Source organism: Vibrio phycocola, from assembly GCF_053850235.1.
On record NZ_JBSQDJ010000001.1, the window covers coordinates 576,714 to 634,384 of the forward strand.

Sequence of the window (57,671 nt, forward strand, 5' to 3'; positions counted from 1 at the left end):
AATGCTGAATCTGGTTGGCCAATAAGATTCGTTCGTTCACTCCAAAGGCTAAACACATCAACCATCAAATAGTTAACGACCCCCGAAATTGGATCGAAAAGAAATTGCCAGCCAAAAACAACCGAAATCACTGGAGCAACATACGGTAGCATGATTGCGGCATTAACCAATCCACGTCCTGTGAATGGCTCTTTTAGCAATAATGCCATCGCCAACCCCAGCAAAGTGGTCCCCACAACAGTACCGAAGAGGTAAAGACTCGTGGTGCCGACTGCAGAATAGTAGTCAGCATTCGACAGTAATTTGTAATAGTTATCCATCCCAACGAACGTTTTATCACCATTGAGTTGAACGTCGAAAAAACTGAGATAGATGTTGTAAAGCAATGGATATAGGATAAGTAAACTAAGTACAACAATAGTCGGTGCAACCAACTTCCAACCGAATCTAGCTTCTGCTCTTTCTAAAGGAGTCATATTATTTCCTTGTGAGAAGCAGAGGTTAATCATCACACAACCTCTGCTCTCGACTTACCATGAGTTATTCAGCTATGACGAGTTTCATTTGCTCTTCAGCCCAAGATAATGCTTCCTGGGTCCCTTTATTCTCGATGGTTGTACTGTAAATCATCCGCGGAATGATTTGCTTAGCAAAAATCTCACCTGATTTAGGGAACGCCTTACCATCTACGACAGAAAAGTTCTTAATATTCTCAAATCCGGCGACAATTTCTTTAATCGATTCTTTACCATATTGAGCAAAGATACCCTTGGGATCCTCTAAGAATTCGTCAGTTTCTGCGACATCTCTAAGCATGGGTAAATGACCACCGACTGCCATATGTGAATAGGCAACCACTTGGTCTTTCTCGTTCATATACTCAACAAATGACTTTGTCGCCTCAACTTCGGCTTTATCCTCGTTTTTCATGATCGAAAACCCAACTAACGTTCCAAACGAAGATGGCGAGGTTTTTGTAATCGTTGTGGCTAAGCGAGTATTTTTAGCTAAGTCGGGATCAAAAGCAGCGCCTTTTAGATCGGCAAAATTTTCTGTTCCTAGAGAACTTGCAGCAGCTTCAGCCAAGGCGATGTCATCAAGGATATACGACGAATAAAAGAACATCGCCAATTTACCTTGAAGGTAATAGTCGCGAGCGCGCCAAGTTTGCGGCCCTGGTGGGTTGTATTGGGCTAATTTGGTATAAAAATCTAACGTTTCGGATTGCGCTTTAGAATTAAAGATTAACTCACCTTCGTTGTTAAACAGACCGGCATCATTTGAGAGCGCAAATTGGGTATAACATTGTTCTGCATAGTTATCCGCTTTTGTTCCAACAAGAATACCGTATTGATTCTCTTTAGGTTTATAAAAATGCTTTGCTGCTTTCTCTATTGCATCCCACGTTGTTGGAGGCTCAAGTCCCGCTTCTTCAAACCAATCAGCACGATACCAAATTCCCTGCACCCAGCCGCTGTATGGTACAGAGACGTATTCGTTAATTTTTGGTTCACTAACCAGAGTTAATGCGCCTTTGTAAAAACGATCCGCTCCTAATGCATTAACGACATCAGTATTAGCCTTAGTATCCACAATGCCCTCTTCGGCAAATGCCAATGATAAGTTCGAGTCAACTTCGATCAAGTTAGGTAGCGTATTGGATGCGGCCGCAGCAGCAATTTGTTTCGGCATGTCGTTTTCGTCGACACCAATGATTTTCACATCGATACCAGGATTTAACGCTTCAAATACATCGGCCATAATCTCAATGGTTTGTAACCGGTCTGATTGAGTTTGGGTCGTCCAGTATTCCACCGTTGTTGCGTTTGCTAGGCTTGGTAGCGCAAATCCTGCGGTAGCCAATCCAATAGTGAGGGATTTGAGTTTCAGTTTCATTTTTATATCCTTATTGATAGGACTGCTTATTTTGTAGGGTGGCTTAATAGAGCAAAGCCGTATGTTACGTTTTACGTTATTTATGATTTATTGACCAACCACATGACTTGGTATGGCTCTAAAGACACTTTCCTCTGTACAGACCTATTAGTAATCAGATCTTTTCGCACATCGGGTAAGGCTTCATTAGTATCGAATAATACCGACTGGTCACTAATGTTGATTGCAACTAAGATTTCTTCATTTCGTACAAAAGTTATGAGACGAGAATCAACCTTTTCTACGCGCTGAGATGCAGACGGGGAAAATGCAGGTTGACCACGTCTTAGCGTCAACAATAATTTGAAACGGCTTAACACTTGATGACGTTGGGTTGAGCTATCATCAAGTTCTGTTTGTAATGTTGAAAGGTTTAATTTTTCACGGTTAATCGCGCGGTTGTAGCCTAAAATATCGAGACCTTTCAGATCATTAGTCGAACCAAGCAAGCTATGTATATAAATACCCGGCACTCCTGCCATAGAAATTAGTAACGATTGAGCTGCGATAAAACGATCTAAATTAGTCGTTTCATCAGCGTTGTTATTCCGCATTGCATCATAGAAGTTGATGTTTAGTTCATATGGGCTTTGTGAGCCATCACCGTTATTTTTATACGAAACACGCCCACCGTTTTCTTGTACAACCTCCACTAAGTGATTAACTTCACTAGGTGCAAGTATTCCTTCGACAGGTCGAACTCCTATTCCATCATGAGACGCTAGAAAATTAAAAAAGGCAGTTTTTTCCGAGCATGGTTCTAGATTTTGCATCCAGCTTGTTATTTTGTCGCTATTACCAGTCTGAAGTGTATGCAAGGTTAATGGTGGCAATGGAAATTGATACACGAGATGCGCTTCATTTTGTCCATTGCCAAAATAACTAATGTTGTCTTTATGCGGTACGTTGGTTTCAGTAATCAATTTAACATGAGGGGCAACGGCGTCCATAATCGCTCGCATCGCTTGTACAATCGCGTGAGTCTGTGGCAGATGGATACAAGGCGTGTCGAGCTCCTTCCACATGAACCCAATAGCATCAAGACGTATATACGATGCACCCTGCTCAACATAGAAAAGAAGCAATTCAACGATTTTCTCAAACACTTTAGGACAACGATAATTTAGGTCTATCTGATCATCGCTGAATGTTGTCCAGATGTTTTTTTTGCCATGTGTGGTTTCAAATGGAGTTGAAAGCGGCAGTGCGCGTGGACGAGTAACCGAACTATAATCACGGTCCAAATTCATTTCGGTAAAGAAGTCACGGTAAGCCATGTCACCATTTAAATACCCTTGAAACCAATCGCTAGATTTCGAAATATGATTGATTACCGCGTCGAACATTAATCCATAATGATTTGAAAGTTCGGAAATATGTGACCAATCACCAAGATCAGGGTTAATTTTCCAATAGTCAACGACAGAAAAACCGTCATCAGATGTATAAGGGAAACAAGGTAAAAGGTGAACAGCCGAAATAATACCTTTCACATTGTGGTTGAGAAACGTGTTTAATGTATGCAGAGGTGGATTTCCGCTTTCATTTATCGAATCGCCATAAGTTATGAGGATTACGTCACTTTGGTCAACCCACTGCTTCGGGTCATCGATTCCATTGAACCTGCTCATTATTCCTTCTAAGCTTGGGATCAATGAGCTCAGTTGTTGGGGTGAATAAACCCCCGCTAATATTTGTTGCAGGTGCTTCGTCACTAACGATGTGTAATTTTCTTCCAATACCATAAATAAATCCGCGTAAATAATGTAACTGTCAACCAAAACCGGTTTTGACTCTATTTATAAAAAAATGAGTCACTTGAACTCACATCATTTATAATTGATTGAAATCATATTATATGGTCGATATTAAATTGTTATTGATCAAAGTCTCGTTTTCATATTAATCAAAACCGGTTTTGGTTATGTGTGATTGATATCTCATTTAACACGTTTATAGCGTCGGCTAAGAATGTAAACTTTTTAGTCCGACAAAATTATGTTCTCCAAATAAACCATTATTATGAGTCGTTATATGCATTTCGAAGTGCGGATTTCAAACACGCTAATTGGTATAGTTTCTCGACTTTGATAACGGTGAAATAAACCCCGTAATTCATACGTGATAATGCTTGTTGACGATTGAAACCTAAGGAGCATATATGGTTAAATGGCGATTATTAATAAAAGTCATTTTATCGACAATTTGTTAGTTATTTGCTCCCTAGAGATAAGCTAAAGACATGAGTTCACGGGTATGATTAGGCTACAAATAGAAGCTAAGAATTTAAAATTAGGCGAAGTTGGTTTTCGACGTTGGTTACTTGTCGGAATATTAATTCTTAGCATCTTAATCACCAGTTTTAGCTTGCAGCAGCTTCCCCCTATCGATCGCATTAAAGCATTGAACTTTAGCTTTATCTTTGAATTTATGGGATTATTTGCGCTGTTTATTATCTTCTTTACTGTTCAAGTAAGTTCTATCTTAAGTTTTCGTGGACATGCATTACTGAGTTTTGGGCTTTATCTGTGGATACTAGCGACGGTTGTGGATATCGGTGACGAATTCTACTTCCAACCCTTATCTCTCTCACTATGGGGAGAAGATGTATTACGGACAATCGGGATGCTAATCAGCACTGCTGGGATCGCGCGCGCAATTCGAACGGTTTCTATCAGTTATAACCAAGCCAAAAACTTAGCTATGTTTGATGAGTTAACACAGCTCCCAAATCGCCGCTACTTCGCTCAAGTCCTCAATAACCATGAAGCTGAAAAACTCTCCATCTTACTCGTCGATATCGATCATTTTAAATTGATAAATGATACATATGGCCATCAAGAAGGAGATAATGTTTTAAGGGCTTTCGGTCAATCCCTTGCTGAAATGATGTCTAGCAACATTATCGTGAGTCGTATTGGGGGCGAAGAGTTCGCGATTATCATTAACAATGATGACAAAAATCAAGTTATGACTCTTGCCAATGCGGTCATGGAAAACATTAAGACGCTCGATATCCAACATGGCAATGGAATTACCGTCAGTATTGGTATCGCTATTAAAAAAAGCAATGAGCCGAGCCGAGACGCGATAAAAAGAGCCGATGATGCTCTTTATCACGCGAAGCAAAATGGTAGAAACCGAGTTGAATGGATATAATTTCTTAACCAGGCTTCTTTGATCTGGATACGTCATATCTACGGTTAGAGCAAAACCAGCGCGCAGAAAACAAAAAGCCAGTTAATCTCCTGAAATTCATACGATTATAAATCTACTCCCTAAAATGCAATCAACGTAAGCTCCAATATGGGCCCAAATGCCTAGATTCAACGGGTTTTCGTGAGCTGCTCCCATGTAATAGACTATTATTTCAATGAAATTAGGTGTTTAGTTTTATTTCGACTACAGTTAACTTATGCGTCAACAACAGTATGAGATTCGAATTACTATGCAAAATCCAATAATCATTGATATAGAGGCATCCGGGTTTGGTTCAAACAGCTACCCTATAGAGATTGGACTAATTTTAGAAGACAAAACCAAGTATTGTACTTTAGTTAGACCTGAGTCGAGTTGGAACTACTGGGACGATTCTGCCGAAGATGTTCACCAATTAACTAGAAAAAAATTGTTCTCCCACGGAAGAACTCCAGCGGTTGTTGCTCAACAACTCAATACACTACTGAAAGGTAAAACTATTTACTCTGATGGGTGGGTTGTTGATCATCCATGGTTAATCAAGTTATTTGAGGTCGCCGGAATCGAAATGGAATTTAAACTGTCATCCATTGAATTGATTCTTAAAGAACAACAGGTATATCTGTGGGACGAAACTAAAGTAGAAGTTATCCAAGATTTGGATATTCGCCGCCATCGTGCTTCTAATGATGCGCACGTTGTTCAAGAAACCTTTTTAAGGACGTACGATCAAATATCTACAATGTCCGCATAAATCATTAGCCGTTATTTGGTTGTTAACGGCTATTTGTCTTGTTGTTACTATCTCACTAATTCTCAATTACTAGCAAAATGCCTAGATATAGAATGCTTCTACCGTACCTTTTAGCGTTATTAATATAGGCTGTCCACGACGATCCAACGCTTTAGGTGATGGAATCTTTACCCAACCTTCACTAATACAATATTCCTCTACGTCATTACGCTGTTTTCCATTCAAACGAATACCGATTTGGTGTTCAAAGCACTCTTCAACAAAATGTGGGCTGCGAGGGTTACCAGAAAGGTGATCGGGTAGTTCAGGTTTTGAATTTGTGTCAGTCATAGTTTTGATCTGCTTAATGTTAAAAGTGAGTCATTGTAGTCAATGTTGTAGCTTGGCTCAAGCACTCAACCCTATTTCCATTTTCTAATTTCAATCGATATTTTAATTTCTGGTTCGAAAATTGCTTATTGTATATAGAGAAAGATAAGCGGAGAGTCATTGCCGTTTATAATACTGAACTTATTGGCCTTTATTACCATACATAAGTGATTGACTAAGAGGGAGAGATCACAGCCATGCTAAATGAATTGTTGAGTTCTATGCGACATTACGCTTTAGAGCGTACTAATGATGTAAAGCGAGGAGCTTGCTCGGCCAAATTTGCAGCGTCACTGTTTCAATGCTATTCAGACAGCATGATAAATGCGCTCAGTCTAATTGGTAAAGAAACAGATATTCAAGCGATGAAAGCAGAAGCAAAAGCGTTATATAAATCCATCTACAAAGACAGCAATTTTGCATAAGTAACGGAGTAAAACAGATATCCCTTTGTTACTGATCAACTTTTAACTCCTATTTAAGTCGTGCTCTACAAGGATGTAAGCTCGCACCTTTCAAACAACTATTCGTTCAAGTATTAAAATCTTAATCAAATCGAAATCGAGTCAAAAGTTCTTGAGAGTTTCGCGCTGCCGCAACAAAGATGAGCAACAGTTTTGCCGCTAACGCAATTAAATAGCTTTGATGGAAATAAAAAAAAGGCTAACCCGAGGTTAGCCATTTGACGCTATAAATCGACGCCAATTGTTGTTGCTTACAGGAAGTGGAACGTACCATTTAACGTGAAGTTCGTCAGTTCTTCATCATCAACGATATAGGTTTGAAGGCTTGCACCAAATGAAATAGGACCTAGGAGAAAGTATTCAGCACCAACGCCATACATAATATCAATCCCTTCATCAGCTGACTCATTTGACCCTACTGTGGTTGTCTGATCCCAACGGTGTAGGCCACCTTTCGCATAAATATGCAACGGGCCAAAATCGATGCTGGGTTTTATTGCGGCATAACCTGAAGTAATTTCAGTCGTTACACCCGAAGCAGTATCCATTTCACCTGAACGAACAATACCGGCTTCAATGCCAATAAAAGGAAGAATCCCAGTACCTGCGTGTACCGTGAATGAAGTGCCGTCGCCATCACCTAAACTCGATTGACCGACAGAAGCTCCAGCATAAACTAAAGAATCTGCGTAAGAGAATGATGAAATGCTAATAAGTGCTGCTGCAATAAGTGCTTTTTTCATAATAAACCTTCTATATCTGGTTTAACTAAGGTGGCAAACTGATGCCGACCTTGTGTCAAAAAATAGTGCTTTATTCGTAATTAATTTAACTAATGCAAGTAGCATACCTAAACTTAACAATACTCGATAATTCATCTTCAATATTCTGAGATAACATTCTTGATACGTTTGTCTGATACGGGATAAGGCGTACCAAGTTGTTGAGCAAAAAAACTGACTCTCAGTTCTTCGAGCATCCAACGTATCTCCTTAACATTGTCAGGAACGGTAACAGATTTCGGGATCTTGTTGAGCAGTTGCTTGTAATCTTGTTGCACAGATTCAATTTTAAGCATATGCAGTCGATCTTTATTAGGATCAATGGGTAACTTCTCCAAACGGCGCTCTATGGCATTAAGATAACGCTGAATATCGGACAGCCTTTTGTAGCCACATTCAGTTGCAAACCCCTTAAAGATGAGCCCTTCTATTTGAGCTTTGATATCAGAAAGTGCAAAGGCCATGGTGAAGTCAACTTTGCCTTTTAACTTCTTATTAATCTGAAAAGCCGTCGTTAATATTGACTCTACTTGTTGTGCAATTTCAACAACAGTTTCGTCTAAATTCGCGCGAACGTGTTCCTTTAAACTGTCAAATTGTTGTGATTCCCAGACTAAACCGCCCTGCTGTTCAATCAGCTTGTCAATACCACACGAAATACAGTCGTCAATCAAATCCATCACTCTACCGTAGGGGTTAAAGTAGAGCCCTAATTTTGATTTATTTGGCAGATTCGAATGAAGATATTTAATTGGTGACGGAACATTGAGTAAAATCAAACGCCGTTGACCCGCTTTCATCGCTTGCTGTTGTTCGTGTTCGGTTTCAAATAAGCTAATTCCGACACTGTCTTTATCGTCTACTATCGCTGGGTACGCCTTAACTTCATAACCGCCCCGCTTCTGTTGATAAACCTGCGGCAGTTCTCCGAAACTCCAAGTGTGTAAACCTTTCTGCTCAATATCATCATCGGCAACTTGAGATAGGGTCTCTTTTACCTCGTCCTTTAAGCTCTCTTTCAGCTCGAACAGATCTTTATGCTCTTTAAGTTTACGGTTTTTATGATCGACTGAGCGGAATGTGACTTTGAGGTGATCGGGTACCTGCTCTAAGTTCCAAGCTTCTCGGGGAATTTCCACACCCGACATACGACGTAACTCTTTTTCTAAGGCATCGAGTAATGGCATTTCTAATGGTGTTACCCGAGACAAAAAGGCTTCTGCGTAATTTGGTGCTGGAACAAAATTCTTTCGCAATGTTTTTGGCAAAGACTTAATCAGAGCAATGACCAGTTCCTGGCGTAATCCTGGTATTTGCCAATCAAAACCAGCAGGCTCAACTTGATTAAGTACTGGTAATGGTAGATGCACAGTGACACCGTCACTATCTTCGCCCGGTTCAAATTGATAACTAAGCTTGAGCTTTAATTTATCCTGGTGCCAAAAGTTGGGATAATCCAAGTCGGTGACATGACTGGCATCGCCCTTAAACAGCATCTCTTTTTCGAAATTGAGTAAGTCTGGTTGGCTTTTACTGGTTTTCTTCCACCACGAATCAAAGTGACGACCTGAAACGACCTCAGTACCGACTCTCTGATCGTAGAATTGAAATAATTCTTCATCATCCACCAAAATGTCACGACGGCGCGATTTGTGTTCAAGCTCTTCTACTTCCATTAACAGACGGCGATTTTGCTTAAAGAAACTGTGTTTAGTAAACCAATCCCCTTCAACTAAAGCACTGCGAATGAAAATTTCACGACTTAACACTGGGTCAACGTTTCCATAATTAACTGAACGCTGAGCTATAATTGGAATACCGTAAAGCGTGACTTTTTCGAACCCCATAACAGCCGCACTTTTCTTCGACCAATGCGGTTCACTATAGCTACGTTTAATAAGATGTTGAGCAAGTGGTTCAACCCACTCTGGTTGAATCTTGGCTGCTATTCTCGCCCACAGTTTAGAGGTTTCGACCAACTCTGCCGCCACGACCCACTTAGGGTTCTTCTTAAACAGCGCTGATGCTGGAAACAGATTAAATCGAGCATTACGCGCGCCTTGATATTCTGGTTTCTCAGCGTCTTTTGCGCCAATGTGAGAAAGTAAACCAGTAAGAATTGACACATGAATCGCTTGATAGTTGCCCGGTTGATCATTGAGCTTGAAATCCATCTCGCGCATCGACTGATGCAGTTGAAAATAGACATCTTGCCATTCACGAATACGCAGATAATTTAGATATTCTTTTTTGCACTGACGTCGAAATTGATTACTACTCAACTCTTTTTGCTGTTCTTCGATGTGATTCCAAAGGTTTACGAGTGTGACGAAATCTGAATCCTCATCAAAAAAGCGTTTATGCTTTTCATCGGAAGCTTGCTTCTTATCTGAAGGACGCTCACGAGGATCTTGAATCGATAAGCCAGATGTAATAATCATCACTTCTTTCAAGCAGCCATTTTTTGTCGATTCCAACACCATTCGTGCTAGACGGGGATCTATCGGTAACCGTGACAACTGACGACCAATCGCGGTTAAGCGCTTTTTCTCACCAACTTTGCTCGCTCCGATGGCCCCAAGTTCTTCGAGTAAACGGACGCCGTCTTGAATATTGCGTTTATCAGGTGCTTCAACAAAGGGAAATGCCTCAATGTCGCCTAAACCCAACGCCGTCATCTGCAAGATAACCGATGCAAGGTTGGTACGCAGTATCTCTGGGTCGGTAAATTCGGGGCGGTTATCAAAATCCGATTCTGAGTAGAGACGAATGCAGATACCTGCTGCAACACGACCACAACGACCTTTACGTTGATTGGCACTCGCTTGAGAAACTGGTTCAATCGGTAAGCGCTGAACCTTAGTCCGATAACTGTAACGGCTGATTCTTGCAGTACCCGGATCGATAACATAACGAATACCCGGTACTGTTAACGATGTTTCTGCAACGTTTGTAGCAAGTACGATTCGTCTTCCAGTATGGGATTGAAAAATCTTATTTTGTTCGCCAGAGGAAAGCCTTGCATATAATGGGACAACCTCGGTATGACGCAAATTGCGTTTGTTTAATGCTTCTGCCGTATCTCTAATTTCCCGCTCGCCGTTCATAAAAATAAGAATGTCACCGTCGCTCTCATTCCCCAATTCATCGACAGCTTCGAAAATACCTTCAAGTTGATCACGGTCTGTGTCATCTTCACCACCTAACGGGCGATATCTTGTATCAACAGGATAAGTTCGTCCTGAAACCTCGATGATCGGTGCATTGTTAAAGTGTTTTGAAAAACGCTCAGGATCAATCGTTGCGGACGTGATAATGACTTTTAAATCAGGACGCTTTGGAAGTAGTTGTTTTAGATAACCGAGAATGAAATCAATATTGAGGCTGCGTTCGTGCGCTTCATCAATGATGATAGTGTCGTATTGATTTAAAAAGCGGTCATGCTGAATCTCAGCGAGCAAAATACCATCGGTCATCAATTTGATCTGGGTATCATCGGAAATTTTGTCATTAAATCGAACTTTATAGCCGGTGAAGTTACCCAGTTGAGTCTGCGTTTCCTCAGCGATCCGTGATGCTACCGAACGAGCAGCCAAGCGTCTTGGTTGAGTATGACCAATAAAGCCGAACTGCCCTCGCCCGAGCTCAACACAAATTTTGGGGATCTGCGTGGTTTTACCCGATCCAGTTTCACCGGCAATAATCACAACTTGATTTTGGCTAATTGCTTCTGCGATATCGTCTTTCTTTTGGCTAACTGGCAGAATTTCAGGATATTCAATCGTCGCACCGTGATTTGCTCTCGATTCTGCTTGAATGATCGACTTAGCAATATCAAGCGCGATTTCATCAAAAACCGCGTGTCTTGATTCCTCTTTTTTAATCCGCTGTGCACCATGAATACGTTTAGTTAAACGAAATCGGTCTCGCATCATACATTGGTTAACGGTGCCAAAAAGCGTCTTAGCATCGTTAGTGTTAGCTTGATTTGAATTTTTATTTGGAGATTGTGAGGCGGTCAAAACGAATCCTACGGTTTCAATGTTATCGATTTTGGCAGGATTGTATCATAATCATGTAACAAGACATCAAAGCAAACTCGTTATCTCTTTCTCGTCCAATTCGAGAATTTTTGCTACATTGAACCTAATGAGTTGATATTATTTCACATTCATTCACGATCACCATTACAATGATAATGTTTCCCCTACAGAGAACAAAAATTGAAAGCGTCTAAACTACTAGAAATATTGTCTGACTTACCTGAAGGAAGTGACCCTGACGTTGTCACTGGAGACGAGTGGTTGCCAGAACGTTTAATCAATGTCACGTCACAAGATGATTTCGTTTTTTGTGAATTCGACAATGCTCCGGAAGATGGTCAAGGTGATGATGAAGGTCGAGGCTTTGTCGATCACGAAATCGAACTGATCAAAAGCCACATTATGGCCGTTTTCTTAGAAAAAGCGCCTCTGGAACAAAAACAAAAAGCGATATTAAATTTAGTTTTATACGTTCATGAACACTTTCCTTCTGACGTTGTCGAAATGCTTGAGACACTTGAGCAATCTGTTGATGAGGAATGAACCGTCTCGTTATTCTAAATTTATTTGTTATTGATACTGGAAAAAGAAAAGGCAGGACTTATCATGTTTAGCGCAATCACTTCACTATTTAAAGAACTGTTAGACGGTAACGACTTATCGCGTTCAAACACTGATAACCCGAATTTGGCCATTGCCTGTATGTTAACGGAAGTCTCTGGCGCAGATTATGAAGTTGATGCGGCGGAAACTAACGCAAAGAGACATTTACTCGTAACTCTGACTCAGTTACCCGAGCAAGAATGTGATGAACTATTACGAGTGGCACAAGACAAAACCAAAAATTCGGTCTCTCTGTACGACTTTACCTCTCAGTTACGTGAACTCACTCAAGAACAACGTTATTCGCTAATCAAAGCAATGTGGGATGTGGCTCATGCTGATGGTGTCATTGATCCGCTAGAAGATGCTGTGATACGCAAATCGGCTGAATTGCTTTATGTTGATCACAGCTTATTTATTCGCGCGAAACTCTCATCTGGTGACGAGAGCGCATCGTAGCAAGAAATCTATTTCTTCATCATTTTAGCAAGATCGGCAAATGGATTGTAGGTCGCGCTTTCTTGTTCATCTTCACGGGCAGCAGTTTCCCCACCATATAGATCATGATCGAGGTACTTTGAATGTTCATGATCATGGCAATACAGGCATAATAATTCCCAATTGCTACCATCTTCTGGATTATTGGTATGGTTGTGATCGATGTGGTGTACTGTTAGTTCACGCAGATTTGAGTAAACAAACTCACGAGCACATTTGCCGCAAACCCATGGATAGAGTTTCAACGCTTTTTCACGGTATCCTTTCTCTTGACGAGCATACGCTGCGCTAGAACCTGTAAAATCTGATGACATAATAAAACCAATAATGATAAGTCGATAATAGCGCCTATTTTAGCACGGCTTTTTGTCTCTAAGGAATCTGCGTTACACGGTTATCATCACAATCCCTAACATACATTATTGATCTGAAATAACGCTTACCACATATTTCGTTACTAACCGTAGTTAATCAACCATTTCAAGATCAATTGCTTAGCGCTACACTAGAGCTTCGCACAAATTAAGGATTCCTAATCAATGAAATTACTCATATCTCTATGTACTCTACTGTTCAGTACTTTATCTTTCGCTGCAACAAACCCTATCGTTGTTATAGATACAACAAAAGGAGAAATTACACTCGAGCTATACGCCGATAAAGCGCCGGTTTCAGTCGACAACTTTCTCGCTTATATTGAAAAAGATGGGTATAAAAACACAACATTTCACCGTGTTATTAGTGACTTTATGATTCAAGGTGGCGGCTATGATAGTGCCAACCAACTTGTACCGACGCTTTCTGCAATCGAAAATGAATCGAAAAATGGTTTAAGTAATTTACGTGGTACCATTTCTATGGCGCGTACCAATGCCCCTCATTCAGCCACTCGTCAGTTTTTCATCAATCATAAAGACAATCTTTTCTTAGATGGCAACCCTGGAAAATGGGGATACGCAGTCTTTGGTAAAGTCGCTTCAGGTCTTGACGTTGTCGATGCGATCGCCGCGGTTAAAACGGGCCGAGCCGACAGACCTAACGACACCATCATGATTAATAGCATTTCTGTGCAAGAATAAGCGACTCAGCAACCGACGTTTATTAAGTTGGTATTCTCTTAATTCCATTTCCGTTTAAACAATACGATTGAGCAAGAATGGTTAAACCTGAAATAGCAGTATTCCATACACTTCTATTTCAGGTATCAAGAGGACGAACAATGAACGACGAACAACGCATCCAATCCGTTATTGAATATATAGGACAACACTTAGACGATGATCTATCACTCGAGTGTTTATCGGATGTCGCCTGCTTTTCAAAGTTCCATTTTCATCGTCTTTTTACCGCTTATACCGGGCTATCTTTACAACAATTTATTCGTTGGTTGCGCCTCAAACGAGCCGCTCACCAATTAATTATTGACCACACTACCACCATCATCACCATCGCCATTGATGCTGGGTTTGAATCGCATCAAGCGTTTACCCGAGCGTTTAAACACGCAACCGGACTCACGCCTAAGCAGTTCAGAATCCAAGGCAGTTGGGATATGTGGAAAAGCCCTCCTTATGTTATATCAAAGCTAGGAACAAAGATTATGGAACGTAATATTAATGTTGAAATAAAGCAGATTGAGTCGCGTCGTTTAGCCGTTATCGAGCATCGTGGAGATCCAGAGGATTTGGGTATTAGTGTAAACAAGCTCGTAAGTTGGGCGAAATCACAACCAATAAGCATAAAACCTTCTGCGGGAGACGCATTCGGGTTGGCGTATGATGACCCAGCAACAACAGACCCTGAGAAATTTCGGTTTGATCTCGCCCTCACGATTCCCAATAATTTGGTGATCTCCGATCCTAGCGTCACAGAAACCGAATTACCTCAGGGCCGTTACGCGATTGCTGTACATAAAGGCTCGCGAGATAATATCAGTGATACTATTTATCCGATGTTACGCGAATGGCTTCCAACATCTGGAGAACAACTTGGCGAACTCCCCTGCCTATTTTGTTATCAGAATTTCGAACACGAAGTAGCAGAAACCGAACTGGTTACCGAATGTTGGTTCTTATTAAAAGACTAGATTCTGTCGCGGATGTATTGCACCTCTAGTTTGATTCCGTATCATGAACGCTAATTACTGTTAAACCCATTGAGATTAAGAATGAAAAGACTGGTTTTATATGTTGCTGACAAGTGCCCACATTGCAAAGAAGCGCAGCGTTATTTGGATGAAAAAGGCTATCCGTACCGTTTGACCAATGCGAAAATGCAACGCGGTCGTAAAGAACTTCAAGCCATGGGCGCGCGAACTATACCTGTTCTTAAAATTGGCGATCAGGTGATGGTGGGTTGGAATCAAAAGAACTTTGAGAAGATCTATAAAAGCTAAACAGCAAAGCTCTATTTATCTCATACCCAATAAAAAACCAGCGTAACTATGCTGGTTTTTCTGTATTGCGAATCTGACTTATACGATAAATTTACTCAATCGTGTTAAGCAATTTTCGTTAGCCAGTTATGAGTATCCGGCGCTTTACCCCATTGGATATCATTGAGTGCTTGGCGCAGTTTTTGAGCCATTGGCCCTTCTTCGCCTGAACCTACTTTGTAATCAACACCGTTATGAATCAGCGTACCAACAGAGGTTAATACTGCAGCGGTTCCAGAAAGCATAGCTTCAACGCCCGGTTTTGCTGCGCGTTCCAAAAGCTCTTCTACTGAGACTTCACGTTCTGATACTGTCATCCCTAAGTCTTTAGCAATGGTTAAGATACTTGAACGAGTGACACCATGAAGGAAGCTAGAGTCTAATGCCTTAGTGATGATTTCATTGCCATCGACAATTAGGAAGTTGGCCGCACCAGTTTCAGTAATATAGCCGTTTGGACAGAATAAGATCTGATCAGCCTGATACTCTTTCTTTGCTTCTAGAGTTGGAGCAAGGGCACTTGCATAGTTACCACCACTCTTAATCATTCCCATATGCGGCGCACAACGTTGACCCGTTTCATCCAACAGTAGACGCAATGCACAAGAGCCACCGGCGAAGTAATCACCCACCGGTGACAACAAAATATATAAAAATGAAGTTAACGATGGCGCTGCCGCTTTTCCGACTGCTGCTTCTGTTCCAATATGAGTTGGACGAATATACATTGAACCTGGAGGTACAGGTACATCGGCCGCATACTGCGCTACGATGTCTTTAATCATGTTCGACACTTGTTCTTTGTCGATTTGAGGAAGAGACAATAATTCACTGCTTTGCGAGAAACGCTCGATATTTTGGTCCATACGGAAAACATGGACGCTACCATCGTCATGACGAAATGCTTTCAAGCCTTCAAAACAAGTACTTGAATAATGTAAGACGTGTGCGCCAGGATGAAGAGAAATACTATCTGATGAAACGATCTGAGTGTCAGACCATTGATTATTTTCGAATGTTGCTAATGCCATTTTCGGCATAAACACGCTACCAAAAGCCGCCATTATGATTTCCTACTAAATGAAATTACGAAATGAGTGTATGAGCAAGTTTGGCCAGGCGATGATGATTAGGTGTCCAAAACTTAGCTACAGAATACTAAAACAGTTTACGTCTATAAGAAAGTGGGATTATGCCATTGATGCGCATTCACTGTATATTTATTGAAATAATAAAGAAATTTGTTAAATAACATCAATTTTGGCGCTCTTAACCAAATTCTCTGTAGAAAAAGATTTTTTACTTATTCGAACAATGGTGCATAGAGCTTATCTTTCACGCTAGAGCATTTCTAACGCTATTTTCGCCAAGTTGTGCGCGTCAACATAGCCTGAGTGCTGCCGACCTTCCCACTCGATACCTAACTTTTCCTGTGCATCGCGATGACCGATACGTTTATCTTTTAATCGATGTTGAATGCGATATAAGGTCGCAAGATTGATGTATTCCTTAAATGGCATTGTCAGCCCTTTACTCTCACACTCTTGCTGCAATATAAGATCATCTCTACCCCACGCCGCGTAAATCTTATTAGAACCGCCAAAATTCTTGATCATACTTTTCAGCACTTGTTCTAGCGTTCTTCCTTGCTTTTCAATCGTACGTCGAGTGATACCGGTTAACTCTGTGCAAAATGGAGAGATTTCGTCGTGCTCAGGCTTAACGTAATATTGCGCGCGCTTCATTATTTCGCCTTTTTCGACATCAATTTCTGCCAAGCCAATCTCAATAATTTCGCCACTCGTGCCAACACCATCGGTGTTCCAACAACACATTTCCAGATCAAAACATACGATACGGTTGTGATTCACAGTTCCATTACCTTTTTCTATATTCTGCCGCGATGATACCGAACTGATAAAAAAAATCGATGCTTTATCTAGTTGTATATTTATCAGTGGACAAATAATGTACTAATAGAAGAGATTATTCGTAATAAGAAGTAAACGGAATCTTACATTCGAACGGATTGTGGTAATATCTGGCCAAATTTATCCTCATTAATTTCAGCTTGGAGCCTGTGTTTCCGAGCTTTATCAATAAAGCTGAGTGTTTGTTATGAACTTCGATTTAAATATTATTCCTGAAACCTTCGATATGCTTCACGCTGGATTGGCTGCAAGTAGCGTACTTTTTCTAATCATTGCCGCGACTCGTAAAGGTAAAGTGATTGAAAAGCCGATAGAGAAGATCGTTGAAGTTGAAAGAACCGTCGACAAAATTGTTGAAGTCGAAAAAGTCGTAGAAGTTGAAAAGATTGTCGAGAAAGTCGTTCAAGTTGAATCTAAAGTCCACAGCGCTTCGACCGATTCAGCCATGCAATTATTATCACTAATGCAAAAAGAAGCTCGATTGATCGATTTCTTAAATGAAGATGTGACCGCTTATTCAGATGAAGAAGTCGGTGCCGCAGCACGTGTTATTCATGGCGGCGGTCAGAAATTACTTAAAGAATACATATCTCTTAGTCCTGTACGTGTAGAAGACGAAGAGTCTCGAGTTATGGTTGAAGAAGGATTTAACTCTCAAGCCATTCGCTTAACCGGTAATGTTACTGGAAGTGCTCCGTTCACTGGTACGCTTATTCACAAAGGTTGGAAAGTGAATAGCATTACACTGCCGAAAGTTTCTCAAGATTTTGATGCGTCTATCGTTGCGCCAGCAGAGGTTGAACTGTAATGGCACATTCTCCACGTTATAGTGTTGGTATCGATTTAGGGACAACACACTGCGTACTGTCGTACGTCGATCATCAAGAAAATTCGCATCTAGTTCATGTTTTTTCCGTGCCGCAAATGACAGGTCCCGGAACGGTTGAATCATTAAATCAGTTGGGGTCATTTGTATATCAACCCCACGAACATGAAATGGACGTCAGCTCCCGAGCGCTTCCATGGACAACAGAGCCGTTAGCGTTAGTTGGGGCTGTTGCGCGAAACCTTGGAAGTAAAACGCCAATTCGTTTGGTTTCGAGTGCGAAATCATGGTTATGTCATGCTGGTATTAACCGTAAAGAAGCGATACTTCCTGCGGGTAGCCCTGAGGACGTCGAAAAAATCTCCCCAGTAGAAGCAACGGAATTATATCTTGCTCACCTTATTGAAGCGTGGGATTTTCAATTCACTGATGCTCCACTTTCTGAGCAAGATGTCACGGTGACAATACCTGCCTCTTTTGATCCAGGTGCACGAGAACTTACCGCTGAAGCAGCACGCTCTGTTGGATTTGAACATCTTACCCTTTTAGAAGAACCGCAAGCTGCACTGTACAGTTGGATCGATAAAAATGGCGATCAGTGGCGTGATGAACTGAATGTCGGCGACATTGTTTTGGTTGTTGATATTGGCGGCGGAACAACCGACTTATCTTTAGTGGAAGTGACTGAAGAAGATGGTAACCTCGCATTAAACCGAATCGCAGTAGGTGAACATATTTTGCTTGGCGGCGATAATATGGATCTCGCCCTCGCCTACCGTTTGAAAATGAAATTAGCTCAACAAGGTAAAGAGCTGCAAAATTGGCAAGTACAAGCGATGATGCACGCCTGCCGTGATGCTAAAGAAACCTTGCTTAGCGACAACGATATTAACGAAGTTTCAATTGTCGTACCGAGCCGCGGTTCTAAATTACTCGGCGCAACACTCAAAACAGAATTAACCCGTGACGAAGTACAGCAAACCTTAGTTGACGGATTCTTCCCTATTGTGAACGTTTCCGAACAGCCAGCGCAAAGAGCACGCGGCGCATTAACTCAAATGGGATTACCGTACGCGCAAGATGCCGGTATTACGCGCCACATCGCAGCATTTCTGACTAAGCAAGCCAATGCAAATCAAGAGACGGAACAAGCCTCACCGTTTGATATGTCATTTGCTGGCATTCCTGGAGAAATGTCTGGAGAAATGTCTGGAGCAGCACCTTCAGTAGAATTCATTAAACCCACGGCGATTCTATTCAATGGTGGGGTTCTAAAATCATCACTTCTCGCGAATCGTTTGCTGTCAACATTGAATCAATGGTTAACCGATGCACAAGCCCCTAATGCGAAAGCACTACAAGTGATTGATTTGGATCTGGCGGTAGCACAAGGCGCAGCCTACTACAGTACGATTCGCAAAGGTGATGGCGTCAGAATTCGCGGTGGTATCGCTTCGTCGTATTACGTTGGAATTGAAAGTTCTATGCCTGCGATTCCGGGCATGGCACCACCATTAGAAGCTTTGTGTGTAGCACCGTTTGGTATGGAAGAAGGCGCAAGTGTTACGTTAGATACTCAAGAATTCGGCTTGATCATTGGCCAACCCGTTGAGTTTCAATTCTTTGGTTCAACGGTACGCCGTGATGATATTGCAGGAACCCATTTAGAATCGTGGGGTAATGATGAATTGGTAGAATTACCAGAAATACTAATGACTCTTCCTGTCTCTGAAGGTCGCTCTCAAGGCCAAGTGGTTCCCGTTACGTTGGCCGCTGATGTAACTGAAGTCGGTACACTGCGTTTATCTGCGATTGCCAGTGATAATGGACAAAGTTGGCAAGTTGAATTTGACGTCCGTGAAGAGACAACGTCAGAATCTGAGTAATTAATTTACGGCATCTTAGGGTGCCGTTTTTTTCAAGAGAGTGATTATGGCATCTCCGAGATACCTTGTCGGCATCGACCTTGGCACGACGAATTCTGTTGTCGCCTATTGTGAAAATACCAAAGAGTTAAAAAACAGCCCGGTAGAAATTTTCCAGATTGATCAGCTCGTTGGACCTGGAGAAGTCGTACGTAGGCCTCTATTACCTTCATTTCGCTATCATCCTGCCAAAGGCCAAATACTTGAATCAGATCTTCAACTTCCGTGGGAAACCAGTGTAGTCGAAGGAGATTTTCCACTAGCCATTATTGGCGAATGGGCACGAAACTTAGGCGCTCAAGTTGAAGGACGACAAGTATCGAGTGCAAAAAGTTGGTTGTCACACCAAGCGGTCGACCGTAAGGAAGCAATTTTACCTTGGGCTGCCAACGAAGATACCGAAAAAGTCTCGCCACTGATTGCTAGCGCCAGTTATTTAAACCACATCCGCTTAGCGTGGAACTTTCATCATCCTAGCTTCCCGTTAGAACAGCAAGAAGTCGTTGTCACGGTTCCGGCATCGTTTGATGAAAGTGCTCGAAAACTGACACTCGAAGCGGCGGAACTTGCTGGTTTAAGCCAAATATTATTACTCGAAGAGCCCCAAGCGGTGTTTTACGATTGGTATGCACGCTATCAAGATGTCGCAGAAGAGAAACTCAAAGACGTTCCACTGGTCTTGGTGTGCGATGTTGGCGGCGGAACCACAGACTTAAGCCTAATTTCCGCACAACATGGCGAAAACGGGTTAAGTCTCAACCGTATCGGTGTCGGCGAACATTTAATGCTCGGTGGAGACAACATCGACCTTGCTCTCGCTCATATAACCGAGCAACGCTTAAACGGTGCTCAGAAATTATCGGCTGCACGGCTTAGTAAACTTATTCAACAAACCCGTCATGCGAAAGAAAGCTTGTTAATTGAAGATGCAGCAGAGAGCGCTAAAATTACGTTACTCGGCAGTGGCTCAAAGCTGCTCGGTGGTACCAAGTCGGTCGCATTGTCGAAGGAAGAAGTGCAAAACATCGCGATTGATGGATTCTTCCCTGTGACCTCATTTGACGAGCATCCTTCTCAGCGGCAACGTGCAGTTGTCGAATTTGGGCTGCCGTACGTATCGGATCCTGCCGTATCAAAACACGTAGCTCAATTTTTACATCAGCACCAAGAGATCGCCCGCCAAGCCAGTGGCGACAATAATGAAACTCAAGTTCCAGTCGGTTTACTACTCAATGGTGGTGTCTTCAACAGTCCACTGATTGAAACTCGCATGGCTGAGGTTTTGGAAGGTTGGAAAGGTGATCCTGTCACCGTACTCGACAACCCTCACCCGGATTTGTCTGTTGCACTTGGAGCGGTTTCTTATGCAAAAGCGCGACGTGGCGCTCAACTTAAAATTGGTGGCGGTGTCGCCCGTTCGTATTTTCTTCAACTGACTGAAAACGGTAAAGACAAAGCGATATGTTTGTTAGCGAAAGGAACCGAAGAGAGCCAAGAGATTCGTCTGACCAGCCGCCGTTTTGCATTAACCTTGGGTGAACCTGTTCGTTTTAATTTATTGACCACGACTCACGATACCGTTCACCCAAATACGCCGATCCAGAATGGCTTACTGACCCAATTTAATACTGAGCAGTTTCACCCACTTCCACCGTATATAAGCTCTTTAGCTGGCGATACAGATTCTGAACTTGCTGCGAACCAAAAACAACGTCAAGAAGTCTACCTAGCGAGTCAACTAACACCTGTCGGCACACTGCAGGTTGAATGTGTCAATACTGAAGACAGAGACCAACGTTGGTTGCTCGAATTTGAAGTGCGTAATCAATCAACTCAAAGTAATTCTTCGCCACAGAAAACCAATCCAAAGTTAATTCAAGCCACTGAGGTTATTGCTCAGCTTTACAGTGCCAATCGCGCAAATAAAGACGACAAAGCTATCAAGCGAATTAATAAGGATTTGGAGTCGTTATTAGGTGCACGCGAAGAGTGGGACTTTGAAACGCTCAGAACGCTGTTTGATGCCATTGTAAAAGGAAAAAAAAGACGTCGTCGTTCGGATTTACATGAAAAACATTGGTTGCGCTTAACCGGTTTTTCACTTCGTCCAGGCTTTGGTGATGCCGTCGATGAATGGCGAATTAAACAACTTTGGGAAGTTTTCTCTCAGGGTATTCAGTGCAAAGATCAGCAAACATGGAGTGATTGGTGGACTTGTTGGCGTCGAGTCAGTGGTGGTTTAGATCAAGATCAACAAGAACAATTGTTGGCCGCGATTGCCAAGTACCTTCACCCAGGCGCACATCGTAACAAGTCCAATAATGAAGCCTACCAAAAAGGTTACGACGCGATGGTTCGTCTTGCTGCGTCACTTGAGCACCTTGAGGTAGAAGACAAAACGTTATTGGCGAATTGGTTTATCGCTCGAGCTCAAAATAGTACCGACTATCGCCAGAGCCATTGGTGGGCGGTCGGTCGATTAGCATCGCGTTCATTATTTTATGGCAGTGCTCATAAGGTTATTCCTCGTGCTCAAGCCGAACAGTGGTTGGAAAAACTACTACCTCTCGATTGGAAACAAGATCAAATGCTGGTTTTTGCCGTCGTTATGATGTGTCGTAAAACAGGTGACCGATTACTCGATATTTCAGACTCGATGCGTGAACGCGTATTGGAAAAACTAAATGGTGTGAAGTGCCCTGCCAGTTGGAAAGTTTTGATGACAGAAGTCTCCTCATTAGACCAAGGCGAAGCAAAACGTTTACTCGGTGATAGCCTTCCTAATGGTCTTAGATTGGTAAAAGAATAAAACAACGAGTTTGTTTTCGTTAGTTAGCTTTGTTAAACGAAGAAAATAAAGAGAATAGATGTCAGACATCTATTCTCTGAACCGACCTAAAAACAGATAACGAGATAGCTGCTTTACTCGCTGTCACCGACTAGATATGCCCCTTCAGGTCTTACATATTCTGCGTAGTCGGCTTTCGGACTCTGCGCCATTCTATCGTTGATTTCTATCATGATGTCCATCTCATCAGATGTCATATAACCATCCGTTTGAGTCGTTGACCACGTCATTGCAGCACCATCATCGGTAATAGTACGAACAAATCGATAGGCTTGCTCAACCTCAAAAACAAGGTCAGCATTTGAGCCACTCCATGAGTTTCTGATAGGGAACCAGCCATGTTTGAGCGTATTATTGCTTCCGTCGTAGCTTTCCCACGGAGTTTCGGCCATATCTGGGATCGTATATTCCTCATAACCCCATGAGTTAGGTGGTGCCCCTCTACCTAACGGAGTGACATGCCCTGCGGTGAAATCGCCATATTCATTTAATGGTACATGTTTAACGATTTTATAGTCGGAATCATCTTCATCATCTGTACCATCACTATCAACATACAAAAAGTTACCGTCTTCATCCGTAAAATAGGCTTTTGATTTGTTAACAGCAATCGCTAGCGTTGGATCAACACTGCGTAACATTTCGATAAAATCAGACAGTTCACCAGGCAAATTACTCGCATTATCTAACCAATACCCATCGACTAATCCATCGAATCGTTCAGCATAACCCAACACTAAGTTGCGCCAAGCCGCACCTTCGTCGCCATCCCACTCGTCGTTAAAGTAATCTTCCCACGCTTCTTGAATTTCTGGGTCTCCACGCTCCTCTGCCATTGAAGGACCAGCCGCATTTAAATAAAGAATGACCTTTTTTCCTGCATCGCGGTAGATATCAATGACATCAAGAATTATTTGCTCGTGTTCTATCGCTGGCACCATATCTGGGTGGATGGCAGCGACATCGACATTATTATTCGTACGCAATGTAAATAGATATGCATGAGCGGGGTGTGTAAACGATGTAATCACATGTCCTGCTGCCGGAATGTTAGCGACAATCTCCCCGGCTCCAGTTTGCCAGTCGGATGAACCCGCAGAAGCATCAAGTTTATATCCGCCATCGACTCGTTGGGTGATCCCCCAAGAACCTTCCAACCAACTCGCAAGATAATCACTATCTGAAACTAACACGTCTTCAGTAGTGTCGTGAGTAAGCTCTTCTGTAATTTCGTCAGTAGATGCATCAGTGGTCTCATCTGTAGTTTCGTCGGTAGACTCAGATATGCCAGTAGATGCGCCGCTATCGGCTTGACACCCAAATAAACTAACGGACATTACAAATGCTAATAGGCCAAACTTCATGTTCTTTTTCATTGTCACCCAAAATCAATCTGATCAAATAAATAGTAATACCGACACCTGTGATGTGTTTACTATATTAAATTATGTATTTTGAGCGACTCTAGCATGATAGTTATCGCGTAAATATTAGGAGTTAATGATTTTAAAATTTAATAAAGCTTGCTCTCAATACCGAGAACCAACGTTGTATTAAAAGCAATAAAGTCGTAAATTAAAATAAGTAGATGTGTTGTAATGACTTATTTTGGTATTATTTAAATTGTTCTAAATCTATCCCTTCAATGTCACAAACCGCTTGAATCGTTGGGTTTAAACTCAGTTTATTCAGATACGCCGCTAGGTGTTTGAAACTGAGCGGTGATTTTTCTATTGATAACACCCACCCTACAAGCATAAATAAGAAATAATCACATGCCGTTAAAGTATCGCCAAGCAAGTAGTCGTTGTGTTCAAGTTGATCATTAATAATTGATAGCGCATCAGCAATTCTATCCTCTTGCGCAGCAACAACATTTGGAATTGTCGTTACATCATTGGTATGACGGTGGGCGTAATATCGAACCATGGTTTCTGCTTGTAACGTATTATTCAAGAAGGCAAGCCATTGAAAAAATAAAGGTCGTTTAGGATCACCAATAGATGGCATTAATTCTGACTCAGGGTAAAATTCGCAGATATGGATGCAAATAGCGGGACTTTCGAAAATAGACTGGTCATTCACAACTAATGTGGGAATTCGCCCCGTTGGGTTCAGCTTGAGGTAATCCGCTGATTTATGAAAGTCAGACTTTTTATCGACTAATAATAGCTCATAGTCAGCCTTTAAGTGATGAAGCAAAAAGTGAGGCGCTAGACTCGCATTATTGGGATAATAATAAAGCTTGAACAAATTTGACTCCTTGTCTTATACATTTTGGATATTTTGACTCATAACCGTATTTTTGAACATCGACCATAAGAACCATAGGTTGATTTCAAACCTCAGTGCTCACATCTGTAATGTTAACTTGAACGACTGACCATTTATCAATGTAAATGACCATTGGTTTCGTCCCGCGGGCGTAAGTGACGTCTCTAAACGACTTGGTAACGACACTCGACTGCGTTCCTGTAATTGACCATTTTCCCATTCCAACAGAACAAGAGCTTGGTGTGCTTGATCGGGTACTATCAGTAAATCTTTTTCTGTTTGGCTTTGACCTTCTTTTTCAACTGAGTGAGCAACAGTCCCCAAACCAAGTTCGGTGCTGCCTATACGATGGTTGCTCACGCCAAGATATTCAGTAAGCAAAGTTAGATCTGATTTCGTGTAGCGATAGACATGTAACTTGCCGCCTATGTGTGGTGTTACAATAAGGGTAACATCAGTGACACCGTCACCATCAAAGTCTCCTACTCCAATTGGGTTTAGCCACCGAAACGAACGCCCGATAAAGGGAGTTGATGTTACTCTGACGATAGCATTAGATTCTACCTGAAATAGAGATAAAGACGCGCCGAGTTCAGCGTCGCTTTCAATCGTAATAATTTCATCAATACCATCGCCATCAAGATCGATTACTCTTGGTTCTAAATCTTCAAATACTCGTGTGTTGGGTAACGAAAACTCTAGAGTCTTACCTTCACGGGTTTCAATACTAAGGGTTGCCGCTTCACTTTCATCGCCCAAAATCCCATGTGGATAACGCTCGGTCGCATCGGTGTACCATGCCGTTGACACATCATTGTCACCATAAGCAATTCGACTTAAAGGGATTTGCCCCGGTCTTTGTTCAATGTTGTTAGTATTTGCCTTCAATTCAACAGGTGTAATCGTTAACTCATTTGCTTTTACATTTGGTAATAACACCAAAGATAATGTCACAAACAGCAATACACGAAGTCGTGTTACGAATGGAAAATGGAGTTGGCATAGTCGCAAAATATCGCCTCCGTGTTAAAGCATCATGAGTAGAAAAGTAAAACGAAAAAAAGGTGTGTTATTTTAGAAAATAACACACCTATCGTTATATCTCAGATGTTTTTAAAAAAGTTTATGTAACTGAAAGCCAGCCTTTCATGTTCTAATGACAGCAATAGGTTACATTGTCACTCAACATCTACAGTGCCCACGCTACGTTGAGACGGAAGTCTCGGCCTGGTTCTGATGGGCCATAAATGTACTCGTAGCCAGGGTAATAGCCGTACGTTGCTTGGTCACGGTATTGTTTATCGAATACGTTTTTAACTGTGAATGTTACCGTAAGAGAATCGTCTGCTAGTGGTAACCATTGACCATAGATATCGTTAACACCATAGCCCGCTTTCTCATATTCCCCTTCAGCCACATCAGTAAGTCGCGTCACAAAGTTACCTGTCCAACCAAATTCTACACTGTCTGAAGCTTGATAACTTACCTTGGCTACAATATTGTCACCAGTAGAAGTTCCTAACGTATACGTGCTATCAGATAAAGGTGAACCATTTAACTCAGCTTTATTGTGGTTGTAACTTAAACTTGTGTTAAACGCTTGCCAGTTATAGCGTGCCGCAAGGCTGAAACCATCGGTTGTCAGTTCGCCAACATTACCTAGCTCAGTACTCGAACCGCCCGCTAAATCCATGGTGCTTACTACGTCATCTATGGTGGCGCGATATACGGTTGCAGAAAGTGCAACGTCATTTAAGTGATAGTCGACCGCGAACTCTATGTTACGTGCTGTTTCTTCTTTTCTGTCTTCAGCATTTTGGTAGTAATCCAGTACATACGTTTCTTTGGTTTGAATACCACGCATCACTTGTGAATAACCCAACGTTAGATTTAAAGCCTCAGATGGCGTAAACACGACACTTGCATTTGGACTAAAGCCTTTGTGCTCGAACTCTTGATCAGCAGTATCTGTTAACTTATATATATCGTAACGTGTACCTAAGTTTAGTTGCCATTCTTGTGCAAGTTGTATGTTGCTCTGAATGTACAAACCTAAGACGTCACCTTTATCTTCATTCGTATCATAAGTCGGATCAGAATTATTGTTTAGGCTCGCAACGTCATTGCGGTAGTCGATGCCATAAGTGAAGACCTTGTTTTCGATAATACTGGTATTACGAATATCCAACCCAAAGGATTCAACACCACCTTGATAGTCGCCGAAAGAACCTTCTTGCATGAAGTTATTGTCGGTGTAGTAAGCACTGGTTTCTAGGTCTACCAACTGGTTAGAGGAAGGGTTAATCGCGTATTTAACGGTCGTTGTTTGGCGTAAGGCTTCCTGAGGGATGACTTCATTAATAATACTTGGGGCCCAGTTGCCGCGTTGTAGTCTATCACCGTCATCAACACGACGATCATGGCTTACACTGAATCGTTGATTGTCGTCGAACTCACCAACCAATTTAACAAAGCCTGATTGTTGATCGTATTCGCTGTTAGTATCGTCATTACCTTCGCCATCTTTGTAATCATCAGCAGCCGTTTGAATCACGGTAGCAAGCGCGCTCCAATTGTCGTTAACCTGACCATACAGGCTAACACTGGCTTTATAACCATTGCTATTCGAATAATAGCCACCTTTAACTAGAGCGCCGAATGTTTCATCGCCACGAAGCATATCCTGAGGATCTTTAGTCACAAACTGAATGGCACCGCCGAGCGCACCAGGACCACTTAATGCATTACCAGCACCAGCTTGAACGTTTGCTTCTTTTAGCAATTCTGGCTCAACTGAGATTCGACCTTGGTGGTGAAAAAGATAGCCCGATTGCGTTGCCCCATCGATAGACACATTTAGCATTGTGTCTTCTAGACCACGCACATAAATTTTCTCCGCTACACCTGTGCCACCAACAGCAACTTCTGGTTCATTATCAAACACGTCGCTAAGATCGTTAGCTTGCATTTTTGCCAATGCATCTTGGCTGATGGAGATATCAAGTGCAGACTGTTGCTGACCAGTTACAGTCAATGTTTCTACGTCAGCTTCTTGCTCCTGTGCAATCAAAATAGGGCTAAATAATGCCGATGCGACTGCGATTGAAATGATGCTAGGCTTGCACCAATTGTTAATTTCCATATCTTTTTTAACTCTCTATAATAATGATAACGATTCTCATTACCTATTTTCGCTGATCTGAGCGTGAAATAAAGGATTGTTACATATTTTACAAATGAGACGTATTATCATTATTTAAAGTAAGAATAAGGAAGTGATATGTTCATTTCTAATCCCGGACAACTATTTCTAGCCTTTAAACTGCCGGACATCGCTTCAACCTGTCGACGTGCTAATGCCAACCCTAAGCCAAACCCGTCCGAACGTTTATCACGTGATTTATCCACACGGAAAAATGGTTGAAAAATACTTTCTAACAACTCTTCAGGTACGCCCTTTCCTAGATCATTAATTTTAATGACTAAGTTCGAACTGTTATCTTCAACCGCTATTGTGATTGGTTTTTCAATTGGAGAGTATTTCAAAGCATTTCTGATCAGGTTTTCTAATGCTTGACCTAGTGCACGTTGATTACAATTAATCTTCTGATCATTTTTTGGAAATTGAGTGATAAATTGTGCATTTGGAAATTCAAACTTTGCATCTTCAAGAATGATTTCAATCAACTCAATTAAGTTAAACTCCTCGCCTTGTAAGCTCGGTTTTTCATTTTCTAGCCATGCTAAGGTTAAGGTGTCTTCAACTAATGTTCGCAGCTCTTTTGCTTCTTTTTCAAGCCTGGGGATAAGTTCGGTTTGGGCGATACCTTGCTTTGCACCTCCGATCGCTAGCTCCATCCGAGTAATCGGCGTCCTGAGCTCATGAGAGAGGTCTGCAATCAACTGACGCTGTTTAATAATGAGATCACTGGTGTTGTTTGCCATCTGGTCAAACACATCAGCTAACTCAGTAAGTTCATCATTTCGATGACCTAAACTAGGTCGAACCCGAGCCTTCAAATCCCCTTCACTGAATTTTTTTGTCGCGACTTTTAGTCGTTGTAACGGTGACATTAGATAGCGATAGATAAGGAGCGTTAAGAGCAATAACGGTAATAATGGAACCGCTAACTTGAGCAACAGATCGGTATGCTTCCAATACGCTCCCGGGCGCATTCTTTCAGGCAGGCGAATTAAAAAATGGGTGTTTTTATCTACAAACGGAAGATCCATCACTGGGTTTAAATCAAAGTAAAGGTGTACCTTCCAAGTAACTCCCCGGCCTAACACAAATGAGCTCATGTATTTTGGATCCATCTCTGTCCCCAAAATGGGATCAAGACTCGACTGCACTATCGCTACCCATGTCGACTCTTTTTCTTGAAGGTCAATTAACCATTGTTCCAACTTACGTGTGTCACCACTTAAGTACAACTTCTCTGCCTCTAAGCCGTAATTGAGTAGCTCTTGTTGGTGCTCTTGTTTAATGAAACTCATGTTTAATTCGGTTTCATCAATCAAATAGTTCATTAGTGAAATCAGAGCAATGGTCACTAGAATAATCGAGCTTGATAGTAACCAGAAAAATGTTGTTTTCATGAAAAGCAGTAACCTTTGCCGTGAACCGTTTTCAAACGATCAGAAAACATACCACTCGCAACAAGTTTGCGACGGATTCGGCTTAAATGCATATCTAAGCTGCGGTCGTAAGCACTAAACTCTCGTTCGAGCACCGCCTGATATAAATAAGGTTTACTTAGTACCTCGCCTTGGTTTTCTAATAATGTCCAAAGTAAATTAAATTCAATCGTGGTAAACGTTAGTTCGTATCCATCATAAATAACACTTAAGTTACTTCGATCTAGCGTGAACAGGTCGATTTGAAGCTGGGAAGCCTTGATTGGTTTATTTTGGCTTTGCATTGTTCTTCTCAACAATGCATTGATACGGAGCATAAGTTCAACAATATTAAATGGCTTGGGTAAATAATCGTCGGCTCCTTTACTAAACCCTTGAATACGCTCTTCTTCCGCTCCACACGCTGTTATCATCATCACTGGAGTAGAACGACTATTACGTAAGCGTTTCAATACAGAAAAGCCATCTAATTTTGGCAACAATACATCGAGCAAAATAAGGTCGAACTTGGTACTCAATGCCAACTCTAGTCCTGACTCACCATCAAAACACTGCTCAACCGAAAATCCCTTTTCAGTAAGAATTTCTGAGATTTGTTTATTTAAAGATAGATCATCTTCCACAATCAAAATACTGGGAATAATTTGCGGCATCGTAGACTCCATATTGCTAACGATAATCATTATTATTATCGTTAGCAGAGTTTACGAGGTTTAAAGTAGAATAACAAATGGAATAGACGTACTTAGTTGGCCAACTATTGAATCAATAATATGTACACATGCGTTTGCCTTCGACATTAACGATATTAAAGGGCGTTTCGTAGATTCCTTCTAACACATTACTCTGAATAACGTCATCCACACTTCCATTTGCGACGACCTTACCACGCTTCATTGCAATGATGGTATCTGAATAGCAAGCGGCAAAATTAATGTCATGGATGACAACAACCATCGCTTTGTTCTTCTCATGTGCAAGTTTCTGAACCGTTCGCATGATCTGCAGTGAGTGTTTAATATCGAGATTGTTCAACGGCTCATCGAGAAATATATAATCCGTATTTTGGGCAATCACCATTGCGATGTAAGCCAACTGGCGCTGACCACCACTCAATTGGTCTAGATACTTATTTTGAATTGAGGTTAAGTTGAGGTAGTGAATGGCGTCATCGATAATTCGATTGTCTTCTTCAGTTAAGTTGCCTTGAGAATAGGGAAAGCGACCAAAGGACACCATTTCATTGACAGTAAAACGCATATTGACCGTATTCGATTGCCGTAAAACAGCGAGTTTCTTAGCGAGTTCTTTACTGTCCCATTCTGATATTTCTCGTGAATCCACATATACCAAACCACTGTCTTTTTTTAAAAGCCGGCTCGCCATGGACAATAATGTACTCTTACCTGCTCCATTTGGACCTATTATTGATGTCACTTTGCCACGTTCAAACTCGACACTTGCGTTATCCACAACGGTGTTATCTGAAAACATTTTAGAGAGTTTTTCTAATTTGATCATCGATGTTAAACCATTTTATTTCTAAGCAATATTGTTAGGAAATAAATCCCACCAATAAGATTGATCACGACACTTAAGGTGGTCGAAAAGTTAAATATGTTTTCGATCACCCATTGACCGCTAAGTAATGAGGTGACTGCTAGCAATGCGCATCCGACAAGAAGTATCCGGTGTTGATACGTGTTAAAAATCTCGCGTGTTAAGTTAGTCACTAAAATACCAAAGAACAAAATCGGACCGACCAAAGCGGTTGAGATAGCAATCATGACAGATGATAAAGCGAGCACTTGAATTGTAACTTTCTTCACATCAACCCCTAAGCTAATTGCGTTATCTCTGTCTAGCCAAAAAACATCGAGTTGAGTATGTAGACGATATAGCCCCCAACTCGTTACGGCTAAGACTGGAGCACAAACGTACACAAGACCAACGTTAACGTTATTAAAACTAGCGAACATATTGGATTGAACAGAGGCGAAATTATTAGGGTCCATCAGCATGATAAAGAAGTCAGCTATGTTCGAGAATAACTGACCAAAAATGACACCTAAAAGTAGCAATGCAATCAAGTTTAGCCTTGAACCTCGGAAGTAAAATGAGAACAACATTAACGAAAATCCAATCATAATACTGACCGAGATCGCGAAGTTGATATAGTCATTCATAACCAAGGCACTCATTGCGCCAAATACCACGACAACGACAACTTGAATCAGCAAATAAAGCGCATCAAACCCCATAATACTTGGCGTTAATATACGGTTGTTGGTAATGGTTTGAAATGCGAGAGATGATTGTGCAATCGCTCCACCCGCTAAAATGATTGCGAGTACTTTTGGTATTCTCCTCGATAAAAAATATTCATAATTATCAGCAGTTAAACCAACACAAATAAATAACGAAACAAAGATGATACTCACGAAAAGCAAAATCTTTAAAACAGAACTAGTTTTCATCTCGTTGACCTCGCAAGATCAACGTAATAAAGATAAACCCACCGATAATGCTAATGATGATTGAAATCGGTACTTCGTACGGGAAAATAATCAAACGACTGGCCATATCACAGAATAGAACCACGAGGGCACCAAGTAGCGCGGTTAGCGGAATATTACGCCTTAAGTTATCACCAAAATAATGACTAACTAAATTTGGAACGATCAGGCCGAGAAACGGAAGTTGTCCCACTATCATCACGACCGACGCTGACATTACAGAAACCAATAACACGCCCAAAATCAGAACCTGTTGATAGTTCAGTCCTAAATTGACTGCAAAATCCTTCCCCATACCCACAGCGGAAATGCGTGTCGCATAAAGGTAGCCGCAGATACCGATTGGAATAGCGATATACAGTAATTCAAACTCTCCTTGGAGAATATCGGCAAAATTTGCGACGCCCCATCCCGATAGATTTTGGACAACATCATATTTATAGGCGATAAACGTGGCCAGTGACTGGACCACGTTACCAAATATGATGCCGATTAAGGGGACAAAAATGGCATTTTTAAATTGAATTCGCTGGATAAACTGAATAAAAATAAAAGTTCCGAGCATCGCTGTAGAGAATATGACGATGACGTTATCACCATTGCCAAATACGATTAAACTCAACACATAACCGAGCATAGCCGACTCTATTGTTCCCGATGTCGAAGGTGCAGCAAATCTATTTTGACTGATCTGCTGCATAATAAGACCAGCAATGCTAAGACCGCCCCCAGCAAGTAAAATTGCCAGTAGCCTAGGGATTCGGCTATATACAAGTAGCTCCCATGCATGTTCGTTTTGATTGATGAGCGAGAGAAAACTTAAATTTCCCACGCCAATAAATAGCGATAGGAAACTCAAGATCACAAGACCAATAACTAACAACTTCAAAAATACTTTCTCCGACTGGCGTCAAATACTTACTCTAAGCCAATCGAAGCTTTTATATCGCTAATCATGATTTCTGTCGCAGTGACTCCAGCAATAGCCAAATACCAAGCGTTCAAATTAAGAAAGGTCATGTGCCCATTTTTATAAGCTTTAGTGGCTTTTATGAGATCATTTTCAAAATCTTCGTGAGTAGTGCTCTTTCCTTTATTCACTAACACATCTCGGTCAACCACCAATAAGGTAGACGGGTTCGCCGTGTTAATGAACTCATACGAAATAAGATCACCGTGCGTCGCGGTTTTATCAATAGATACAGTAGGTTTAAAACCAAAATCTTGGTAAATGGTACCAAACCGTGATTGAGCGCCAAATGCGGTAATATTGCCACCTGAACTCATAACAGTTAATGCATCCATGGCGTGGGTTTGGTTGTAGGCTGATATTTCCTTAAACTCCTTGTCTAACGCCTCTATTTCTTGCTCTACCTTCTGTTTCACATTGAACGCCTTGCCAATTGTTCTCCACTGTTTTTTCGTGCTCGTCCAATAACTTTGGTTTTCCTCTGTGCCAAACACAATAGTAGGCGCAATTTTACTGAGCTCATCATAATGGGGCGTACTGCGTAACCCTATAATAATCACATCTGGTTTTTGTGAATAAATCGTTTCAAAATCAGGTTCAAATAGGCTACCGGTTGACACATATTTATCATCTTTATATTTGTTGAGATAATCAGGGAAAGTCACTTCCTTTGTCACTGCAACAGGTTCGATCCCAAATCTATCGAGAGTATCCAAAACTCCAACACCAATGACGACGACACGCTTAGGCTCGCTATCTAATGTGACACTACCCAATTGATGCGTCACCGTTATTGGCTCAGCAAATGAAAGAAAAGAGGTCATCATACCAATAATAAAGAGGCTAGTTTTGGTGCGCATTGGGTTACTCCACTGATGTTAATAGTAATGATTATTATTTAGTTTCGTAACTATACATCATATGGTTCAAATACATCAATCAACTATTGCGACGATGAGAGCAAAAGTACTTTATCCGTTTAATCTAAGAAGTTATTGATTTATATATCAAGAATGGATGAGTGACTCATGATACTAAAGCGTTTAGTTCATATCACAAGTCATGTTGTTTGGGAAAATTGAAAGGTTATGAGTTCATTAGTGTAGTCTTAAAGCCACTTTTCAATCATCACTTCATCGATATACTCACCTTTAATCTTGGCATGTTTTTTTGCGACGCCAACAATTTCAAATCCTTGCTTCAAATAGACATTTAATGCTCTTTCATTGTCGCCACGAACATAGGCAAATAATTTTTCGTAACCTTTTAGCTTTGCTTGTTTAAAGGTTTCAATAAATAAGAGCTTGGCGAGCCCTTTTCCACGGTATTGACTGTCGACAAAAGTGCCAATAATGCCCACATGACCGAAGGCTCTGGTGTACGCAGCAAAAGGCTCGACATTCTGAAAGCCTGCCACGTTTAAATTGTCTTCGACGATCGCAACGCTGAATATCCCCTGCATTGGAAACTGACGAATGAATTCCTTCTCTTCTTCTGGCGTGTAAGTTGTGTCTAGTACAGTGTATCGACCTTCTTCAATAATAGGATTAAGTAATGTTGAAATACTTTCAGCATCGTTTTCAGTTACCTGTCTTACATAAAATTCCACGGTGAATATACCTACTGAGTTAGATTGTGCTAGTTTACTTGGAGTCAGATGCACTTGGGCTTAAAGTGGCGTGACTGGAGATACTTGGAGCGGTCACGCGATCCGTAATAATGTGTCTATGTCGTTCTATATATTCCATGTCGGCGTGATACGATAAATGATGGCCATCTTTAAGATTAGCGATAAACGTCTCATTTCCGTTGTTAGCTTCAGTTTGCATAAAGTTAGTAAGTGTTTCTATTCGGGTGACCATCGTATCCACAAGTTGCACGCGTGCGACGCCCGATAAACCGTATGCATCGCAAAACTGTTTCGCACGATTGGACTGTTGAACAATATCTCCAAGTCTATCGTCGGGATTGGTTTTAAATGGGGCCCAGGAATATATCGCATAAGCAATGTCCCAAATTCTCGGTGCGGGGTGTGCGGTATCAAAATCGAAGACCCCCACGACTCTTTTGTCCTTGATTGCCACATTGTAGGGAGCAAAATCACCATGGCAAATCACTTCTTGGGGCTCTCTTGCCGGTAGCATCCAATTAAAATGCTCATCACGCGTTGTTTCGACAAAACCCACAGTTACATCATGATACTGACGAAGTAACCTCGCAGCACTTTGTAACGCTTCATCAGAGGAAAACGCATCATTTAATGGATAGTTGCAAACTTCCCCAGTGACAAACGAGAGGATTTCATTTTTACGTTCATCGAAACCAAACGAAATAGGAGCCGCATTAAAATTATGAGACCTTAAATAATCAAGTAAAGCATGAACCGTCTGAGACCAACTTCCACTAGGGCGAATCACCATATCATCGGAAAAAAATACTTGCCCTACTCTGCCGCCAGTTAATTCTTCCATAGTGATCCTTTTTTATGCATATTGAACAATTGCAACGCAGCCCTTTAGTTAATTCATCACCATCAAACCTAAACGTTACCGCGCCACAGTGACAACTTCCCGTATACTTCATATTCATTCTCTCTCTATATAAATTAAGTTCAATATTTTTAAAACGTAGCGACTAGGTCAACGGCTTCTGATAAGTGTTGAATGCTATATGGATATTCAGAATGATCTGTGATGGTATGAAAACCAAGCAACAAAATTGCGTTCATCCCTGCTGACAACGCTCCTTGATAATCATTAACTGGATGATCACCGATGAAAACACATTCTTGAGGTCTAAAACCTTGCTTTGATATCGTTTGAATGAAAATATCGCGGTGCGGTTTCTTTAAACCAAACGCCTCGGAACTGACCATTTGTTGAACTAGAGGAGCAAATGAAGTCGCTGCTAAATGCCCTGCTCTTGATGCTTGCGCACCATTTGAAATGATTCCAATAAAATAACCTTTTTCATCAAGGTGCAGTAAAAGTTCTTTAGCACCAGGCATTTCTACAGCGCATTGTGGAAAGGTCAATTGCCAAAACTGAGTTAGTTCCTCGGCAGTAGGTTGTATGATCCAATTCAAGCTTGCTGCAAGTTCAATTCCGATAAGGTCTGATATCCTCGGCAACTTCGCCTCTTTATGCCAATCTTTGGGTAGTTCAGTTGGTAAATACCCGCCATTATCAGTCACCTTTATTAAAGACGATATCTGGGATACATCCGTTGTCTCAAGTTGGCAACCATAACGCTTAATAAACGCGAGCGAAAACTTCTCAATGCTTTTAGCGCGATGTACTAAAGTATTATCTAAATCAAAATAAACCGCTTTAATTGACATAACGCCAATACCTTCTGAACGCATTAATATTTAAAAAAGCCAGTATCTAAGCTAACACAATTATTTTAACGTTATTTACATTCAATTGATCTATTGTTGCATAAGAAATGTTGTATTGAATTACTATGAGTCGAACGGCATTAACTCAGCGCGTTAGAATTCAAAATGGATGGTAAGTAGATTTATGAAAAGAATGGTTTCCTTAATCACGTTCATGTGTGTGTTCTCGTCTATGCATTTATACGCATCCGTCGAGATAGGTTTGTATCGCACTTTGTATAAGAATCACGACTTTATACAATTAGAACAACTTCAAAACCAAGCAAATGAACAGTTCATCGAAGGTAAAATAGACTCGCACTTATTTAAAACTGCCTTTTATCAAACTTACTACAAACGAGATTTAAAGGAAGATTGGTTAAAGGAAACGATTTCATTATTAGAAGCTTCGGGATCAAACTCAGCGTATCGGCTGCTTAACTTAGGTATTTACTACGCCGATCTCGCTAGTCAAGCTCGTGGTAATAAATGGATAAGTTCAGTCAGTGCGAGTGATCTAAAACAAATGAATGACATGTACAACATTTCAAATCAATATTTGAACTTAGCCTTGGAAAAAGATCCCAGTTTACTTATCGCTTATCAAGAGTTAATCGGTATCGCTATGAACTACTCTGGAGAAGAGAGTAAACAATTTATCGAGGCTACGTTTCAGCAAGCACTAAAGTACAAAAAAGATAATCTCACTCTAGCAGGGCGTGTACTCCGATCACGTACGCCAAGATGGGGTGGAAGTTATGAAATAATGGAGAAAACCATCGATAATTTGAGACCCAACTTTAGGCTCAATATGACTGACTTTGCACATCTCGATGGTTATATAATCTATGACAAACTATATGTTCCATTAACCGAATATAGCTCTGAAGATGCATTACTTGCACTGGCGCCTTACAAAGATCACCCTTCATATTTAATTCAAAATTCCTTCGCCGGAATCTACCATTATAATGGTCAATGGGAACAATGTTACCATCATGCCAAGTTAGCTGCGAAAGAAGCTCGCTATGATCTAATACAAGCCACACTGGGAAAATGTGCGCTAGAACTAGGCAGATGGGATGAAGCTTTAGAGCCATTAGTGAATTACTTAAACGTTGCTGGGCCTAGTGCTTGGACGTTACACAGTTTAGCCGATGTTTATCGCAACCTTGGACATCCCGAAATAGCTTATCCTTTATTTAAAGAAGCGATATCGCTCGACTTTGAATATATGTTGTATTCGATGAAACCCCTTCTGCAGATCAAGTCTGAATTCCCAGATAAAACCGATATGAACCTCGAAGATGCGTATCATGAAATCGGTTATTCCGGAGACTGATCATTTCAAATATAGCTTCATTTAAGTGACACAATGCAGCTATATAATGCCCATTAAACGCTGGTAATTGATGAGCATTAGTACTAGCCTATGTGCTTGTTTTACTTTCAGTATAAATACTTCCATCACAGGTCAATTATGTACAAGATCATCGCGTTAGATTTAGACGGGACTTTGCTCAATAATCAACACAAAATTTCTCCTCGCAATAAAGAAGTTATCGCATTAGCTAAAGCTCAAGGTATTAAAATCGTATTAGCGTCCGGACGTCCTCGTATTGGTATGCAAGCATTTCTAGACGAACTTAACATTCGCGACGATGATGACTATGTCTGTCACTTCAATGGTGCAGTAGTTGAAAAAGTAGGTAATGGTGAAATCATAAGCGAGAAGATTATTGATGGCAAAGCGGCAAAGAAAGTGGCTCGCCTAGGTAAACAGCTAGGTGTGAATGTTCATGCTCACAGCCAAGTGTTGGGGCTAATTACACCGAAGATTAGTCGCTACACCGAACTCGAAGCTGAGCTTGTCGGATGTGACATTAACGTTGTAGATTTCGAAACGCTCGAAGACGATCATCTTATCACCAAAGTCATGCTGATCGATGAAAAAGACCAATTAGATGCCGCTATCAAACAAGTACCGCAAGAACTTTATGATGAATTTATGGTTGTTCAAAGTGCACCGTGGTTTTTAGAGTTTCTAAATCCTCAATGCAATAAAGGCGTTGGCATTGAAATGATTGCCAATCATCTTGGTGTAACTTCTGAAGAGGTAATATGTATGGGTGATGCGGGAAACGATCATCATATGCTTCAATTCGCCGGTCTTGGCGTAGCAATGGCCAACGGCACCGATGAAACCAAAGCATTGGCGGATTATGTGACTCTTTCAAATATAGAAGATGGTGTTGCACACGCCATTGAAAAGTTCGCTTTAACCAATATTTAATATCTCATACTCATTTACTAACCACGCTTTAACGGGCAGAGAAAGAAATACGGATTAGAGTTATCAACAATTGCTTTAGTCCAATATCTTCCTCAAACAGTGAATATGCGCTTGATAACCAAGTGAGCGGTACAATTTTATCGCGACTTGGTTAAAGTCCCACACTTCAACCATTACTTGTTTTACCCCGTAGTCTTCAAATTCTTGCGCGCAGCGTGTTAATAAATCAGAACCAATCCCATGATTTCGTGACTCTGGATACACGTAGAGTTCATCAATACTGCCCATCATTACAGGTTGACTAATTGAAGACTCAAATTCACCAAAGTGCCCGGTAGCAAAACCCACAACACCTTGCTCAAAAACGGAAACAAAGACAAAGGCATCGGGCGCATCTATATATTGTTTAATGTCTTTTTCCGCCATGACTTGATTTGCGGATTTGAAATGATCGGGCTCAGCTTGATGATGTTCGTTGTGTAGTTCAAACATCAGCTTATGGAGACTAGATAAATCATCTGCGGTTGCATGGCGTATCATATACGTATTCATACTTTAACTTATTGAGGGTGTTATTAAAGTGTATGTAGATATAGATAAAATGCCACTCAATCCCGTAAAGTTTATCGCTATTTGAATATCATAATTCAATCTACTGGTTAAAGCCTAGTAATGTAGCTTTTATAAAATACTTACCAAACGATCTGTTTGTGGCATTCTCTTATTGAAATAAGTGACAAGCCATCGAATTCTAACTCAATAAATAACGGCATTTTCTTAACAATAGACTGAAAATACTCAAAGTTATAGTCAGCATCGTAGTGATTCAGAATGGTGCACAATGCGGTACCGTGTGTTCCAATAACGATATTTTTATTCTGATTGCACTCCAAGATCTTATTTACTTGATTGATATTCCGTCGCTGCACTTCATTTAACGATTCGCCATTCTCAACCTTATAATCAAAATCATGCCATTGCTTTTGTGCGTATTCATCAAAATCGTCAACCCACGTCCCTATTTTTCGTTCTCTTAAATCGGAGCAAGTAATTATATGTTTACTACATTGGTCAGCTAAGTATTGAATAGTATTCATCGAGCGAATATATGGACTGCAGTAGAAGTGATCTATGTGAGTATCTATGAATAATTCTGGAATTTTTTTGGCAGCCGCTATTCCAGACTCTGTTAAAGGTCTTGTTAAATCATCTTTTACCGATGAGTCTGATTGCGCATGCCTTACAAAAATTAATTTTGTCATCGTCTGACCTTGTTTGTGTGACGTTTCCGGCACCCAAATGTATGTAACCGTATATTCAATAGTTTACTATAAACTGAATATGCGCGTTCTAGAAACAATTGTTCTCATTTAGGCTTGATAATACCCATAACCAAGGATTCAGCTATGGGTATTAAGAATAAGGAACAATTGAGATAGTTCGAGATAACTAGTTCACAGGATACGTTTTGTAACGCACGTCCATCATTTGCTCCATACACTGAACTACCTGACAGCTATAGCCAAATTCATTGTCATACCAGATATAGAGAACACATCGATTATCTTGAGCTATCGTTGCAACACCATCGACCACACCGGCATAACGAGACCCCACGAGGTCGCTTGAAACAACCTCAGTTGAATCTGTGTAGTCAATTTGTGCCGATAAAGGCGAATTTAGTGCCATTTCACGAAGGTAAGCATTTAATTCTGCTTTATCGGTGGCCTTTTCAAGATTTAGATTCGCAACTGCCATGGATACATTAGGAGTTGGAACACGGATAGAGTTACCCGTTAACTTACCTTCAAGAACAGGCAATGCTTTTGCTACTGCCGTTGCCGCCCCCGTTGAGGTAAGAACCATATTAAGCGAAGCACTGCGACCACGTCGGTCACCAGAGTGAAAATTATCGATTAGATTTTGATCATTTGTAAATGAGTGAATTGTCTCAATGTGACCCGACGTTACACCGTATTTATCATTAACAACCTTAAGCACCGGTGTAATTGCATTTGTTGTACAACTTGCAGCAGAAATAATCGTATCGTCTGGGTGAATAACACTTTCGTTGACACCAAATACGACATTTTTTATATCGCCTTTTCCTGGTGCCGTTAGCAGCACTTTTTCTGCGCCCTCACAAGCGACATGTTGGCTCAAACCTTCTGTGTCACGCCATACACCCGTATTATCGACGACCAGCGCGTTATTGATACCATATTGAGCATAATTGACGTCTTGCGGCTTATTAGCGTAAATAATCTGAATATAATTACCATTAACAATGATCGCTTTATTTTCTTGGTCAACGATGATGCTGCCATTAAACTGACCGTGAACAGAATCTCGGCGTAACAAACTAGCGCGCTTTTCCAAGTCTCCATCTTTACCACCACGCACCACAATTGCTTTTAGGCGAAGTGGATACCCAGGGCCTGATTTTTCAATAAGTAAACGCGTAAGAAGTCGTCCAATTCGTCCGAAACCATATAAAACGACGTCTTGAGGCTCAACAACCGTTTCACCATTAAGTGCATCACGTAAAACCGATTGTAGAAAATCGGCAATACCCGCTTCGTCCTGGTGGTCTCGCCAATATTGAAGAGCCAGCTGACCGACATCGACTTTGCACGACGAAAGATCGTCCATCTCAGTGAGTGCTTTAACAATTGGAGATGTCTGTTCAAGAGAAAGCGGCGTACCAGTGTAGTGCCGACCAAGACGGTGTGATTTGATGATATCAATGACATAGGCGTTGACCTGCGTCTTACCAAATAAGACAACTTCAACGCCTTTTTGACGATAAAGTTGGCGAATCATTGGGGTAATCGTTTCAGCTATGGTTTGGCTATTTTGCCAATTTAATAGGTGTTTTTCTGAATTCATTGGTATTGGGCCTTTGGATCAGGACGACAACACATGTAGGGTGTGAGTCGAGGTTTTGAGTAAGTGTATCTATGTTATTTTTATGTAATGAGATTGTAAGGGCTAAGGTGTTATTCTGCTAGGAAAAATAAGTTTCATATTAATCAGGCGTAGTGAAATGATTGGTTGTAAATACGCTCGGAAGTAGTTAGACACATAGGTTCCGTAGGTAGATCATCTTGACTGGTACTAATTGAAACGAACTTTAGATAAGGCAAGGTGTAAAGTTCGCAATAAAGTCGATGGCTGAGTTTGGGCATTCAGCCATATTAAAGAGGCCAAGTTTTAGGTGTGATCTATTTTGATATCTTGATGTTAGACATTAAACCAATTTTGCTTAAACGCTAATCTTGTGCTCTTTTCCATTTTCCAACACAACGATTTCATTATTATTTTGGCTTTTTCTGATGCTTTGCTCTGCATCTAGCTTTAGGTATGTTCCGCGAATCATTTTGCCAATGACCTCATGACTCACCACCATCGTAATGGTGTCATCATCATTAACTATTGAATTTAGCCATCTATCGGCTCGTTGAGCGACCATAGAATAACTTTCCCCACCAGAAATCACATAGTTCCACTTATCCTTGCTTCGCCTTTGCCATTCTTCTTGGTATTTCCTTTCAATTTCTTCGGGTGTCATTCCTGTCCACTCTCCAAAAGAACATTCCCTTAATAAAGGGGTTGTTGGGATTTTATCCTGCTCTAATCCCAGTTCATATGAAATAATTTGGGCGGTTTCCATCGCTCTTCCTAACGGACTGGAAACTAGCGTGACTTTAGATCCACCGACAATATGCCTCAGCTTTTTGGCGACAGTTAATGCTTGAGTTTTGCCTAAGTCTGTTAAGTTAGAATTATGCCAACCTTGAAACTTTTTCAACTTGTTCCATTCTGTTTGGCCATGTCTTATTAAGACAATCATAGTCGCTCCATCTGATCATTTGATGGCATCATACTATTCTAGTTGTATTATTTCAGCTACTTTCCTGCCGATGATTAATACGTATAATTTATAAACAAATGATTATCTAACCCTCTCCTACATAAGGGTTTTATTTATTTTTAACCCATAGTAGTTCTTAGGATATTGTTATTTAAGAGTAACACTTGTTCGCTGAAAATTCGTCCGAGAATATTCAACTGCAGTGTTAAGCAAATGTACTTAGAATATAACTATTAAACTCTTCTACATTTATGCGCATCAAGTTGGTGCGATGTTTACCAATTATAGTGCAAGCTTCTTCTACGCATCCCAGTTTAAATATTAGGAACCTCCTTAATTATTGGTAAATCTATCTACTCATGCATTAACTATATATTGTGGCAAATGGAAAAATATGAGCTGTTATTTTTCATTAAATTAGCATTCATTAATAAAAGAATTCCGAGATCATTCGAGATTAGAAATTTTACTTAGCAGTTTTTATTTTCAATATTCACCTACACACTTATTTTAAATTTAATTTCAATAAAATCAAATTGTTAAATATTAACTTACATCAGAAGATTAAAGCCCTTCCGTTTTCTACGCTATATACTTTTTAGTTAATTAATGGGCAATAATCAATAATGAGACATCTACCTTTAATTAGAACTTTACAACTGCGTAACACTAAGGGTAATCTACTTTCACTAGCAAGTTAATTAAGCTGATAAACTTCGATTACACCGTGAAATTCACTTTTATTTCATTCAAGAGTCAGAGATTTACGTTAAAATTGACGATTATTTCAGCGAAATACGTTACTTGCTTAAGTTAACTATTAATATTTACCTTTATTAAAAAAAGAATTAATTAAAACTATCGAGTAATATATTTTATCCACAATGTAACTCGATAACGGAACAGTATATAAGGACATACATATGATGAAACTCCGAAACTTTATGCTTCTCCTTCTCGCATTTTTTAGTACGAATGCGTTGGCAGAAGAAACAGGTGGCTTTAAGCAATTTGTTGAAGGCATTAGTAACTCTGTTGATGGCTTTTTTAACGACTATACAGGTTGGTTTGTAGGCTTAATCTTTAAGAGTGTTCCTGTTGGTGAAGCTAGTTTTCCTCTAATTGTTGGTTGGTTGCTAATCGCAGCTCTTATCTTCACGATTTATTTTGGATTTATTCAATTTAAACGTATTGGACTTGCAATCAATATCATCAAAGGTAAATACACCGATCCTAATTCAAAAGATCATGGTGAAGTATCTCACTTCCAAGCATTAACAACGGCGCTTTCGGGTACTGTTGGTCTTGGTAATATTGCAGGTGTTGGTGCGGCATTGGCCATTGGTGGTCCGGGTGCAACTTTCTGGATGATCATGTGTGGTCTATTGGGAATGGCATCAAAATTCTGTGAGTGTACATTAGGTGTTAAATACAGAACGGTATTACCTTCGGGCGCTATTTCTGGTGGTCCAATGTATTACCTTAGCCAAGGCTTAGCTGAGAAAGGATTAGGTGGCTTAGGTAAAGCTCTGGCGATTGGATTTGCATTAATGTGTATCTTGGGTTCATTGGGCGGCGGTAATATGTTCCAAGCAAACCAAGCTCACGCAATGTTAACGTACGCGTTTGATGTTCCAAGCGAATACGGAATCATTACCGGTATCGTTTTAGCTTCATTGGTATTCTCTGTAATTGTTGGCGGTATGCCTTCAATTGCTTCGGTAACTGAGCGTGTTGTTCCTTGGATGGCCGTTTTATATGTTGGTATGTCACTGATCGTTATTATTTCTAATATTGGTCAAGTGGGTGCAGCATTTAGCGCTATCTTCGAAGGTGCTTTCACGGGTGCAGGTGTTGCTGGTGGTATTATCGGTGCATTGATTCAAGGTTTGAAACGTGCAACCTTCTCTAACGAAGCTGGTGTTGGTTCAGCAGCAATTGCTCACTCTGCAGTTAAAACAAAAGAGCCAATTACTGAAGGTCTAGTATCACTACTTGAACCATTCATTGATACTGTTGTGATTTGTACAATGACAGCTCTAGTTATCACTATCGCTGGTCTAAACGTTGCTCCATTTGATGGTTCAGGTTTAACTGGTGTTACCCTAACTGCAGCATCATTCACTGAAACTGCGGGTATCTTTAAATATCTATTAGCGTTAGCGGTTGTGCTATTTGCATTTTCAACAATGATTTCTTGGTCATACTACGGCTTGAAATCTTGGACTTATCTGTTCGGTGAAGGCAAAACAACTGAATTGGTATTTAAACTGATGTTCTGTTTCTTTGTTGTTGTTGGCGCGACCATTAAATTTGGTGCGGTAATTGACTTCTCTGATGCAGCCATCTTCGCTATGTCTATCTTTAACATCATCGGACTTTACTTCTTGATGCCAGTAGTTAAAAAAGAATTACATTCTTTCATTGCTCGTATCAAATCTGGTGAAATTAAGACTTACGAGAAATAGAGCTAAAATATTTTAGTTAATTAGGCTGCCGAACACTATTTCGGCAGCCTATTTTTTTACACACTTCCTCAAGATAACTCACTTTCAATTAGTTATATCGGTATATTTTAATGACGTAATCATGTGGCCATTAAACGTACTATACTTAATAACACTAGTCTCAAAGAATATTCTAATTGTACGTTTTGCGATTGAACTCTGACCGTCATAATTTTACATGCTCTAATGTAACTAACTCACACAAATAAGGTACATGTGATGAAAACCAATTATCTATCTATTGATTTAAGTCGTCCGCTACTAAAAAACGGTCCAAAGTTTCTTTCTCATGTCATTGTAGTCAACGGCAATGTCGCCTCTTTAAAGCCAACCATTAGCTCTATGCTTTTTTGCATTGTCTATATAGTCGTTGGAGCTTTCTTGATGGGACTTGCTGGATATTTACTCGTTGTTTCAAATAAATATGATCTGGTTATTTTTCTAGGAGGGTTTGGGGTTGCAATTGCGACTTTTGGCATATCGCTTATTCGTCCTTTCTTGCGTTTAGCCCGCTTTGATAAAGAGTTAGGAATCTTCCATAACCGAAGAGATCGTGATGTAAAGCTTGCTAATATCATGTCTTTGCACATTAACAACAAAACAATTGAAGCCAAGCACGCACTTAGTTATCAGTGTTATGAGCTGAACTTACTTACAAAGCATGGGCGCAGAATCAACGTATTGAATCACAACAATGAACAACAATTACTAGACGATGCTCAATTGCTCGCTAACTTTTTAAAAATTGGCGTAAAAGACTACCGTACTTAATCTGGAAAATGGAAAGTTCATTTTACTATTAAAGAACCTTCCCTCTCAAATCACACAATAGGTTGAGTTTCGGACATTATGATTTTAAGGCAACACCTTCAATTTCAATCACTGACTTCGCATCTGCGCGATCAATTATTTTAACCAAAGCTGATTGAATTACCTCATTCTCACGCGCATCGGTTTCACTAGAAAACCGCTGCTCTTGAGCTTCAGAGCCTTCTTCAAGTGTAAATTGCACAAGTACTTCCGTTGCAGTATCTAAATTATCCCCAAAGTAAGAAATAGCAATTTGAGGGTACCCTTTAATGCCTTTTTTCACCTGCTTTGCGATGCGTTTTCTGGCTTTATCCAAGTTCATATTCGTTCCTAAGTTATTCGGCTGATGATTCAGCATAGCCGTATTTTTTTCACTTTTAACACAATTGCTTAGCGCAGTTCGTGATACCACTATCGATTTTGAGCGCCCGGTATTTAATTCAGAACGACGTCAATTCAGATATATAGGTGAGTCGATATAGAATCCGATTACTTTCCATTCGTCACCACGTTTTATCACGGTCACTTTAATCATCGCTTCGCCATTTTCAAATTCTGCTTTCATCACATAACTACCAGTGATTGTCATATTTGAGTCATTAAAATTTATATTAGCTTCGCCAATGCTTGGATTAAAACTACGTAGCGTGCCAAGCTCTCTGAATTTACGGAACAACTTATCGAACTCATCAGATGTCGCTGAATTGATTAACTCTCGATCGGCAAATAGAAACAAGGTTTCTTTATCCAGACTCGACAACACTTCTGGTGTAACGGTATTTACATATTTTTGGCTTTCTTCATCGAGCGCGCTACCTTTATGGACCAACAGGCCAACAGCTACCGTTGCAACAGCCAGCAGTATGGTAAATACGATCCCTGCAATAATAAAAAACTTTTTCATCGGTGATATATCTCTTATGCAACTCGTCAATTTATATCGCATAACATCTCATACTTTTTTTATTAATTAAACTCGTAACGCACGTTTTCGGAGCAATATATTCACCTTTCTCGAAACTAAAAAAGCGACCATTGCTGGTCGCTTTATCGGTAGTATCAAATTTAAGTTCTATACCAGTGAGTTGTCGATTTTATTATTCACTGTCTTTGGTAATTGATAGTAACCAAACGCAGATCATCGCTACAATTAAGAAGCCCGATAAAATGATCACAGGCATAGCGCTGTATCCAAGTAGGTGCCAGACAAATGATTCTAATGCACTCATAGTAAACTCCTATTGCCAACCTTCAATGTCTTTCATATCAGGCAGTTTATGTGCGATACCTTTATGACAGTCAACACAGGTCTTCTCTCCTGATGCCAGCGCAGTCGAATGTTGATACGATGCTGTTTTGCTTTGCTCAGAAAAGTCCATAAAGTCGAATTCATGACAGTTCCGACACTCTAAGGAGTCGTTACCCTTCATCCTCGCCCACTCTCGTTCTGCCAAGTGGGCTCGCCTCGCTTCAAATTTCTCTGTGGTATCAATCGTTCCCATCATATGCGCAACAAGCTCTTTTGACGCCTGAACCTTACGCACGATCTTATCTGACCAATCATGAGGAACATGGCAATTAGAACAAATGGCTCTAACTCCGGAGCGGTTAGAATAGTGAATCGTATCCTGAATTTCTGCAACAATCGGCGCATGACAGCCAGAACAAAACTCTTCTGAGTTAGTCACTTCCATTCCAGTATTAAACGCCCCCCAGAACAGTAAACCGCCCACAAAACCCATTAACAAAACAACACCCACAGCTGCTGCACTTGGTCGGGTTAAGCGTCGCCAAAACGTTTTTATTAGTTTCATTTCAGCCCCTTAACGCAAAGAATCTACGCGTTCAAAAGTATTTTCCACCAATGGTTTGGCTTCTGCTTGTGGTACGTGACACTGAGTACAGAAATAGCGACGTGGAGACACATCCGATAGTACAGCATCTTCGCGATTTACAAAGTGCGTAACACTAATCTTGGTTGCGTTCATTTCATCTGCATTTTTCCAGCTATGACACGCTAAACACTTATTTGCATTTAACGATATTTCATAGTTACGAATCGAGTGCGGTACTAAAGGTGGTTGAAATACAAACTCACTCTCCAGCACTTGTTCTCTAGGGTATTTTTTCATGTCATCTGCTGCTCGAGTAGCTTCGAGTGCAGTATGGCCTCTTAGTGATGAAACAATGTCCGTCCCTGCCGTTTCGCTACTGATGACGAACTCATCATCCATAGTCGTGGTTTCAGCATGACTAACAGTCAGTGATGCGCCCAGTAAACTGACTAGGGCACAACATACGATAAATAGTGGCTTCATAATCGTTCTCCTAGAAAATTAACTGATTTTGGTGATTTTAACGGGACACTTTTTATAATCCGTTTGCTTCGATAGCGGATCTGTCGCGTCTAGAATCAACTTGTTCACCAAAATTCTCGCGTCGAAAAACGGAATAAAAATTAAACCTTTTGGTGGCTTATTACGTCCACGCGTTTCGATTCGAACTCGAATTTCACCACGTTTGTTCTCAATTTTAACTTCATCACCACGGCGTAAACCTTTGGCTTTCGCATCCTCAGGGTGAATAAAACATAACGCATCTGGATACGCTTTATAGAGCTCAGGAACACGGCGAGTCATTGTTCCAGTGTGCCAGTGCTCAAGTACACGGCCGGTACATAGCCACATATCAAACTCTTCATTTGGCACTTCTGGTGGTGCTTCGTACGGTGCAGAAATGATGAACGCTTTCCCATCTGGTTTGCCGTAGAAATCCCAACCGGATCCTGGTTTCGCATAAGGGTCCGAGCCTTCTTTGAATCGACGTAAGGTTTCTTTTCCATTCACAACAGGCCAACGTAACCCGCGCACTTGATGATAGACATCGTATGGCGCTAAATCATGACCGTGTCCACGCCCAAATGTCGCGTACTCTTCAAATAGTCCTTTCTGAACGTAGAAACCAAAGTGACGAGCATCATCATTTAGCTCCTGAACTTCGGATAATGGATATTTGTCTACTTGGCCATTGGCAAACAGGATGTCGTATAGCGACTTACCACGATATTCTGGCATCTTCGCGATAAGCTCTTCTGACCAAACATCTTCAACTGCGAAACGTTTCGAGAATTCAATCACTTGCCAGAAGTCAGATTTAGCCTCGCCTACTGGCTCAACTTGTTGATACCAAGCTTGAGTTCTGCGTTCTGCATTTCCGTATGCGCCCTCTTTTTCTACCCACATAGCCGTTGGTAAAACTAAGTCCGCCGCCATGGTTGTTGCCGTTGGATAAGGGTCAGAAACAACAATAAAGTTTTCTGGGTTACGATAGCCCGGTAAGCGCTCACCGTTAATGTTAGGACCAGCTTGCATATTGTTATTACATTGAACCCAATAACAATTCAACACTCCGTCATTTAACTTACGGTCTTGTAGTACAGCATGAAAGCCAGGTTTTGGTGGAATTGTACCTGCTGGTAGTTTCCACACTTTTTCAGCAAATTCACGGTGCTTAGGATTTGCCACCACCATATCAGCTGGTAAGCGGTGTGAGAATGTCCCAACTTCGCGCGCAGTCCCACATGCTGAAGGCTGCCCAGTCAATGAGAACGGGCTATTTCCTGGTGTTGCAATTTTGCCAGTAAGCAGGTGGATGTTATAAACCAAACTGTTCATCCATACACCACGAGTGTGCTGGTTCATCCCCATGGTCCACAATGACATCACTTTTAGGTTTGGATCTGCGTATTGCTTCGCCAATATTTCAAGCTTTTCGACTGAAACACCAGAAATTTCTGACGCTTTTTCTGCGGTGTAAGGCGCTACTGACGCTTTATATTGTTCAAAGTCTATCGACGTCATTTTACCCGAGTTCGCATTTTCAGCCTGTTGCTGTAATGGATGCTCGTCGCGTAACCCATAACCAATATCGGTTGCTGTTTGCTTAAAATGAGTATGTTTATTAACAAAATCCCAGTTAACCGCATCATTAGTAATAATGTAGTTAGCAATATAGTTAGCGATAGCCAAATCACTTTGAGGATTGAAAATATAACCGTGATCCGCTAATTCAAAACAACGATGCTCATAAGTCGATAGTACGTTCACTTTTACATGAGGATGACTTAAACGACGGTCAGTTAATCGAGTCCAAAGCACTGGGTGCATTTCTGCCATGTTTGATCCCCAAAGAACAAACACATCGGCTGCTTCTAAGTCGTCGTAACAGCCCATAGGCTCATCGATACCGAAGGTACGCATAAATGCACCAACCGCAGATGCCATACAGTGGCGTGCGTTTGGATCGATATTGTTTGAACGAAATCCTGCTTTCATTAACTTAACAGCAGCATATCCTTCCATTACCGTCCATTGGCCCGAACCGAACATTCCCACCGATGTTGGGCCTTTTGCTTTTAAGGAAGCTTTCCATTTTTCGGCCATGACGTCGAATGCCGTATCCCAAGATACTGGTTGAAGTTCGCCATGTTTGTCGAACTTCCCATTGGTCATGCGAAGAAGCGGCTGCTCAATACGGTCTTTTCCATACATTATCTTAGATAAAAAGTACCCTTTGATGCAGTTTAGCCCTTTGTTTACCGGCGCTTCAGGATCTCCTTGAGTGGCAACTATCTTGCCATTTTGTGTCCCAACTAATACCGAACAACCTGTACCGCAAAAACGGCACGCTGCTTTATCCCATTTAATCGCCGTTTCATCACTACTGGCAATTAAATTCGATGCTCCCGCAGGTAACGTGATACCTGCAATAGCGGCAGCTGATGCTACGGCATTCGCCTTAATAAATTCTCGTCTTGTTGTTTTCATCGAACTTCCTCGCTCAATATGGCTTCGCTAGTGCTGCTTTTGGGCTAGCGCTAGGTTGCTCATTATCGGTTTCCCCACGGTCTATCTGGTGATACACCAACGCAACGCTGAGTACATTCTCAACCATACGTAATTGATCCATCGTTTTATGGAGTAACTCTTCGTCTTCCGTTTCTAATAAAATAATTAATTTGCCTACTTCATCGACCGCGACAACGTCGACAATCGAAAATTCTTCTAACGTTTTCGCTACCGCATTTGCCATTCCGGGCGTGGTCAGTAGAACCAAACTCGCAATTTGACACTCTTTGGATTCGCTCATATTTAACTCTGCCCTTTAACATCAGCTGGGATAGAAATGGTGATACTTTGGCCGGGACAAGTCGCGACGCACGCACCACAACCATTACATAATTGAGTCGATATACTTGGTGTAGCAGGACCACCTACAGCATGATGAAAAGAGATTGCCGCCTGTTCGCAACTCTCATTGCAACACCGGCAATCCACTCTGTTTTTTGCCAAACATTTAGCATCGATTATTGCTTTGTCTTGCCACGCTGGATGTTCACGGTTTAAAAATAATGGCTCAGGACAAGCATCTGCACACTGGTAACAAAAGGTACATTCATCTATATTGAACTCGACATGAGGAAACCCACCATCACTAATCACAATGATCTTAGTTTCACACGCCGGAATACATTCACCACATCGAGTACATTGGTCAGTAAAACTCGCTGGATCTTTAAGCCATGGCAATGCACTGGACGATATAGGCGTCACGCGGGCGCGAGGCTGAAACAATCTTCGTTTAGATAAATCGACCATAATCTCGTGACCAAACAGAATATGATGTAAGTCTAGGTAGGGAGTTGCCAGAACACTATACCCACAAAGAGGTAATGGATATGTTCCGTTGATTTCGATCAATTTTAAAAGGTGATTTGTGTCACATTATTTAATAATTAAATTGAGGCAGGTATAAATACTCACAGATATCGCTCATCCATAAGAACGTTACAAGCTAGTGCTGAGGAAATGTAACCGAAAAGAGTAAAGTAAGATGGTTAATGGCAGGCTTGATAAATAACCTACCATGCTAAACTCGTACGTACTATAGAAAGCTAACGTGAGTAAAAAGAAGCTAATGCTCGTACCAATATCCGGAATTAACTAACTTAATAAATAAGTTCATTACGTCATTCGAATGGGTGAGTAAATCAAGCATCTGGTTCGATACTTCATCTTGATCACATAGCGATTGAGCAAATTTAATACATTTTGAAACATCGTATTGTTTTCCATTGATGAATATCAACGAAGAGTCATGTTCAAAATACATCGCACGTAGCCCGCCTAAACGAACAAACTGTGCACCATTATTTACCGCTTCAATCACATCAGTATGTGTGTATGGAATGTCTGGTGGAGCTAGATCTAAATCATGTTTAGCATCACTCAGCATTCTTCCTAGCCAAGGTATTAACTGTTCTGGTTCTGCACAACTTGCGAGCATTACTCGATGTAACTCAGCTAACTCTTGGGATTCTATCTGCCCGGATTTCTCTCTCCGGTGCATCGCAATATCGGTATATCGCTCTGCTTTTGGATTGTTATCGATCAGATAATCGGCAAAACTACTAAACAAGTCATTTTGGTCTGGGGCGCGAAATCCAACACTATAATTTAGCGAAGGCTCGATAGCATAACCCTCATGCGGACACCCGTTTGGGATATATAAAATATCTCCTGGCTCGAGTTCTACATCAATAACCGCTTCGAACGCTTCGCAGTGTTTAAGTGCACCATGCGCTGCGAATTCATCTAGCTTTTCTTGCTTGCCGACACGCCAATGTCGTTTACCTAAACCTTGAATAATAAATACGTCGTAGTTATCGATATGAGGCCCGACTCCCCCTTCAGGAGTTGAATAACTGATCATCAAATCATCAATGCGCCAGTTTGGCAAAAAACGGAAGGGACGGACTAGTTGTTGCGCATCTTCATGCCAATTGTCGACAGCCTGAATCAATAATGTTGCCCCATCAGCGTCAAGTCGTTCAAAGGTTTCAAACGGGCCACACTCAGCTTGCCACTGCTGCTGGGTATCTCGAAAGACAAGGCGACTTTCGATTTCTTCTTCCATTGCAAGACCTGCAATTTCATCAGGAGTAATAGGATCAACAAAGTGTCTAAAGCCTTGCTTAATCACCGTCGGCTTTTTTTGCCAATAGGTTTCTAAAAAATGACTGATATCTAAATTAAGCTGGAACATTATAATGACCTTGGGTGTTGAGGCGTTTGGTATTCAAGCCTCTACCTATGCGATATTGGGCGCACATATTACCAGAGATCGATACAACACGTCGTCATCAAAAATTTTATTAGCGTATGCTCAATACAAAAAGCGACCATTTGTGGTCGCTTTTGCTGTCTCTTCAATTTACACATCAATCGCCCACGGTCTGATGAAGTTGCTGTTCTAGTTCGTTCAAACTACTTGGATCATCAATTGTTGAAGGTACCGTATAACTTTCACCATCGGCAATTTGACGAATGATACGACGGAGAATTTTCCCTGAACGGGTTTTTGGTAAACGTTCAACGACAATAGCGTGTTTAAAACAAGCAATGCCCCCAATATGCTCACGTACCGATTTAACTAACTCTTTCTCTAGAGTTTCATCGTCGATTTTCACACCGTCTTTTAACACAACAAAACCCAAGGGTAATTGGCCCTTCAGCTCATCGTGCACTCCAACAACGGCACATTCAGCGACTGCATTGTGCGCGCCGACGATTTCTTCCATTTCTCCAGTGGAAAGACGATGACCAGCAACGTTAATGACGTCGTCTATTCGCCCCATAATAAACAAATAGCCATCCTCGTCGAAGTAGCCACCATCACCCGACACATAATAACCGGGAAATTGCGTTAAATAGCCTGATTCAAAACGCTCGTGATTGCGCCAAACGGTTGGAAGACAACTCGGTGGTAAAGGACGTTTTAATGCCACAAAGCCTTGCTGATTCGGGCCAACTTTAAGCCCCATTTCATCCAAAATTGATACTTGATAACCAGGAGTTGGCTTGGTTGCCGAGCCTGGTTTAATCTCCATTGCTTCAATACCAATTGGATTCGACGCAATCGCCCAACCAGTTTCCGTTTGCCACCAGTGATCGACAACTGGTTTAGCGGTTTTATCGAGCACCCAATCTAAGGTAGGCGGATCTAACCGCTCACCCGCCATAAAGATGGTTCTCAATGTGGACAAGTCGTATTGATTAACCAATTTTCCTTGAGGATCTTCTTTCTTTATCGCACGAAAGGCGGTTGGCGCGGAGAATAGCACGCTCACTTTATAGTCTTGGCACACTCGCCAAAATGCACCTGGGTCTGGCGTTCGCACTGGCTTACCCTCAAATAAAATCGTAGTGCAGCCATGAATTAGTGGCGCATAAACAATATACGAATGGCCAACCACCCAACCCACATCCGATGCTGCCCAAAAAACTTCACCAGGTTTGACATTATAAATGGCGCTCATTGAATACTTCATGGAGGCCGCATGGCCACCGTTATCACGCACGACGCCTTTCGGTTTTCCTGTCGTTCCTGATGTGTAGAGAATATAGAGGGGGTCTGTCGCATTCACGCTAACGCAATCATGAGGTTGTGCGGTGTTGATTAATGATTGCCAAGATTTATCGCGAACTTCAGTTAACGGTGCCAATAACTCAGGTCGCTGCCAAATCACTACTGCATCGGGTTTACAGCGACTTTCGGTTACCGCTTGGTCGACCAAAGGTTTATAGGCAATCACATTGTTGACTTCAACTCCACAAGACGCGGTTAAGACAACTTTTGGTTCAGCATCTTCAATCCGTACCGCTAACTCATTTGACGCAAACCCACCAAATACGACTGAGTGAATCGCTCCTAGACGAGCAGTGGCTAACATCGCAATCGCGGCCTGCGGAATCATAGGCATGTATATAACGACACGGTCGCCTTTATTGACACCCAATTCAGCCAACATCCCAGCCGTTTTAGCAACTTCATCTCGCAACTGAAAGTAGGTATATTGTCGTTTAGTATTCGTCACTGGAGAGTCATAAATTAGTGCTATTTGCTCTCCCCTGTCGTTTTCACAATGAAAATCCAATGCTAGCCAACAGGTATTGAGTTCACCATCGGTAAACCAACGTTCAATATCATTTTCATCATGGGACAACCCAATACTAGGTTGAGTGAACCAATCCAGTTCTTTGGCCTGTTTTAACCAATAGCCTTCAGGATCAACAACCGATTGGCGATATTCATTCTCGTATTTTGACATAATGATTCCTACTGCGGTGACGAATTACTAATCCGTCACCGATAGTCCGTTAATTGATCGCCAAGCGTTGCATAAATTGGTTCACCGGCATTTGTTCTAATTCGGTTTGATCAAGTGATAGCGCCATAATTGAATCGACCTGAGCAGAAGGGAACCTTGTTGTAAGGTTGCGCTCAAACTTCGCTTCTAAGACAGGGATTCCCTCTTCGCGTCTGCGACGATGCCCAATCGGATACTCAACAGTCACCTTCTCTGTGCTTGAACCATCGGTAAAGAAAACTTGAATAGCATTGGCTATCGAACGCTTGTCAGACTCTAGATATTCTTGAGTGAATCGCGCATCTTCCTGTACCACCATTTTCGAACGTAGTCGGTCGATCATTGGATTTTCGTTGTGGAATGCATCTTCATAGTGTTCAGCGACCAGATCACCAAATATCAACGGCACAGCAACCATATATTGCAAGCAATGATCTCGGTCAGCTGGGTTTGCGAGATCGCCCTCTTTTGAAATGATTCGAATCGCTGACTCATGCGTCGTTAACTCAATACGTTCAATTTGATCGAGACGATCTTTTATTTGTGGATGCAATGTGACCGCACATTCGACCGCAGTTTGAGCATGAAACTCCGCTGGAAATGAAATCTTAAACAGTACATTTTCCATAACATAGCTATCGAACGCTTGGTTAACTTTAAAGGACTCTCCTTTGAAAAGTACGTCGTAATAGCCCCAATTGGGCGCAGTTAACACCGTTGGAATTCCCATTTCGCCTTTCATGGTAATCATTGCGAGACGCACTGCGCGAGAAGTCGCATCACCCGCTGCCCATGACTTACGCGAACCAGCGTTGGGTGAATGGCGATAGGTTCGCAACGAACATCCATCAACCCAAGCTTGTGACACCGCATCGATCACTTGATCTTTGGTTCCACCAAGCATTCGAGTAACAACCGCTGTCGAGGCAACCCTGACTAAAAGCACATGATCTAACCCTACTCGGTTGTAACTATTTTCAATTGCGAGGACGCCCTGAATTTCATGAGCTTTAATCATCGCGGTTAACACATCACGCATGGTTAGTGGTTGCTCACCTTGAGAAACAGCGACCCGACTTAGGTAATCAGCCGTTGCAAGGATGCCTCCCAAGTTATCCGATGGATGACCCCATTCCGCTGCAAGCCAGGTGTCATTAAAGTCGAGCCAACGGATCATACAGCCGATATTGAACGCAGCCGTCACCGGATCTAGCTCGTGAGAAGTACCCGGTACTCGAGCACCATTCAATACCGTTGTACCCGGTACAATCGGCCCTAAATGCTTGGTGCACTCTGGAAATCGTAATGCCAACAAGCCGCAACCTAGTGTGTCAATAAGGCAGTTTCTCGCGGTGTTATATGCTTCATTAGATGTTATGTCGTGATTACAAACATAGTCCGCGATATCAATTAGCAACTGGTCTGGCTGCGGGCGTTGGTTAAATTCTACATTTTGGCTCATATCGATATATTCCTATGGATTCTAATTATTAGTTCAATGTATTAACGCTGCTCTATAGGCAACCAAGCTTGTGGATCTGGCCCCGTATAATCGGCACTTGGGCGAATAATTCGATTGTTCGCTCGCTGTTCAAATACATGAGAAGTCCACCCAGTTAAACGGCTCATCACAAAAATCGGGGTAAATAATTTGGTTGGAATGCCCATAAAGTGATAGGCCGATGCATGGAAGAAGTCGGCGTTGCAAAATAGGTCTTTCTCGCGCTTCATTACCTGCTCAACCCGCTCTGAAACGGCGTATAGCACCGAGTCTCCTTGCTCGTCAGACAACAATTTCGACCAATGTTTGATTAAAGCGTTCCTCGGGTCGGATTCTCGATATATTGCATGACCAAAGCCCATCACTAGCTCTTTGCGTTCTAAGCGAGCAAGTAATTCAGCTTCAGCTTGTTCGGGGGTTTGCCAAGGTTCAATCATGGCCATCGCTGCTTCATTAGCACCGCCATGAAGGGGACCGCGCAATGTGCCGATCGCAGCAGAGACGCACGAGTGGATATCGGATAGTGTGGATGCACACACACGTGCCGCAAAAGTCGAGGCATTGAATTCATGTTCAGCGTACAGAACAAGTGAGCAATGCATGACTTTACGATGCAATTCACTCGGCGTTGCATCGGAGAGTAAACGGAGAAAGTAACCACCCGTAGTCTCTTCAGTTTGATCAAATGTATCGACACGTATACCAAAGTGAGAAAAGCGATACCAATAGCAGATGATTGCAGGGAACAGTGCCAACATCCTTTCACTAGCATGCAGTTGGTGATCAAATGACTCTTCTATTTCGATGTTACCGAGCATAGAACATCCCGTGCGCAATACATCCATTGGATTCGCACTGGCAGGTATTCGCTCGAGTACATCGATGAGTGGTTGAGGTAAGCCTCTTAAGTTTTGAAGGTGTTTACAGTACTCGTCGAGTTCGTGGCTATTCGGTAAATGACCACGAAGGAGCAAATGTGCTACTTCTTCAAATGTTGCATTGTTTGCTAGGTCGGTAATGTCGTAGCCGCGGTATGTAAGTCCAGTTCCAGATTGACCAACTGTACATATTGCGGTTTCACCTGCGCTTTG

General features: G+C 41.4%; 55 protein-coding genes (2 of these 55 cut by a window edge). 16 read left to right on the forward strand and 39 right to left on the reverse strand.

Annotated elements, in window-relative coordinates; genetic code table 11:
- The 3 genes from ACWU4D_RS02660 to ACWU4D_RS02670 all read right to left on the reverse strand — a co-directional run.
- Positions 1-476, reverse strand: partial view of a carbohydrate ABC transporter permease gene (locus ACWU4D_RS02660; RefSeq protein WP_456049825.1) — the 5' portion only. The gene continues 388 nt to the left of window position 1, outside the view; 476 of the gene's 864 nt are visible here — the first part of the coding sequence; the start codon lies at positions 474-476; the stop codon falls past the left edge of the window.
- Between the two features lie 64 nt (positions 477-540).
- Complete coding sequence (locus ACWU4D_RS02665; RefSeq protein WP_456049826.1) at positions 541-1,896, reverse strand: ABC transporter substrate-binding protein; 1,356 nt, start codon at positions 1,894-1,896, stop codon at positions 541-543.
- 80 nt (positions 1,897-1,976) lie between these two features.
- Entirely contained in the window at positions 1,977-3,680 is a 1,704-nt protein-coding gene (locus tag ACWU4D_RS02670) for an alpha-amylase family glycosyl hydrolase (protein WP_456049827.1), read from the reverse strand.
- 511 nt (positions 3,681-4,191) lie between these two features.
- Here ACWU4D_RS02670 and ACWU4D_RS02675 point away from each other — a divergent pair.
- A complete protein-coding gene (locus tag ACWU4D_RS02675) occupies positions 4,192-5,094 on the forward strand; it encodes a GGDEF domain-containing protein (protein WP_456049828.1) in 903 nt (300 codons plus the stop codon).
- Positions 5,095-5,383: 289 nt separating this feature from the next.
- Positions 5,384-5,887 (forward strand): hypothetical protein, encoded by a 504-nt coding sequence (locus tag ACWU4D_RS02680; protein ID WP_456049829.1) that lies wholly within the window; start codon positions 5,384-5,386, stop codon positions 5,885-5,887.
- Between the two features lie 81 nt (positions 5,888-5,968).
- Here the strand turns inward: ACWU4D_RS02680 and ACWU4D_RS02685 are convergent, their stop codons facing one another.
- On the reverse strand, positions 5,969-6,217 hold the full coding sequence (locus ACWU4D_RS02685) for a DUF3297 family protein (RefSeq protein ID WP_456049830.1): 249 nt from the start codon (positions 6,215-6,217) through the stop codon (positions 5,969-5,971).
- A 236-nt stretch (positions 6,218-6,453) separates the two neighbouring features.
- On the opposite strand from ACWU4D_RS02685, the gene ACWU4D_RS02690 reads away from it, so the two are divergent.
- Positions 6,454-6,681: a hypothetical protein gene (locus ACWU4D_RS02690; RefSeq protein WP_456049831.1), complete on the forward strand. Its 228-nt coding sequence runs from the start codon at positions 6,454-6,456 to the stop codon at positions 6,679-6,681.
- Between the two features lie 290 nt (positions 6,682-6,971).
- On the opposite strand, the gene ACWU4D_RS02695 is transcribed toward ACWU4D_RS02690, so the two are convergent.
- Complete coding sequence (locus ACWU4D_RS02695) at positions 6,972-7,463, reverse strand: outer membrane beta-barrel protein (protein WP_456049832.1); 492 nt, start codon at positions 7,461-7,463, stop codon at positions 6,972-6,974.
- 137 nt (positions 7,464-7,600) lie between these two features.
- Complete coding sequence (gene hrpA / locus ACWU4D_RS02700) at positions 7,601-11,524, reverse strand: ATP-dependent RNA helicase HrpA (RefSeq protein WP_456049833.1); 3,924 nt, start codon at positions 11,522-11,524, stop codon at positions 7,601-7,603.
- A 201-nt stretch (positions 11,525-11,725) separates the two neighbouring features.
- Here hrpA and ACWU4D_RS02705 point away from each other — a divergent pair, with 201 nt between their 5' ends.
- Both ACWU4D_RS02705 and ACWU4D_RS02710 read left to right on the forward strand, forming a co-directional pair.
- The gene (locus ACWU4D_RS02705; protein ID WP_456049834.1) at positions 11,726-12,088 is read left to right on the forward strand and encodes a VC1380 family protein; all 363 of its coding nucleotides are present in this window, start codon (positions 11,726-11,728) and stop codon (positions 12,086-12,088) included.
- A gap of 63 nt (positions 12,089-12,151) precedes the next feature.
- Complete coding sequence (locus ACWU4D_RS02710; protein ID WP_456049835.1) at positions 12,152-12,607, forward strand: tellurite resistance TerB family protein; 456 nt, start codon at positions 12,152-12,154, stop codon at positions 12,605-12,607.
- An 8-nt stretch (positions 12,608-12,615) separates the two neighbouring features.
- Here ACWU4D_RS02710 and ACWU4D_RS02715 read toward each other — a convergent pair whose 3' ends face one another.
- Positions 12,616-12,960: a YajD family HNH nuclease gene (locus ACWU4D_RS02715; protein WP_456049836.1), complete on the reverse strand. Its 345-nt coding sequence runs from the start codon at positions 12,958-12,960 to the stop codon at positions 12,616-12,618.
- Between the two features lie 225 nt (positions 12,961-13,185).
- Here ACWU4D_RS02715 and ACWU4D_RS02720 point away from each other — a divergent pair, with 225 nt between their 5' ends.
- The 3 genes from ACWU4D_RS02720 to ACWU4D_RS02730 all read left to right on the forward strand — a co-directional run bounded on the left by ACWU4D_RS02720 (position 13,186) and on the right by ACWU4D_RS02730 (position 15,041).
- Complete coding sequence (locus ACWU4D_RS02720; protein WP_456049837.1) at positions 13,186-13,725, forward strand: peptidylprolyl isomerase; 540 nt, start codon at positions 13,186-13,188, stop codon at positions 13,723-13,725.
- Between the two features lie 140 nt (positions 13,726-13,865).
- Positions 13,866-14,732: an AraC family transcriptional regulator gene (locus ACWU4D_RS02725; protein ID WP_456049838.1), complete on the forward strand. Its 867-nt coding sequence runs from the start codon at positions 13,866-13,868 to the stop codon at positions 14,730-14,732.
- Between the two features lie 81 nt (positions 14,733-14,813).
- Positions 14,814-15,041, forward strand: a complete 228-nt coding sequence (locus ACWU4D_RS02730; protein ID WP_456049839.1) for a glutaredoxin family protein — start codon at positions 14,814-14,816, stop codon at positions 15,039-15,041.
- Between the two features lie 104 nt (positions 15,042-15,145).
- Here ACWU4D_RS02730 and ACWU4D_RS02735 read toward each other — a convergent pair whose 3' ends face one another.
- Together ACWU4D_RS02735 and ACWU4D_RS02740 are read right to left on the reverse strand one after the other, a co-directional pair.
- On the reverse strand, positions 15,146-16,144 hold the full coding sequence (locus tag ACWU4D_RS02735; RefSeq protein ID WP_456049840.1) for a branched-chain amino acid aminotransferase: 999 nt from the start codon (positions 16,142-16,144) through the stop codon (positions 15,146-15,148).
- A 276-nt stretch (positions 16,145-16,420) separates the two neighbouring features.
- Positions 16,421-16,951, reverse strand: a complete 531-nt coding sequence (locus tag ACWU4D_RS02740; protein ID WP_456049841.1) for an exonuclease domain-containing protein — start codon at positions 16,949-16,951, stop codon at positions 16,421-16,423.
- A gap of 247 nt (positions 16,952-17,198) precedes the next feature.
- Here ACWU4D_RS02740 and ACWU4D_RS02745 point away from each other — a divergent pair, with 247 nt between their 5' ends.
- From ACWU4D_RS02745 to ACWU4D_RS02755, 3 genes are read left to right on the forward strand one after another with little or no spacing between them, the layout of a single operon-like run.
- On the forward strand, positions 17,199-17,819 hold the full coding sequence (locus tag ACWU4D_RS02745; RefSeq protein ID WP_456049842.1) for a DUF2760 domain-containing protein: 621 nt from the start codon (positions 17,199-17,201) through the stop codon (positions 17,817-17,819).
- Positions 17,819-19,723, forward strand: a complete 1,905-nt coding sequence (locus tag ACWU4D_RS02750; protein WP_456049843.1) for an Hsp70 family protein — start codon at positions 17,819-17,821, stop codon at positions 19,721-19,723. Before ACWU4D_RS02745 ends, ACWU4D_RS02750 begins: the two co-directional genes overlap by 1 nt.
- A 46-nt stretch (positions 19,724-19,769) precedes the next feature.
- Positions 19,770-22,571 carry an Hsp70 family protein gene (locus ACWU4D_RS02755; protein ID WP_456049844.1) on the forward strand — a complete coding sequence of 934 codons (2,802 nt, stop codon included), beginning with the start codon at positions 19,770-19,772 and terminating at the stop codon, positions 22,569-22,571.
- Between the two features lie 113 nt (positions 22,572-22,684).
- On the opposite strand, the gene ACWU4D_RS02760 is transcribed toward ACWU4D_RS02755, so the two are convergent.
- From ACWU4D_RS02760 to ACWU4D_RS02825, 14 genes are all read right to left on the reverse strand, one after another.
- A complete protein-coding gene (locus tag ACWU4D_RS02760) occupies positions 22,685-23,986 on the reverse strand; it encodes a hypothetical protein (RefSeq protein ID WP_456049845.1) in 1,302 nt (433 codons plus the stop codon).
- Between the two features lie 238 nt (positions 23,987-24,224).
- Positions 24,225-24,863, reverse strand: a complete 639-nt coding sequence (locus tag ACWU4D_RS02765) for a glutathione S-transferase family protein (RefSeq protein WP_456049846.1) — start codon at positions 24,861-24,863, stop codon at positions 24,225-24,227.
- 99 nt (positions 24,864-24,962) lie between these two features.
- Positions 24,963-25,895 carry an FG-GAP repeat domain-containing protein gene (locus tag ACWU4D_RS02770; protein WP_456049847.1) on the reverse strand — a complete coding sequence of 311 codons (933 nt, stop codon included), beginning with the start codon at positions 25,893-25,895 and terminating at the stop codon, positions 24,963-24,965.
- A gap of 178 nt (positions 25,896-26,073) precedes the next feature.
- Positions 26,074-28,026 carry a TonB-dependent receptor domain-containing protein gene (locus ACWU4D_RS02775; protein WP_456049848.1) on the reverse strand — a complete coding sequence of 651 codons (1,953 nt, stop codon included), beginning with the start codon at positions 28,024-28,026 and terminating at the stop codon, positions 26,074-26,076.
- 110 nt (positions 28,027-28,136) lie between these two features.
- Positions 28,137-29,483 carry a histidine kinase sensor domain-containing protein gene (locus ACWU4D_RS02780; protein ID WP_456049849.1) on the reverse strand — a complete coding sequence of 449 codons (1,347 nt, stop codon included), beginning with the start codon at positions 29,481-29,483 and terminating at the stop codon, positions 28,137-28,139.
- Positions 29,480-30,175: a response regulator transcription factor gene (locus ACWU4D_RS02785; protein ID WP_456049850.1), complete on the reverse strand. Its 696-nt coding sequence runs from the start codon at positions 30,173-30,175 to the stop codon at positions 29,480-29,482. Before ACWU4D_RS02785 ends, ACWU4D_RS02780 begins: the two co-directional genes overlap by 4 nt.
- A gap of 112 nt (positions 30,176-30,287) precedes the next feature.
- Entirely contained in the window at positions 30,288-31,043 is a 756-nt protein-coding gene (vctC, locus tag ACWU4D_RS02790) for an iron chelate ABC transporter ATP-binding protein VctC (protein WP_456049851.1), read from the reverse strand.
- A gap of 5 nt (positions 31,044-31,048) precedes the next feature.
- Positions 31,049-31,999: an iron chelate uptake ABC transporter family permease subunit gene (locus tag ACWU4D_RS02795; protein WP_456049852.1), complete on the reverse strand. Its 951-nt coding sequence runs from the start codon at positions 31,997-31,999 to the stop codon at positions 31,049-31,051.
- Positions 31,989-32,927: an iron chelate uptake ABC transporter permease subunit VctD gene (vctD, locus tag ACWU4D_RS02800; RefSeq protein ID WP_456049853.1), complete on the reverse strand. Its 939-nt coding sequence runs from the start codon at positions 32,925-32,927 to the stop codon at positions 31,989-31,991. Before vctD ends, ACWU4D_RS02795 begins: the two co-directional genes overlap by 11 nt.
- Positions 32,928-32,956: 29 nt before the next feature.
- On the reverse strand, positions 32,957-33,868 hold the full coding sequence (locus ACWU4D_RS02805) for a siderophore ABC transporter substrate-binding protein (protein WP_456049854.1): 912 nt from the start codon (positions 33,866-33,868) through the stop codon (positions 32,957-32,959).
- A gap of 248 nt (positions 33,869-34,116) precedes the next feature.
- A complete protein-coding gene (locus ACWU4D_RS02810) occupies positions 34,117-34,617 on the reverse strand; it encodes an N-acetyltransferase family protein (RefSeq protein WP_456049855.1) in 501 nt (166 codons plus the stop codon).
- A gap of 34 nt (positions 34,618-34,651) precedes the next feature.
- Complete coding sequence (locus ACWU4D_RS02815; RefSeq protein ID WP_456049856.1) at positions 34,652-35,479, reverse strand: aminoglycoside phosphotransferase family protein; 828 nt, start codon at positions 35,477-35,479, stop codon at positions 34,652-34,654.
- Positions 35,430-35,597: a GFA family protein gene (locus tag ACWU4D_RS02820; RefSeq protein ID WP_456049857.1), complete on the reverse strand. Its 168-nt coding sequence runs from the start codon at positions 35,595-35,597 to the stop codon at positions 35,430-35,432. Before ACWU4D_RS02820 ends, ACWU4D_RS02815 begins: the two co-directional genes overlap by 50 nt.
- A gap of 31 nt (positions 35,598-35,628) precedes the next feature.
- The gene (locus tag ACWU4D_RS02825) at positions 35,629-36,348 is read right to left on the reverse strand and encodes an HAD family hydrolase (protein WP_456049858.1); all 720 of its coding nucleotides are present in this window, start codon (positions 36,346-36,348) and stop codon (positions 35,629-35,631) included.
- A 184-nt stretch (positions 36,349-36,532) separates the two neighbouring features.
- Between ACWU4D_RS02825 and ACWU4D_RS02830 the strand changes: the two genes are divergently transcribed.
- Complete coding sequence (locus ACWU4D_RS02830; RefSeq protein ID WP_456049859.1) at positions 36,533-37,729, forward strand: tetratricopeptide repeat protein; 1,197 nt, start codon at positions 36,533-36,535, stop codon at positions 37,727-37,729.
- Between the two features lie 138 nt (positions 37,730-37,867).
- The gene (locus ACWU4D_RS02835; RefSeq protein ID WP_456049860.1) at positions 37,868-38,680 is read left to right on the forward strand and encodes a Cof-type HAD-IIB family hydrolase; all 813 of its coding nucleotides are present in this window, start codon (positions 37,868-37,870) and stop codon (positions 38,678-38,680) included.
- A 75-nt stretch (positions 38,681-38,755) separates the two neighbouring features.
- Here ACWU4D_RS02835 and ACWU4D_RS02840 read toward each other — a convergent pair whose 3' ends face one another.
- The 4 genes from ACWU4D_RS02840 to ACWU4D_RS02855 form a co-directional block, all read right to left on the reverse strand.
- On the reverse strand, positions 38,756-39,232 hold the full coding sequence (locus tag ACWU4D_RS02840; RefSeq protein WP_456049861.1) for an N-acetyltransferase family protein: 477 nt from the start codon (positions 39,230-39,232) through the stop codon (positions 38,756-38,758).
- 140 nt (positions 39,233-39,372) lie between these two features.
- On the reverse strand, positions 39,373-39,942 hold the full coding sequence (locus ACWU4D_RS02845; protein WP_456049862.1) for a histidine phosphatase family protein: 570 nt from the start codon (positions 39,940-39,942) through the stop codon (positions 39,373-39,375).
- A gap of 187 nt (positions 39,943-40,129) precedes the next feature.
- Positions 40,130-41,569 carry a glyceraldehyde-3-phosphate dehydrogenase gene (locus tag ACWU4D_RS02850; RefSeq protein WP_456049863.1) on the reverse strand — a complete coding sequence of 480 codons (1,440 nt, stop codon included), beginning with the start codon at positions 41,567-41,569 and terminating at the stop codon, positions 40,130-40,132.
- 376 nt (positions 41,570-41,945) lie between these two features.
- The gene (locus ACWU4D_RS02855) at positions 41,946-42,533 is read right to left on the reverse strand and encodes a histidine phosphatase family protein (protein ID WP_456049864.1); all 588 of its coding nucleotides are present in this window, start codon (positions 42,531-42,533) and stop codon (positions 41,946-41,948) included.
- 947 nt (positions 42,534-43,480) lie between these two features.
- Here ACWU4D_RS02855 and ACWU4D_RS02860 point away from each other — a divergent pair.
- Together ACWU4D_RS02860 and ACWU4D_RS02865 are read left to right on the forward strand one after the other, a co-directional pair.
- Positions 43,481-45,022: an alanine/glycine:cation symporter family protein gene (locus ACWU4D_RS02860; RefSeq protein ID WP_456049978.1), complete on the forward strand. Its 1,542-nt coding sequence runs from the start codon at positions 43,481-43,483 to the stop codon at positions 45,020-45,022.
- 258 nt (positions 45,023-45,280) lie between these two features.
- Positions 45,281-45,832 carry a hypothetical protein gene (locus tag ACWU4D_RS02865; protein WP_456049865.1) on the forward strand — a complete coding sequence of 184 codons (552 nt, stop codon included), beginning with the start codon at positions 45,281-45,283 and terminating at the stop codon, positions 45,830-45,832.
- A 76-nt stretch (positions 45,833-45,908) separates the two neighbouring features.
- On the opposite strand, the gene ACWU4D_RS02870 is transcribed toward ACWU4D_RS02865, so the two are convergent.
- From ACWU4D_RS02870 to ACWU4D_RS02910, 9 genes are all read right to left on the reverse strand, one after another.
- A complete protein-coding gene (locus ACWU4D_RS02870) occupies positions 45,909-46,193 on the reverse strand; it encodes a hypothetical protein (RefSeq protein WP_456049866.1) in 285 nt (94 codons plus the stop codon).
- Positions 46,194-46,322: 129 nt separating this feature from the next.
- Positions 46,323-46,775 (reverse strand): hypothetical protein, encoded by a 453-nt coding sequence (locus ACWU4D_RS02875; RefSeq protein ID WP_456049867.1) that lies wholly within the window; start codon positions 46,773-46,775, stop codon positions 46,323-46,325.
- A gap of 193 nt (positions 46,776-46,968) precedes the next feature.
- Positions 46,969-47,100: a TIGR02808 family protein gene (locus ACWU4D_RS02880; RefSeq protein ID WP_456049868.1), complete on the reverse strand. Its 132-nt coding sequence runs from the start codon at positions 47,098-47,100 to the stop codon at positions 46,969-46,971.
- A gap of 9 nt (positions 47,101-47,109) precedes the next feature.
- Positions 47,110-47,685, reverse strand: coding sequence for a NapC/NirT family cytochrome c (locus tag ACWU4D_RS02885; RefSeq protein WP_456049869.1), 576 nt, complete (start codon positions 47,683-47,685; stop codon positions 47,110-47,112).
- A 9-nt stretch (positions 47,686-47,694) separates the two neighbouring features.
- Positions 47,695-48,105, reverse strand: coding sequence for a nitrate reductase cytochrome c-type subunit (locus ACWU4D_RS02890; protein ID WP_456049979.1), 411 nt, complete (start codon positions 48,103-48,105; stop codon positions 47,695-47,697).
- Between the two features lie 102 nt (positions 48,106-48,207).
- The gene (gene napA, locus ACWU4D_RS02895; RefSeq protein WP_456049870.1) at positions 48,208-50,697 is read right to left on the reverse strand and encodes a periplasmic nitrate reductase subunit alpha; all 2,490 of its coding nucleotides are present in this window, start codon (positions 50,695-50,697) and stop codon (positions 48,208-48,210) included.
- 13 nt (positions 50,698-50,710) lie between these two features.
- A complete protein-coding gene (locus ACWU4D_RS02900; RefSeq protein ID WP_456049871.1) occupies positions 50,711-51,019 on the reverse strand; it encodes a chaperone NapD in 309 nt (102 codons plus the stop codon).
- 2 nt (positions 51,020-51,021) lie between these two features.
- Positions 51,022-51,528 (reverse strand): ferredoxin-type protein NapF, encoded by a 507-nt coding sequence (gene napF / locus ACWU4D_RS02905; RefSeq protein WP_456049872.1) that lies wholly within the window; start codon positions 51,526-51,528, stop codon positions 51,022-51,024.
- 316 nt (positions 51,529-51,844) lie between these two features.
- Positions 51,845-52,975 carry a ribosomal protein uL16 3-hydroxylase gene (locus tag ACWU4D_RS02910; protein ID WP_456049873.1) on the reverse strand — a complete coding sequence of 377 codons (1,131 nt, stop codon included), beginning with the start codon at positions 52,973-52,975 and terminating at the stop codon, positions 51,845-51,847.
- A 4-nt stretch (positions 52,976-52,979) separates the two neighbouring features.
- Between ACWU4D_RS02910 and ACWU4D_RS02915 the strand changes: the two genes are divergently transcribed.
- On the forward strand, positions 52,980-53,186 hold the full coding sequence (locus tag ACWU4D_RS02915) for a hypothetical protein (protein WP_456049874.1): 207 nt from the start codon (positions 52,980-52,982) through the stop codon (positions 53,184-53,186).
- Here ACWU4D_RS02915 and ACWU4D_RS02920 read toward each other — a convergent pair.
- The 3 genes in view from ACWU4D_RS02920 to prpC are tightly spaced (at most 49 nt apart) and all read right to left on the reverse strand, a layout consistent with a single transcriptional unit that may run on beyond the window.
- A complete protein-coding gene (locus ACWU4D_RS02920; protein WP_456049875.1) occupies positions 53,151-55,040 on the reverse strand; it encodes a propionyl-CoA synthetase in 1,890 nt (629 codons plus the stop codon). The genes ACWU4D_RS02915 and ACWU4D_RS02920 overlap by 36 nt on opposite strands.
- A gap of 49 nt (positions 55,041-55,089) precedes the next feature.
- A complete protein-coding gene (locus tag ACWU4D_RS02925; protein ID WP_456049876.1) occupies positions 55,090-56,541 on the reverse strand; it encodes a bifunctional 2-methylcitrate dehydratase/aconitate hydratase in 1,452 nt (483 codons plus the stop codon).
- Between the two features lie 41 nt (positions 56,542-56,582).
- Positions 56,583-57,671 carry the 3' portion of a bifunctional 2-methylcitrate synthase/citrate synthase gene (gene prpC, locus ACWU4D_RS02930; RefSeq protein WP_456049877.1) on the reverse strand. 39 nt of this gene lie beyond the right edge of the window, so 1,089 of the gene's 1,128 nt are visible here — the last part of the coding sequence; its start codon lies beyond the right edge, outside the window; it ends in the stop codon at positions 56,583-56,585.

Bases quoted from the DNA above. Each gene is read 5' to 3' on its own strand.
- ACWU4D_RS02665 (WP_456049826.1), bottom strand. From the start codon at position 1,896: ATGAAACTGAAACTCAAATCCCTCACTATTGGATTGGCTACCGCAGGA.
- ACWU4D_RS02670 (WP_456049827.1), bottom strand. From the start codon at position 3,680: ATGGTATTGGAAGAAAATTACACATCGTTAGTGACGAAGCACCTGCAA.
- ACWU4D_RS02675 (WP_456049828.1), top strand. From the start codon at position 4,192: ATGATTAGGCTACAAATAGAAGCTAAGAATTTAAAATTAGGCGAAGTT.
- ACWU4D_RS02680 (WP_456049829.1), top strand. From the start codon at position 5,384: ATGCAAAATCCAATAATCATTGATATAGAGGCATCCGGGTTTGGTTCA.
- ACWU4D_RS02685 (WP_456049830.1), bottom strand. From the start codon at position 6,217: ATGACTGACACAAATTCAAAACCTGAACTACCCGATCACCTTTCTGGT.
- ACWU4D_RS02690 (WP_456049831.1), top strand. From the start codon at position 6,454: ATGCTAAATGAATTGTTGAGTTCTATGCGACATTACGCTTTAGAGCGT.
- ACWU4D_RS02695 (WP_456049832.1), bottom strand. From the start codon at position 7,463: ATGAAAAAAGCACTTATTGCAGCAGCACTTATTAGCATTTCATCATTC.
- ACWU4D_RS02710 (WP_456049835.1), top strand. From the start codon at position 12,152: ATGTTTAGCGCAATCACTTCACTATTTAAAGAACTGTTAGACGGTAAC.
- ACWU4D_RS02715 (WP_456049836.1), bottom strand. From the start codon at position 12,960: ATGTCATCAGATTTTACAGGTTCTAGCGCAGCGTATGCTCGTCAAGAG.
- ACWU4D_RS02720 (WP_456049837.1), top strand. From the start codon at position 13,186: ATGAAATTACTCATATCTCTATGTACTCTACTGTTCAGTACTTTATCT.
- ACWU4D_RS02725 (WP_456049838.1), top strand. From the start codon at position 13,866: ATGAACGACGAACAACGCATCCAATCCGTTATTGAATATATAGGACAA.
- ACWU4D_RS02730 (WP_456049839.1), top strand. From the start codon at position 14,814: ATGAAAAGACTGGTTTTATATGTTGCTGACAAGTGCCCACATTGCAAA.
- ACWU4D_RS02735 (WP_456049840.1), bottom strand. From the start codon at position 16,144: ATGGCGGCTTTTGGTAGCGTGTTTATGCCGAAAATGGCATTAGCAACA.
- ACWU4D_RS02745 (WP_456049842.1), top strand. From the start codon at position 17,199: ATGAACTTCGATTTAAATATTATTCCTGAAACCTTCGATATGCTTCAC.
- ACWU4D_RS02750 (WP_456049843.1), top strand. From the start codon at position 17,819: ATGGCACATTCTCCACGTTATAGTGTTGGTATCGATTTAGGGACAACA.
- ACWU4D_RS02755 (WP_456049844.1), top strand. From the start codon at position 19,770: ATGGCATCTCCGAGATACCTTGTCGGCATCGACCTTGGCACGACGAAT.
- ACWU4D_RS02760 (WP_456049845.1), bottom strand. From the start codon at position 23,986: ATGAAAAAGAACATGAAGTTTGGCCTATTAGCATTTGTAATGTCCGTT.
- ACWU4D_RS02775 (WP_456049848.1), bottom strand. From the start codon at position 28,026: ATGGAAATTAACAATTGGTGCAAGCCTAGCATCATTTCAATCGCAGTC.
- ACWU4D_RS02780 (WP_456049849.1), bottom strand. From the start codon at position 29,483: ATGAAAACAACATTTTTCTGGTTACTATCAAGCTCGATTATTCTAGTG.
- ACWU4D_RS02785 (WP_456049850.1), bottom strand. From the start codon at position 30,175: ATGCCGCAAATTATTCCCAGTATTTTGATTGTGGAAGATGATCTATCT.
- vctC (WP_456049851.1), bottom strand. From the start codon at position 31,043: ATGATCAAATTAGAAAAACTCTCTAAAATGTTTTCAGATAACACCGTT.
- ACWU4D_RS02795 (WP_456049852.1), bottom strand. From the start codon at position 31,999: ATGAAAACTAGTTCTGTTTTAAAGATTTTGCTTTTCGTGAGTATCATC.
- ACWU4D_RS02805 (WP_456049854.1), bottom strand. From the start codon at position 33,868: ATGCGCACCAAAACTAGCCTCTTTATTATTGGTATGATGACCTCTTTT.
- ACWU4D_RS02815 (WP_456049856.1), bottom strand. From the start codon at position 35,479: ATGGAAGAATTAACTGGCGGCAGAGTAGGGCAAGTATTTTTTTCCGAT.
- ACWU4D_RS02820 (WP_456049857.1), bottom strand. From the start codon at position 35,597: ATGAATATGAAGTATACGGGAAGTTGTCACTGTGGCGCGGTAACGTTT.
- ACWU4D_RS02825 (WP_456049858.1), bottom strand. From the start codon at position 36,348: ATGTCAATTAAAGCGGTTTATTTTGATTTAGATAATACTTTAGTACAT.
- ACWU4D_RS02830 (WP_456049859.1), top strand. From the start codon at position 36,533: ATGAAAAGAATGGTTTCCTTAATCACGTTCATGTGTGTGTTCTCGTCT.
- ACWU4D_RS02835 (WP_456049860.1), top strand. From the start codon at position 37,868: ATGTACAAGATCATCGCGTTAGATTTAGACGGGACTTTGCTCAATAAT.
- ACWU4D_RS02840 (WP_456049861.1), bottom strand. From the start codon at position 39,232: ATGAATACGTATATGATACGCCATGCAACCGCAGATGATTTATCTAGT.
- ACWU4D_RS02845 (WP_456049862.1), bottom strand. From the start codon at position 39,942: ATGACAAAATTAATTTTTGTAAGGCATGCGCAATCAGACTCATCGGTA.
- ACWU4D_RS02850 (WP_456049863.1), bottom strand. From the start codon at position 41,569: ATGAATTCAGAAAAACACCTATTAAATTGGCAAAATAGCCAAACCATA.
- ACWU4D_RS02855 (WP_456049864.1), bottom strand. From the start codon at position 42,533: ATGATTGTCTTAATAAGACATGGCCAAACAGAATGGAACAAGTTGAAA.
- ACWU4D_RS02860 (WP_456049978.1), top strand. From the start codon at position 43,481: ATGAAACTCCGAAACTTTATGCTTCTCCTTCTCGCATTTTTTAGTACG.
- ACWU4D_RS02865 (WP_456049865.1), top strand. From the start codon at position 45,281: ATGAAAACCAATTATCTATCTATTGATTTAAGTCGTCCGCTACTAAAA.
- ACWU4D_RS02870 (WP_456049866.1), bottom strand. From the start codon at position 46,193: ATGAACTTGGATAAAGCCAGAAAACGCATCGCAAAGCAGGTGAAAAAA.
- ACWU4D_RS02875 (WP_456049867.1), bottom strand. From the start codon at position 46,775: ATGAAAAAGTTTTTTATTATTGCAGGGATCGTATTTACCATACTGCTG.
- ACWU4D_RS02880 (WP_456049868.1), bottom strand. From the start codon at position 47,100: ATGAGTGCATTAGAATCATTTGTCTGGCACCTACTTGGATACAGCGCT.
- ACWU4D_RS02885 (WP_456049869.1), bottom strand. From the start codon at position 47,685: ATGAAACTAATAAAAACGTTTTGGCGACGCTTAACCCGACCAAGTGCA.
- ACWU4D_RS02890 (WP_456049979.1), bottom strand. From the start codon at position 48,105: ATGGATGATGAGTTCGTCATCAGTAGCGAAACGGCAGGGACGGACATT.
- napA (WP_456049870.1), bottom strand. From the start codon at position 50,697: ATGAAAACAACAAGACGAGAATTTATTAAGGCGAATGCCGTAGCATCA.
- ACWU4D_RS02900 (WP_456049871.1), bottom strand. From the start codon at position 51,019: ATGAGCGAATCCAAAGAGTGTCAAATTGCGAGTTTGGTTCTACTGACC.
- napF (WP_456049872.1), bottom strand. From the start codon at position 51,528: ATGGTCGATTTATCTAAACGAAGATTGTTTCAGCCTCGCGCCCGCGTG.
- ACWU4D_RS02910 (WP_456049873.1), bottom strand. From the start codon at position 52,975: ATGTTCCAGCTTAATTTAGATATCAGTCATTTTTTAGAAACCTATTGG.
- ACWU4D_RS02915 (WP_456049874.1), top strand. From the start codon at position 52,980: ATGACCTTGGGTGTTGAGGCGTTTGGTATTCAAGCCTCTACCTATGCG.
- ACWU4D_RS02920 (WP_456049875.1), bottom strand. From the start codon at position 55,040: ATGTCAAAATACGAGAATGAATATCGCCAATCGGTTGTTGATCCTGAA.
- ACWU4D_RS02925 (WP_456049876.1), bottom strand. From the start codon at position 56,541: ATGAGCCAAAATGTAGAATTTAACCAACGCCCGCAGCCAGACCAGTTG.